This window comes from Photorhabdus kleinii (genome assembly GCF_025384885.1).
Lineage (GTDB): Bacteria > Pseudomonadota > Gammaproteobacteria > Enterobacterales > Enterobacteriaceae > Photorhabdus > Photorhabdus kayaii.
In genome coordinates, this window is record NZ_JAJAFY010000004.1 from 1 (window position 1) to 57,671 (window position 57,671).

A 57,671-nucleotide genomic window follows, 5' to 3' on the forward strand; every position below is an offset into this window, starting at 1 on the left:
GGCTCTTTTAAATAGCGGCGGTCTGTTCCGCGGTAAAAAAATGACAGCGCAAAATAGCCATCATTTAATACGTGGCGTTAGCGAGAACAATAGACCGCGTCCAGCTGAGTAGGATGGAGTGGAGACAAGTAACAGAGAATTTCACTCTCTAAATATTATGACCACAAGATCACGATATTTGTCATATGAACATGAAAAAATGTGATAAATATCACATAAAACAGCTAATTAATCGCTATCAATGTCTGGAGTGAATAAAAAAAGGTCACCGGGTTGAATATCAAGGCAAAACCCAAGCGTGCCCATGAAGCTAAATGAGGAAGGGAACCAGCAAAAAAGCGGTTCCCTTATTCAACCATTAGCTTCCTATTAAGAAACGACTGGTACAATCAATCCTGCTCACCGATTTCACTGACGATGAATCGCAGCATGAGATGTATCACTCAGTGAGGAGCGACGAAAATTGAACCATACCAACACCGCTATTATCAGGAGAAGCAGGGACGCAGCGCCCATCACAGAAAAAACAGCATCGTCGAACGCTGACTTAGCAAGACTTACCAAAGCCTGCCCCGCATCCGGCGCCATTCCTTTAGCCGCAGTCAACGCGCCATCAATACCATCTTTAGCCGCATCGTAGATGGGAGAATTTACTGGAATTTCAATAAAATAGCTATAGATGACTGACATAATACTACCCATGATAGCAATGCCCAACCCACCGCCCAATTCATAGGAAACCTCTTCAACGGACGCCGCCATACCTGCCCGATTTGGCGGTACAGCCTGCATGATAGTACTGGACGCCGCAGTCATTGTTGCCCCGATACATGTCCCCAGCACAAAAAAGCAAACTACCTGCACAGGTAGAGACATTGAGAAACTCGCCATGAGAGCCAGTATGGCAAAGGCATACACCAGCAAAGAGGTAATGAGGAATCGTTCACTGCCTAAACGAGGAAGAATCCAACCACTCACAGGACTTGCGACAATCGCACCCAATGAAAAAGGCAGAAAATAGAGCCCGGCTTGCAAAGGTGTTAATGACAATACCAATTGCAAACGCTGGCTTAACACCAAATTAATACCCATCAAACAGGCGGAAGCCACTAGCCCAGAGATAACCGCAGATGAAAAGGCTGGGCTTTTAAAAAGGTTAAAGTCAATCAATGGATGCACACTACGTTTCTGCCGTCGAATAAACAGCGCCAGAAAACCTATCGTCAAGGTGAAAGTGACCAATATCCCGATATAGGAGGGATCTTGTTTGGCAAACTCCTTGATGGCATAGGCGAAACTTATCAAGACAACCATGATCTGCAATGAGCCAATAAGATCCCACGGATGAGACGAATCTGTTCTCGCCGTTGGGACAAACAACCACGACAGAATTAATGTCACAATCACCAGAGGAACGTTGATCAGAAACACTGATCCCCACCAAAAATATTCAAGCAATAAGCCGCCAATCAGGGGACCTATTGCCGCGCCGCCAGAGGCAACCGCTGTCCAAATCCCAATGGCAAATGATTTCTCATCTTCATCTTCAAATGTCAAAGCGATAATCGACAATGTGGCAGGCATCATTATTGCCGCGCCAACCCCTAATAATGCCCGAAAAACAACCAACATTTCTGGCGAATAAGAGTAGGCCGCTATCAAGGATGAGAAGCCAAAGATGATGAGACCATAAACAAACAACCGTTTATGCCCAATGCGATCTCCCAAGGTACCCGCGCCTAGCAACAGCCCAGAGACGACAAGAGGATAGATATTCACTATCCATAACTTTTCCGTTGTATTCGCCCCCAAACTGTGGGTCAGACTCGGTAACGCGGTATATAACACTGTCATATCGATAGCAACCAGCGATAACGCGACTGAAACAGCAGTGAGCACCCACCATTTCTTTATCATATTCATTTCATTCATCCATTCTTACTGCTATACCCGTTATCTTTCAAGTTGCCTCTTTGTTAGCTGCACTCACTCACCCCGGTCACATCGTTATCTATGCTCCCGGGGATTCACTCCCTTGCCGTCGCAATGCATCTTGAAATCCATAGGGTATATGTCATCTCCAGAAAATCTGGCGTCATTTAGACGCAATAACTATCATATTCTTGCAATAAATTGTTAACGTTAATACTAAGAGTGATATCTCGCTTTAACTTTTTATTTAATTCCGTTTCAGTTACCCCCTGAATAGTGCCTTGATTAACGAGCCTAGCCACTCGACTACGTGACAATGAAAGCTTTTTGGTCAAGATTGAGATCAATCTGATAGGAATGGGATATTCAAGCTGAATTGTGATCTCTGCCGCTGGAATTTGGGTGATATCCTGAAGCTCTTTACCTTCTATGATAAAGTCAGGAGCAGCGCCGAGTTCGGCTCTATTTTTTGCCAATACTCGATAATCAAAAGCATATCGCCGTATTTCATCTTGATCATTGTGCAAAAACCGTTCATACAAATTGCTTTCCAATTTGTTTACATGAATCCTGGAAAAAATATCAATATTCCAAGTGTAATCACATTTTTCACATTTATAGATGTTCCACACATCTAAAACTTTTTTTTGCGCATTAACCCTAAAAGTGCCGGCTGGATAAAACTCCTTTTTTACTTCACAGCTAGGGCAACGTTTCAAAATGGCCTGATAGCCTACAGGCCTTACTAACCAGATAACATTTCTATTTGTCATGATAGATCCACGTTTAAATTGGTTAAATAAGTTACGGCTAAATTGGTCAATTTCAGATCTGATTTTGATGATATTCTATAACATCAGATCTTGAAACCCTTTATCAATTCGTTGCTTAGTGACATTAATGTTTATGTTTTGCAGATCTTGGTACAGCACACAGCATTCAGATAACAGATGAGACGGAATGACCTTTTTTATATCCCCACCTGAAACTGTTGCATGTTAGGTAGAACACCTGCCTCATATCATGCTTTTACCAGGGCAACAGAACATTACCCTCCAACAGTAGCTAAGCTTGTTCCCCAATTATGATAAGCTCGATGTAAGCGATTTCAGGGAGTTCCGTATTAATTACGATATGCAATTTACGGATACAAAAGTTACCATGACCACTTCATGGTATCGAAAGTTACAATATTATTAGCACTATTTGCCCATATGTTAGTTAACAACAAATGAAAATTGCAATTTTACACCGTAATGGCCTTGGTGATTTAATTTGCACTCAACCATTAATCAAATATTTACAATATAAATTTCCCATAGCAGAGATCCATCTATTTATCGAATCTAACAATAAGGAATTAGCTGATTATCTTTGCCCTGAAGTTACAATATACCCAATGGATTTCAAGATGCATCGCGACGGCAAGGGAGTGAATCCCCGGGAGCATAGATAACTATGTGACCGGGGTGAGTGAGTGCAGCCAACAAAGAGGCAACTTGAAAGATAACGGGTATACATATTATTCCCAGAGGAAATAAATATATTACGACTCTGGGAACCGCATTGAAATGGCGTAAATTACATTTTGATATCGCCATTTCAGCAAAACCCACCCCCATGAAACTGAATAATCTATTTTTATGGCGTTTAGGGACCCAAAAATGTTTAGAAATTATTTTCCAAATGTGAGATTTATTATCTCCACTCTTCGACATGACAGATCAAATGCTGAGAAATTATCTGCAATGATAAGAGACCAAACTCAAATAGTAGAATGCCAATCATTACACTCTTTTTTATCACTTCTCAACAGTACCGATCTGATCATTGTCAGTGATGGTGGAATATGCCATTTAGCCGCCGCGTTAAACAAAAAATTACAAGCTGTAGGTAAAGTTATTTACACTTACTCATGCGAATGCGCAGTAACTTGTTAACTGTTTCGATGTCACTCCACCAAACAGAAACGCTAAATGTATATGTATACACCACATAGATGACATCTGTTAACGCCGCAGTTCCAGCTCAATTAATTTCTTCCATGACTAAAACTGTGATTAATGATTTTGACGATGAAATATACAGCCACATCGATAGCAATAGAATATCCGAATTAATAATAAGACAAAAATGAATCAATTTGTCTAATTTATATCATGATGAAAAATAAGACATTAAATAAACATCATTATTATTTCTTGATTAAATTAACTCAATCAATCGATTAATTTAATTTTATAACACAATGAAATAGAAAGAAATTTTAATTAATTTCAAAAAAAATACTATTTTTTTGTTTAAATTGTTGAAAAAGATCATATTTTAGTTAATACTACTTTCCATCGAGTGAGAATAAAACTAAAGCAAAGACGAAATTCTGAATTGGAAATCAACTTAAGGTTCTAAGAAAAATAAGAAGAAATTTTCGTTATCTTAACTGTGGTTAAGATGGCAGTTTATCCGATCGTATTAATATCATTAATGCGATGGCATTACATATTACGGTTTGCCCAATCAGAATATTCACTTTCTTTGAGTAAGATACTAGTGCGTTGAGTAGCTATAGACTACTTTTATTAATATCGCTATTGAATCTCCATTTCAATAAAAATAGTGAAGATGAATCTATCCATATGATGTACTATGTACCTTGCCTATAAGCACTTTTCACTACGTTATTAGCAATACATTAAAAGAATTTTGTTATACCCTATGGATTTCAAGATGCATCGCGACGGCAAGGGAGCGAATCCTTGGGAGCATAGATAACTATGTGACCGGGGTGAGTGAGTACAGCCAACAAAGAGGCAACTTGAAAGATAACGGGTATATTAACACGGGGCTTATCGTGTCGTAGGGTTTTAAACATCTTAATAAAAATAAGAATTATTACTAACAACACGAATAAGCTTACAAGAATAGATGATATCTCAGAGAAAAAACCATTCTTTTCTATATCAAAAATCAATATCATAAATTTATTATCAACAATATAAATACACAGACTATAACATGGTGAGAAACAATGACTAATTTATGATAAACTAAAAATATATGTAAAAAATGGTTAAAAATGCGATTGCATTCTATACCATGATAAAAATGACTTCAATGATATTATCAACCATTAAACTATCCTAATGGTCAGATATATATTTTTATTGGATAGACAAGACTAAAAAACATATTTATTAAGGTAAGGCGTTTTTAAATGAAAAAGAATTTTATTTTGGCTTCTTTAGTGACGGTATCAGCAGTTTTCAGTAGTTTCAGTGCGTTATCTTATGATGGAACAATTAAATTCCGAGGTACTATCCTTGCGAACGGCTGTACTATTAGCAGCGGTAGTAAAGGAATTCAAGAAGTTAATTTTGGCAAAATACCAAAAGAAAGATTTAAGAACGCAACGGGAACCATAGTAGCTTCTCAGTTATTTAAAATTGATTTAACCAATTGCCCCGGTTCAGATATAGATATCCAATTTTTCGGTACTCCAAACTCCGATGATCGTAATTTGTACTCTTCAAACGTTTCCGGCGTCGGTATTCAGCTCACTAAAGATGATAATACAACTAAAATAAATGCCAACGAAAAAGTATCTGGTTATAAAATCACAGGAGGAAATACCAGCATCCCTCTTATAGCAAAATTACAATCAACCCATGCTACAATAGGTCATGGTACTATTAATTCAGACGTAAACTTCACACTTATATACCCATAAAATAAGCTAAATACTTTATTAAAGCTAACTTAACAAAATATTATTTATAACTAAAGGAGTAAAAATGCTTCGCTTTATTACTCCCTTTTTGCTTGTCTTTTTTATGGGACAAGTACAAGCAGGGATTACTTTAGGTGGAACTCGCCTGATCTATAATGGCTCACAAAAAGAAGCCTCGATTTCTATCACCAACTCGGATATAGAAAGACCTTACCTTGTACAATCATGGGTAGATAATATCGATAATAGCCAAAATAAAGTACCGTTCGTTATTACCCCGCCATTGTTTAAGATGTCGAAAGAGAGCGAGCACCAAATCCGTGTTTCATATATCGGCAATCATCTGCCAGCGGATCGTGAATCGATATTTTTACTCAATGTCAATGCGATTCCGGCAGTTGAAAAAAATGACAATAGCAAGATGATCATCACGATAAAAAACATTATCAAACTGATTTATCGTCCATCAGGGCTATCTGATAACGATGCTAATGATGCCATTAATCGTTTGGCAGCATCACGTAATGCCAATGGTGTTCAATTAACTAACCCCACAGCTTATTACGTTAATCTTAATGAGATGAAAATTGACGGAACATTAATACCCAGACCCGGATTTATTCCTCCTTTTAGTCATAAAGTATTTGCAACCAAAAATGGCATAAAAAGCGTAATTCTGACTGCTATCAATGATTACGGTGGCACAACAGAAGAGCGCCAGTTTAATTTCTGATAATATTGTCTGATGAGTGTATTGTGAAAAGAATAATCAGTTTTGCTTTAATGATTTGTTGTTTATCGTTGCCAGCATATGCGGAGCTGTATTTCGATATCAATGCATTACAATTATCAGACGAAGACAGAGAAAATATTAATCTGGAGAGTCTGGCAAAAACTGACTCCTACATTCCTGGTGTCTATAAAGTTAACGTTATCGTCAATAAAAAGGATATTGGCATTAAAAGCCTATCCTTTATTGACTGTGGTGAGAAACTTTGTCCTGAATTATCTATCCGTTTACTGAAAGAAATCGGGGTAAAAATAACAAGCTTCCCTGAATTAGCATCACTTGCTGAACAAGAAATCATTTCTCAACCAGAAAAATATATCCAACATGCATCAGCAGAACTGGATTTAAGTCAGCTTACTTTGAACCTAAATTTTCCTCAGGCCGCCATGCAATCACAAATCAGGGGAGATATCTCTCCTGATCAATGGGATGATGGTCTGCCTATGTTTTTCACCAATTACCATCTGACAGGAATGCAATCCTGGAATAAAAATCAAAGTGAACAGAATCAATATCTGAATTTACGTAGTGGTTTTAATTTAGGTCCGTGGCGAATTCGTCATAATAGTTACTACAACCATACGGGTACAACATCTGAATGGCAATCGCTTAAAGCCTATGCTGAACGGGATATTCGCTCATTGAGATCTCGGCTGGTATTGGGTGAAACATCCACCGATAGCATGGTATTCGATAGTTTCACTTTTAATGGCATTAAATTGATGTCTGATAGCCAAATGTTGCCCGATAGCCAGCAAGGGTTTGCGCCTGTTGTCCGCGGTATTGCGATGACTCACGCAAGAGTAGAAGTGCACCAGAAAGATAATATTATTTATCAGACTTTTGTTCCACCAGGCGCTTTTGAAATTACCGATATTTACCCCAGTAACCTGAATGGTGATCTGGAAATATCCATTCATGAAGAAAATGGCAATGTCAGAAAATTTACTCAGCCCTTTGCTGCCTCACCATTGATGATCCGTACCGGTCAAATAAAATATTTTGCTAATATCGGTAAATTCAGTGGTGGCAAACAGGCCAGTAAAAAAAGATTTATTCAGACAGAAGCGATTTACGGGTTATGGGATAGCACCACCATTTATGGTGGAGTCATTGTTTCTTCTGACTATCAAAGTCATGCATTAGGTTTAGGGCATAATCTGGGAAAAATTGGGGCGGTGTCAATCGATGTCACCAATGCAGCAACTCATTTTCCAAATGGAGAAAAGAAAAGAGGACAATCTTATCAGATACGCTACAGTAAAGGTTTTACTGAAACCAATACAACAGTGACATTAGCAGGTTATCGCTACAATACCAATGGTTATTATAGCTTTAGCGATGCCAATAATAACCACCCATTTGCTGATAATAACAGAAATAGCTCGCCTAAAAACCGGATGCAAATAACGATGGGTCAAAGCTTAGGACAATATGGCAGTCTTTCATTATCGGCTTGGCAGCAAGATTACTGGCAAGATAAAACCCGTAAGAATCAGTCATATTCTATGTCCTATAATTCTAATATTCATGATATCTCTTTGTCATTGAGCTATAATTACCATCGTAATCGCTCAAGTATTAATAATGATCAAGTGTTTTCATTCAATATCAGTATTCCTCTGGATAAATGGCTGCCATCAGATAATCACAGCGCATCGGTAGATTATGATACCGCTTATAACACCAACGGTAGCAGCCAGCATTCAATGACATTATCCGGCTCTTTACTGGAACAACAAAATCTGAACTATATGATTTCTCAGGATTACAGCTACGAAAAATCAGAGAAAGAAAAACAATCAGGTAATGCCGCCAGTCTATATTACAGAGGTTCATATGGTTCAATTAATGTAGGCTATACCACTGATCATAGAAAAAATCAGCGGGTTAATTATGGATTAGAAGGCGCAATTATTGCCCATCCCTATGGCGTTACCCTGGCGCAAAATATTTGCGAAAGCGGCGCCAGTGCCTTAATTCGTGCCCCTGGCGCAACCAATGCCAAAGTACTGAATAATAGCTCTATAAGTACAGATTGGCGGGGATATACCATTGTGCCTTATATATCGCAGTATCGGGAAAATATGTTATCTCTTGATACCAATACACTCGGTGATGACGTAGATACTGATAATCCAACCACTAAGGTCATTCCAACCAAGGGGGCATTGGTATTGGCGGATTATTCTATTCGTGTCGGTCATCGAGTATTTTTAACTTTACAACATAACGGTAAGAAACTCCCATTCGGCACAGTAATTACTGGCCCAAATGGTGTCAATGGTATGGTGAATGAAAAGGGAGAAGTTTTCCTCAGTGGTGTAAGTGACACAACAAAATTAACAGCCGATTTAGGCGATAAACAAAGCTGTCATATTCAATTCGATAGTAAATTATATCAAAAAATTAATGGTATTATTTTGACTTCATTGCGTTGTCAGTAATTAAAATAGTATTTACCCAGGGAAAGCATGAAAAATAAATTAATTACATTAGCAACATTATTACTAATACTACTCAACGTTACAAAATCAATTGCCTCATGTAAATTACACAGAGATTTTAAAGCGATTGATTTAAATGTTGATATAAATGAAATTATCAATGCAGACTATAATATCCGAAGACCTATTACCATCGCTGAATACGGTCCTATGGAGCTGGCTAACAAAATAGGAATTAAAGCCGATTCCCCCATTGCTAGCTGTGATAATAATGAAAATATATCTTTCGAAACAACATCAGGGAGAATAGGATTCTCTAAAGAGAGTGGTAGGATAAAAACCAGTGTAGATAATTTATATTTTTCCGTATCTTATGATGGAGATGGGAAGGGTAGCTCTCATGATGGCATCCATAGAAAAATAACGTTAAGAGATATCGGTAAAATAACAATCTATCTTATTCAAACGAGTGATATCAAATCAGGCTCCATACTAAAAAGAGGGTTGATATCTTCTTTATCAACAAGTGATGGTAAAAAGTTAATAAATATCAAATATAACAAGGACAATATAATTGGCAGTCAAAGCTGTATGACATCCACACCCTATAAAGAAATAAAACTTGGAAGGATGAATACTTCTTCATTTAAAGGGAAAGGCTCTACTGCTGGCCGTAATAGCTTTTATATTCTCATTCAATGCAAAGATAAAAATATCCCCACTATTAAGTTCACAGGAGAAGTAGTGAGCCCAAGTCTAAATAGCATTGTTAAACTACATCAATACAGCGAGGGAAAAACCGCCAAAGGTATTGGTGTTCAATTGTTACATGAAAATAATCCTGTTTATATGGATACACCTCTTACTATAACTGAATGGAGAGGTCAAAAAGATCTTTATTATTTACCGCTTACTGCCCACTATTACCAAATAGATGATAAAGTAACCGGTGGAAAAGCTAATGCAACAATACACTTCACAATTGAATACAAATAGCTTTACAACTCCCTCTATTGATATTAGCATATTAACATTATGCTAACATATAAAAAGCGAAACTCTCCGCAGTCGTGTTAACAAATAATTAAAAGCAGATTTATACGAGAAATAAATCTGCTCTATTAATTTCACCAGTAAATTATATCAGAAAGATAATAGCATTATTCTGGCTTCATTGAATTATCGGCAATTAAGAATAAATCTCAACTGGAATATATATGAAACGCTACTTAATGATAATCACAATATTTACATTAATATTACTCAGTATTATAAACACATACGCACGCTGCTTATTAAATGCAAAACAGATTAGCTTAGATATTGAGCTTAATAGTATTAACATTAATCCCAATATAAATGAGAAAAAAAGCATTCTTGTTGGCGAGTTTAGACCATTGCAACTCGCCCAACTCATGAATATTAATGAAAATACGCCGCTTCTTAATCCCCATGATTGTGATCCAACAGGAGAACCGCTTATTTTTACGGGAGATGTATATCCATCTAAAGCTGGAAATACACCTCATGGCACAGGTATGATAACCACAGGAATAGATAATCTCTATTTCTATCTTATTGCCTCTGGAGAAGAGGAAAACATGAAATTACCCACAACAAACGGCAGTAATTACATTTATAAATATAAAGATGGAATGACATTAAAAGATATAGGGAAAATCAGTGTTTATCTTTACCAAGAAGGAATATTGCCATCCGGTAAAGTACTCAGGCCAAGAAAGATTGCTATGTTACAGACACTTGCAGGTACAGAATTAATAAGAATAAAAACTAAAAATAACTATACGATAAAAATTCAAACTTGCTCGACAACAACCCCAAGGCCAATGGTCGATTTTGGTCGTGTGAAGAGTTATTTATTTAAAGGTATCGGCTCTACTGCGGGTAATGCGGGTTTTAATATCGAAATTAAATGTACAGAAAGTGTTAAACCCAAAATTACTTTTTCAGGAGAAAAAATAAATTATGCCCCAGATAGTATAATTCAATTAAATAACCCTAATAGTAAAAATACAGCTAAAGGAGTTGGTATACAAATCTTATATATGGGAACAACACCTGTTTCTCTGGAAAATCCGCTAGTTTTCGGCTATGCAGCAACAAACGTCACCTATAAATTACCTTTCACTGCCCGCTATTACCAAACCGATGAGAAAATAACAGGTGGAAAAGCTAATGCCACAGCATATTTTACCATTCAATATGAATGATATTAAGTATAAACTGTAAGATATCTCATTATCTGGATAATAAACATGGAACAAACAGTTATACACACCAATCAAGCACCGCTGCCAAAAGATGGCCGTGGATTTATCACTCAAATCGAGTATGGAACGGTTGTTAAACACCCCCAAGTACATTTCTGGCAAGCTCGCTTTGAACTTTCACATTATCACGATGAATTGTTCAATCAATTAAATCTCCCCTTCCCTGACACATTAGCTAAAGCCGTCAAGAAACGACGAGCTGAATATCTGGCAGCACGTTATTGCGCCAGACAACTTTTAGCACAATTAGGGCAACCTGAATTTAATTTGATCTCTGGTAATGATCGCGCTCCAATCTGGCCGGAAGGTATTTGCGGTTCTGTTTCTCATTCATCTCATTGTGCAATTGTGCTGGCTGCACCGCAAATTCATAACCGATTAATTGGTGTCGATGTAGAAGCTATCGTCGATCGTCAAAATATAGATGAAATCACAAAAATGATTGTGAATGACAAGGAAATTCAACTTCTGAAACATTGTCATTTACCACTTGAACAAGCATTTACCCTTGCCTTTTCGGTAAAAGAGAGTTTGTATAAAGCACTCTATCCACAAGTAAAACGGTTCTTTGGCTTTGAAGCGGCTGAAATTACTGCCCTATCCCTAGAAAATAATGAAATAACATTAGTGTTGCGGGAAACTCTCACCCATCATTACCCAACAGGTACACTATTTCGCGGGCAATTTATTATCTACCCACAGGAAATATTAACGCTAATTATTCAATAGCTAAAACTAATAATTGCTGATTCTGCTCAGCAATTTCACTATTATTTATTACCATCATTTTCAATAAAGATTCTATTTACTTGATATCCTTTTCCGTATTTATCAGTGAGTTATTGCCCACAGCAATTAATTCTTCCAACAAAGCTGAGAGCTGAACCAATTTTTCCGGCGAAAAGGCTTTTTCAATCGCCTGATATCCTTGTTCTACCTGCTCTTTCGCCTTTTCATAAAGTTTCTGGCCATCCGGCGTTAAAGAAACATAAAGTTTGCGTTGGTCATTCATCGGTTTAAGACGAAAGATCAATCCGTCACGCTCCATGCGAGTCAATATCCCAGTCAGACTTGGACGAAGAATACAGGTCTGGCAAGACAAATCATAAAAATCAATTGACCGATTACCAGACAGTACACGAATAATACGCCACTGCTGTTCAGTCAGATTATGACTCTTAAGGATTGGACGAAAAAAACCCATTGCGGTTTCTCGCGCCTGAAGTAATGCAATTGTCAGAGATTCATGCATGGGTAATGAAGGCTCTTATCTTAGTTAATCACTGATTTACTCTCTGTTGAAAGTACTATCTCATTCTATAACCACAATAAAAAAGACTAGCACGTCCCTCAGTCAACCACAAAGAAAAAATCATAAAAATATTAATAAGTAAACAAAAATAAACCGCAAAAATAAAGTTAATAAAAAGTTAATGTTAGAGTAATGCTTTTATCCAAAAAAAGATTAATATATTGATTAATAATGATAAAAAACAAATTTAGTGGAGATATTGTTACTGAGATCACAATTAAAATTAACAAACACATTAACATGTTGCAACAACGCGATCCTTGGTTTATTAATATATTAATAAACGCATCTTAAAACCGCCTGTTTAAGTTCATGAGGAATCGTTAATGAAAGGCACTGTCTTCGCCGTCGCCCTCAACCACCAGAGCCAGGTAGATTTCTGGCATGATTCATTTCAGCAAGCACCTTATAACACCTTACCTAAAACACCGGTGTGGTTCATTAAACCACGCAATACCGTTATCACTTGCGGTGAGACAATTCCCCATCCTGCGAATGAAGAGGTCCAAAGCGGAGCGACATTGGCATTAGTGATAGGTAAAACTGCTCGCAAAGTTGCCGTTGAAAATGCAGCCGAATATATCGCGGGTTATGCATTAGCTAATGAAGTCAGCCTGCCTGAAACCGCGTTCTATCGTCCGGCAATAAAAGCTAAGTGTCGTGATGGTTTTTGCCCTATAGGCCAAATGACCAATCCCGAATCCATTGATGCGTTAGATATCATTACCGAAATCAATGGTCAGGAAGTCGAGCGCTGGTCAACAGCCGATCTGGTGCGTTCAGCCACGGAATTAGTTGCAGCATTGAGTGATTTCGCCACCCTCAAAGAGGGGGATGTGATCCTGCTTGGAACGCCACACCAACGCGTGGCTATCAAACCGGGCGACAAAGTTGTTATTCGGGCAGCGGGTTTCCCATCACTGGAAAATCAGGTTGTGCAAGTGGGAGAAAAAGCATGAAACACGCAAGAGTTCACTATCAAGGCCGCGATTTGCTTGTTACCGTCGATGAACAGGAAAATGTCTGTCTGCCTGATGGCAGCAAAATCACCGGCGAATCCGTTCAATGGCTGCCACCCGCAAACGGTACCCTGTTTGCCCTCGGTTTGAATTATGCAGATCACGCCACTGAGCTGGAATTTAAGCCCCCCAAAGAACCGCTGGTTTTTATCAAGGCCGCCAATACGCTAACCGGTCATCGTCAGGTTTCCGTTCGCCCTGATAATGTGGAATATATGCATTATGAAGCCGAGCTGGTTGTTGTCATCGGCAAAACCGCCTACAAAGTCGCTAAAGAACAAGCGATGGATTACGTTGCCGGGTACACCGTCTGTAACGATTACGCAATCCGTGACTATCTGGAAAACTACTATCGCCCTAATCTCCGGGTAAAAAGCCGCGATACATTGACTCCCATCGGTCCGTGGTTCGTTGATAAAGAAGATGTACCCGATCCGCATAATCTGACATTAAGCACCTGGGTTAATGGTGAATTGCGTCAACGCGGCACAACGGCTGATCTGATTTTCAATATCCCATTCTTGATCGCTTATCTAAGCGACTTCATGACGCTGCAACCGGGAGACATGATCGCTACCGGCACGCCAAAAGGATTATCCGATGTGGTTCCGGGAGATGAAATTATTGTTGAAGTTGAAGGTGTAGGGCGTCTGGTCAACCGTATTGTCAGCCAGCAAGAGTATGAGGAGAGTCTGTAATGACCGTAATTAACCATTGGATCAACGGCAAAAACGTCAGCAGTAAAACCTATTTTGAAACCACAAACCCGGCTACCGGCGAAGTGCTGGCTGAAGTCGCTGCCGGTGGTCAGGAAGAGATTGATCAAGCCGTCGCCGCCGCAAAGGCAGCATTCCCCAAATGGGCCGATCTGCCGATGAAAGAACGTGCTCGCCTGATGCGTCGTTTGGGTGAGCTGATCGATGAGAATGTGCCTGAAATCGCCGCAATGGAAACCAAAGATACCGGTCTGCCCATTCATCAAACACAAAATGTCCTGATCCCTCGCGCTTCTCACAACTTCAACTTCTTTGCTGAAATTTGTCAGCAAATGAACGGCCATACCTATCCCGTTGATGACAAGATGCTCAATTATACGCTGGTGCAACCCGTTGGCGTTTGTGCGCTGATTTCTCCGTGGAACGTGCCATTTATGACTGCAACCTGGAAAGTTGCACCCTGTCTGGCGCTAGGTAACACCGCAGTGCTGAAAATGTCAGAACTTTCCCCATTAACCGCAAACCGTTTAGGGGAATTGGCACTAGAAGCCGGTATCCCTGCCGGTGTGCTAAATGTGGTTCAGGGATATGGCGCTACCGCTGGTGACGCGCTGGTGAAACATCACGATGTACGGGCAGTTTCGTTTACCGGCGGCACAGTAACCGGTCGTCAGATTATGAAAAATGCCGGCCTGAAAAAATATTCAATGGAGCTAGGGGGTAAATCTCCGGTTCTGATCTTCGAAGATGCGGATATTGAGCGGGCACTGGATGCCGCGCTGTTCACCATTTTCTCTATCAATGGTGAACGTTGTACCGCCGGTTCACGCATTTTCATTCAGGAAAGTATCTACCCTGAGTTTATTAAGCGTTTTGCGGAACGCGCTAATCGTTTGCGGGTGGGTGATCCACAAGATCCAACCACCCAGATCGGTGCACTTATCAGCAAGCCGCATTGGGAGAAAGTCTCCGGTTACATCCGTCTGGGAATAGAGGAAGGTGCAACGTTGCTGGCTGGTGGACCAGACAAGCCCATCGATTTGCCGACACACCTGAAAGAGGGCCACTTCCTGCGCCCAACGGTGCTGGCGGATGTTGATAATCGTATGCGGGTTGCTCAGGAGGAGATCTTCGGCCCTGTCGCCTGCCTGTTGCCATTCAAGGATGAAGCAGAAGGTCTGCGCCTGGCAAATGATGTGGAGTACGGTCTGGCTTCTTATATCTGGACGCAGGATGTCAGCAAGGTATTGCGTCTGGCCCGTAATATTGAAGCCGGCATGGTATTCGTCAATACCCAGAACGTCCGTGACCTGCGTCAACCATTCGGCGGCGTGAAAGCCTCCGGCACCGGCCGTGAAGGCGGTGAATACAGTTTTGAAGTGTTTGCTGAGATGAAAAACGTCTGTATCTCTATGGGGGATCATCCAATCCCACGTTGGGGGGTATAACCGTTCCGTCAGCGTTAACCACGGCGAATTCCGGTTCGCCGTCCTGATATCAAATGAGGATTTTATGGGTAAGTTAGCGTTAGCAGCCAAAATTACACATGTGCCATCCATGTATCTGTCTGAACTACCGGGGAAGCATCATGGTTGCCGTCAGGGAGCGATTGATGGTCACAAAGAGATCAGTCGCCGTTGTCGCGAAATAGGTGTCGATACCATTATTGTGTTTGATACGCACTGGTTGGTGAATAGTGCCTATCACATCAATTGCGCCGACCATTTCTCCGGCATTTACACCAGTAATGAATTACCCCACTTCATCCGGGATATGAGTTATGAATATGACGGTAACCCTGAATTGGGACAAATGATCGCAGAAGAGGCACGCAATGTCGGCGTACGCGCTCAGGCGCATGAAATCCCAAGCCTGAAACTGGAGTACGGCACGCTGGTACCAATGCGTTACATGAACAGTGACCGACATTTTAAAGTTATCTCGGTCTCCGCATTCTGCACGGTCCATGCTTTTGAAGATAGCCGTCGTCTTGGAGAGGCAATTCTGACAGCGATTGAGAAATATGACGGCACCGTGGCGGTACTCGCCAGTGGTTCCCTTTCTCACCGCTTTATTGATGATCAACGCGCTGAAGAGGGCATGAATAGCTATACCCGAGAATTTGATGAACAGATGGATCATCGGGTAGTTCAGCTCTGGAAAGAGGGCAAATTCAAAGAGTTCTGCAAGATGCTGCCGGAATATGCAGATTATTGTTATGGCGAAGGCAATATGCACGACACGGTGATGTTATTAGGTCTACTCGGTTGGGATAAATATGACGGTAAGGTGGAATTTCTGACTGAACTGTTTGCTAGTTCCGGCACCGGGCAAGTCAACGCCGTATTTCCACTACCTGATTACATCACCGATAAACCCGCGATCCCCTGATTAGGAGCAACTTATATGCCACATTTTTATGCTGAATGTACGGAAAACATCCGCGAACAAGCCAATTTGCCTGAGTTGTTTGCCAAAGTGAATCAGGCGCTGGCCGAGACCAGTATTTTCCCATTAGGCGGCATACGCAGCCGCGCCATCTGGCTGGATACCTGGCAAATGGCCGATGGTCAACATGATTACGCCTTCGTCCATATGACACTGAAAATCGGCGCAGGACGCAGCCTTGAAAGCCGTCAACAGGTTGGTGAAATACTATTCACTCTGATCAAACAACATTTTGCCTCGCTGATGGCACAACGTTACCTTGCCCTCTCTTTTACAATGGAAGAATTAGACCCGGTATTGAACTACAAACAAAACAACGTCCACGCCTTGTTTCGTAAGGAGTAGTGATGCCGAAGCCCTTTCATCCGCATCCTCCTCGCTGGTTAATCCCTTTATTAGGCGCGCTGGTGGCCTTCGGGCCTCTGTCGATTGATATGTACCTGCCCGCCTTGCCGGAAATGGCAAGGCAATTACAGGCAACACAAGGGCAGATGCAACATACCTTAGGCTCATTTTTCGCCGGTTTCTGTATCGGTATGCTGTTATACGGCCCACTGAGCGACCATTTAGGGCGCAGAAAACTGCTGCTCAGCGGTATAACATTATTTGTCGTTGCCAGTGCGTTGTGTACCTTGGTGACACAAGTTGAACACTTGATTTTACTGCGCTCATTACAGGCATTTGGCAGTGGCGCCGCAGTGGTCATGGGCCGAGCTATCGCCCGTGATATCTATGGTCCGCAGGAATTACCACGCGTGCTATCACTCATGACCTTAGTGACCATGATAGCGCCGCTTATCGCCCCATTACTTGGTGGTTTATTGTTAACCTATTTCAATTGGCAAGCCATATTTACGCTATTGAGCCTATTTGGTTGTATCAGTGGGATATTATTACTATTTTTCTTGCCAGAAACGCTACCCGCTCAGAGTAACAATGGAAAACTTATCACCGCTTTTAAAAATTACGGCAAGTTACTGACTGACGGTGAAGCGATGGCAACTATCGGCACATTAGCCTTTACTTGTGCCGCTATGTTCGCATTTATCAGTGGTTCCCCTTTCGTTTATATCAATTATTTTCAGGTTCCGGCAAATTACTACGGCTTACTGTTCGCCTGTAATGCGCTAGGCATGATGGCAATGGTGCTGCTCAATGTTCGTTTACTAAAAGTCTACGATCTTTCTCGTCTGTTATTCATTCAAACCAGTGCTCAACTGCTGTTTGGCATCTTACTGGTTATCTTTTATCAACAAAGTCTGACTGTAATCGTCATTTTGGTCGTACTGTTTATCTCGCTGGTTAATGCCATTGGTACTAACAGCCTCTCTTTATTACTTCAACATCGCGGTCAACTTGCCGGCAGCGCCAGCGCACTCGCTATTTCCGCGCAATTCGCTATGGCCGCACTCGCCAGTGTTGCCGTCTCTTTACTCCAAGATGAAACCCCTTTTGCGATGGCCCTTGTAATGACAGTTTGTGCTGGATTGTGTTGGTTATGCCAACAGCTAGCCACTTTCTACCAGCGAAAACCTCTCACACAAGTGTCTTCAGGAGAAAAAAATCATGACAAATAATGTAAATACAGAATTACTGCGTCAACAAGCTTATATCAACGGACAGTGGACTGATGCCGACAACCAAGCAACTTTTAAGGTGACTAACCCGGCAAACGGTGAAGTTATTGCCCACGTCAGTAATATGGGCGCCGCTGAAACAGAACGCGCAATTGCAGCCGCTCAGCAAGCCCTGCCTGCCTGGAGAGCCATGACAGCCAAACAACGCAGCCAGATCCTGCAACATTGGTTTCAGTTAATGCTGGCAAATCAACAGACACTGGCTGAATTGTTGAGCCGGGAGCAAGGGAAGCCACAGACAGAAGCTATGGGCGAGATCGCTTATGGCGCCAGTTTCATCGAATGGTTCGCGGAAGAAGGTAAACGTACCTACGGTGAAACCATTCCAAGCCCATTGCCCGGTCGCCGGATTGCCACGATCAAACAACCTATTGGCGTTGTGGCAGCCATTACACCGTGGAACTTCCCCAACGCCATGATCACCCGCAAGGTTGGCCCTGCTCTGGCAGCGGGCTGCACGGTGATCCTAAAACCCGCCTCGGAAACCCCACTTTCCGCTCTGGCTCTGGCCGCGCTAGCGGAACAAGCCGGCATTCCCGCAGGGGTATTCAATGTGGTGACTGGCATCGATGCGAAAACCATCGGCGGGGTTATGACCCAAAGCCCGATTGTTCGCAAACTCTCTTTTACTGGTTCAACCCGTGTCGGTAAGCTCTTGATGGCACAAAGTGCCGACACCGTGAAAAAGCTATCACTGGAATTGGGCGGCAATGCACCATTTATCGTTTTTGATGATGCTGATATTGATGCCGCGGTACAAGGAGCGTTGATAGCTAAATTCCGCAACAGCGGTCAAACCTGTGTTTGCGCTAATCGAATTTTGGTGCAGGAAACCATTTATGACACCTTCGCCGAACGTCTGGCACAAGCCGTTAATCGGTTGCAGGTTGGCCCGGCCAACGATGCCAAATCACAACAAGGCCCACTGATCAATCAAGCCGCCGTCGATAAAGTCGAGGAACATATCAACGATGCCGTTTCTCGTGGCGCACGCATATTAGCCGGAGGTAAACCACACGCTCTTGGCGGTCTGTTCTTCGAACCTACCGTATTAGCTGATGTCAATAAATCCATGCTTATCTCCCAAGAAGAAACGTTCGGCCCTATTGCTCCCCTGTTCAAATTCCGTGATGAAGCAGAAGCCATCCATCTGGCAAATGAGACTGAATTTGGGCTGGCGGCTTATTTTTATTCCCGCGATATCGGCCGGATCTACCGTGTGGCAGAAGCACTGGAGAGCGGCATGGTCGGGATCAATGAAGGTTTGATCTCTAATGAAGCCGCCCCATTTGGCGGCATTAAACAATCGGGCCTGGGACGTGAAGGTTCTCGTTACGGTATCGAAGATTATCTGGAAGTGAAATACCTCTGCTTTGGTGGCATAGAGGACACAGGAGTTTAACCGCATGTTACAGAAAGAAGTCGTATCACAGGTTGCACATCGTCTGCATCAGGCAGAAAAAAGCCGTGAACAAATACGCCAGATCTCATTGGATTACCCTGAAATCACCATCGACGATGCTTATGCTATTCAGCGTCACTGGGTGGAGTTGAAAATTGCCGAAGGTCGCGTACTCAAAGGCCATAAAATTGGCCTGACCTCAAAGGCCATGCAAGCCAGTTCACAAATCAGTGAGCCAGATTATGGCGCTCTGCTGGACGATATGTTTTTCCCTGATGGCAGTGATATTCCATGTGATCGCTTTATTGTGCCCCGTATTGAGGTCGAACTGGCATTTATCCTGGCAAAACCTTTGCGTGGCCCAAACTGCACCCTGTTTGATGTTTACAATGCGACCGATTACATCATTCCAGCGTTGGAATTGATCGACGCCCGTTGCCATAACATCGATCCGGAAACCAAGCGTCCACGTAAAGTGTTCGATACGATTTCTGACAATGCCGCCAACGGCGGCGTCATTATGGGCGGCCGCCCAATTAAACCCGATCAGTTTGATCTGCGCTGGATCAGCGCCCTGCTCTATCGCAATGGTGTGATTGAAGAATCCGGTGTCGCGGCTGCGGTACTTAATCATCCGGCTAATGGTGTCGCATGGTTAGCAAACAAACTGGCCCCACATGGTGTTCAGCTTGAAGCGGGGCAAATCATTCTCAGCGGCTCTTTTACCCGCCCGGTTCCAGCCAATAAAGGGGATACCTTCCATGTGGATTATGGCCCCATCGGCGCTATCAGTTGCCGTTTTGTTTAAGGAGGAAAAATATGGATCGGTTAACCAATAAATTTAAACAGGCGTTAAAAACAGGCCGCCCACAAATCGGTCTATGGTTGGGGCTTTGTAACCCCTATAGTGCTGAATTAGTGGCCGGAGCCGGTTTCGACTGGCTACTTATTGATGGCGAACATGCACCGAACGATGTTCAGACGATTTTAAGCCAATTGCAAGCCATCGCCCCTTATCCAAGTCATCCCATTGTGCGCCCGCCCTGGAATGATCTGGTCATCATAAAACAACTACTGGATATCGGCGCCCAAACGTTATTAATCCCCATGATACAAAACGCCGAGCAGGCTTACGAAGCGGTTCGCGCAACCCGTTATCCACCGGCGGGTATCCGTGGTGTGGGTAGCGCTCTGGCAAGAGCTTCCCACTGGAACAGAATTCCTGATTATCTGCATCGTGCCAACGATGAAATCTGCGTTCTGGTTCAGGTAGAAACCCGTGAAGCACTCCGTAACCTGCCGGAAATCCTCAAAGTAGACGGTGTGGATGGTGTTTTTATCGGTCCGGCGGATCTAAGTTCCGACATGGGCTTTACCAATAATCCGCAACATCCTGAAGTGAAAGCCGCAATTGAGCAGGCAATCGCCCAAATCAAAGCAGCGGGTAAAGCGCCGGGCATTCTGATGTCAGCACCCAATGTTGCCGAGCATTACCTGAAACTCGGCGCTCTATTCGTTGCTGTTGGTATTGATACAACTTTACTGGCTCGGACAGCGGAAGCACTGGCAGCACGATTTATCGCGAATAAAGATCTGCCGGCAGCACCTTCACCCGGTGTTTATTAATCTCAGCAATCACAATTTAACAACCGATTTACTCAATAAGCTTTTAATTTCCTAAACAACGTAATACACATAAAACAGTAATTAAGGAAAATGATAATGAGCGATTCATCAACTGCCGTGCAACAGCCGGAGCTTCCGGTTGGTCAACATAAACCGCTAACGGCACAACAGCAATCCGTCATTAATAAGCTATTCCGTCGTCTGATTATTTTCCTGTTCGTCTTATTTGTATTCTCGTTTCTGGATCGAATTAATATTGGGTTTGCCGGCCTGACAATGGGTAAAGATCTTGGACTGAGCGCAACGATGTTTGGTCTGGCAGCAACACTATTCTATGTCACTTATGTCATCTTCGGTATTCCTAGCAATATCATGCTCAGCATTGTCGGGGCGCGACGCTGGATAGCCACGATCATGGTGCTCTGGGGGATCGCCTCCACTGCCACCATGTTTGCCACCGGACCAACCAGTCTGTATATCTTGCGTATGCTGGTTGGTATCGCCGAAGCAGGTTTCGTGCCGGGTATCCTGTTGTATCTGACTTACTGGTTCCCGGCTTACTATCGCGCCCGTGCCAATGCGCTGTTTATGGTGGCCATGCCGGTGACGATGGCGTTTGGTTCTCTGGCTTCCGGTTATATTCTGGAAATGGATGGCCTTCTGAACCTTCACGGCTGGCAATGGTTATTCTTGCTGGAAGGTTTTCCTTCGGTACTACTGGGAATTGTCGTTTGGTTCTATCTTGATGATTCGCCAAAACGCGCTAAATGGCTGACAGATGAAGACAAAAAATGCTTACAAGAGATGATGGATAACGACCAGCCCACTCAGGTTCAACCGGTAAGCTCATCAACGCATCAGGCAATGCAAAAACCCAGTATATGGCGTGAAATTTTCGCGCCAATCATGCTGATGTATACCCTGGCCTACTTCTGTCTAACCAATACCCTGAGCGCGATTAATATCTGGACGCCACAGATTGTACAAAGCTTCAATCAGGGCAGCAGTAACATCATGATCGGCATTCTGACCGCTATTCCTCAGTTTTGTACCATCATCGGGATGGTTTACTGGAGTCGCCGTTCAGACCGGTTACAAGAACGTAAAATGCATACGGCGCTACCCTATCTATTCGCCGCTGCGGGCTGGATATTGACCTCATTGACTCACCACAGTGTCATTCAGCTCACTGGGATTATTATGGCTTCAGCCGGTTCATTTACCGCAATGGCGGTCTTCTGGACAACTCCGGATCAAGCTATCAGTTTACGCGCAAGAGCGATCGGCATTGCAGTTATTAGCGCTACAGGTAACATAGGTTCAGCACTCAGCCCGTTATTAATCGGCTGGCTGAAAGATCAGACAGGGAGCTTTAATACCGGTCTCTATTTCGTTGCTGGGTTACTGGTCATTGGCGCAGCCATTATCTGGCTGATCCCAATGAAACACGCGAGACAAAGAGCAGCACCGTAATTTTCAATAAAAAGGAAAAACCATCATGGCTGAACCTATCATTGCCAACATTGATATCAGCAAGGATTATGATGAAACCCAAGGCACTGATGATGTGCATTATCAGACCTTTGGCCGGATGGCGGCATTTTTCGGTCGTAATATGCAAGCTCATCGTCACGATGGTTTCTTCCAACTTCATTTTTTGATCACCGGACATATTGAATTACAGTTGGATGCTCAACACTATTCTGTACAGGCCCCGCTGTTTATCCTGACACCTCCCTCCGTTCCCCACGCTTTTTTCACTCAAGATGACAGTGACGGATATGTCCTTACCGTACGGCAAGATCTGATATTACCGTTATTGGAATCACTCTATCCGGCTAATAAAGATATTCTTGATATTCCGGCTATTTGCTTATCCGTCGCGGATAAACCTGAAGAGCTAGCCGCTTTTAATCACTATTGGGCGTTAATCGCCCGCGAATCATCTAATAACTTTATTGGTCGAGAGCAATCGTTGACATTCCTGGCACAAGCTATATTTACCCTGTTATTACGCAATATTCCTCTTGATGATCACCCGATTAATGGCGTGCGAGGAGAAATTAAATTATTTCAGCGCTTTAACCAATTAATAGATAATCATTATCATCATCATCTTTCCGTACCGGAATATGCCCATAAGTTAGATATTACAGAATCTCGGTTAAAAGATATGTGCCGTCGATTCACTAACCGTCCACCAAAACGACTCATCTTTGACCGTCAACTACGTGAAGCCAAACGGCTATTATTATTCAGTGATTGCCCAGTATTTGAAGTGGCTTATCAGCTTGGATTTAAAGATCCAGCTTATTTTGCCCGTTTCTTTAATCGATTAGTTGGCTGCTCACCTAGTCATTGGCGAGAAAAAAATATTCACTAAAAATAAATATCCATGCTAATTATACCAAGACCGGCATTTTCATTCGGCTTGTGAAGCCAACCTCCTGCTATTAATTCGTGCTAAACTGACTCATTTTTATTACGAAATCTCTTCCAAGAATTAAAATTCTGAATATACTGAGACTCTGTAACTCACTGGAACTTTTTGAAGGATAAATGATGGCAACCGGAGTGCCGATATAAATTTATTTAAGAAAAGGAAACACAACATATGCAAAGCCTTCACTATACGGCAGATAAATTCAGGTCCCCAGGTTTTGGTGCCACCGATTTCATACGTTATAAATGGTTATCCAACAATCTACATGACGTAAATGGTCAACATTATTTATGGGCACATGGGATACCTCATGTACGATACAACAAGAAATTAATAACAAAATCTGCTCACCAAGAAAAAACACCTGTTTTATTATTTGCAGGATTAAAACCAAGACAACGCATTTAATCGTGAGAATTTCAGAATGAGCAAATCAGCCATAGTTTTAAATATCACTTATGCTATCTTTTGTATATTATTTATATATATGATGTCATACTTAGAAGAAGCGTATTATATCGGTGGTCAGGATATAGATAATCTCTGTACTGTTTACAGAGAGCTGATAGATGATAATCGTGATGTATTTGCTCCAACATGTTTACTGATTATGTCACCCTTAATTTATGCAACCGTGAAGAAAAGATTCAAATCCCTTTCTCTTAATGTCATTACATTTGCTTTGCTAGGATACTGGGTGTGGCGGTTTTTTATCAGATTAGTCGTGTGCGTTTAGAATGATTTCAAATATTCAGGTAGTGACTACTGAGTGCTACCTGAATGTCAACTCACACTATATCAACTCACGCTATGCGATCATCACAAACATGCCATCTTGATAGTCCAGATCTTTAAGTCCCTCTTAATACTTTGATACCACATTTCTAAGTGTTTCGGTTTTATTAATTTATTCCTCTTACAAATGTAAATTATCTTAAATTTATAAATTTTTGATTGCTTTTTACACACGCCCTACAGCAGGATAAAAAAAGCACATTAAGGGGAGCAACCAGTATGGCAAATATCATTTATCTAACATTGAAAGGCAAAAAACAGGGGCTGATCTCCGCTGGCTGCGGTTCCTTAAACTCTATAGGAAATAATTACCAGCACGGCCATGAGAATGAGATTTTTATTTACTCTCTTCAACATTTAATGACGAGGGAACAACACGTATCCCATCATCCGGTTATGGTAATAAAACCTGTCGATAAATCTTCGCCTTTACTGACGCGAAGCTTCGATGAAAATGAAGAGCTGGAATGTCTGTTTGAGAATTATCGAACATCACTCACCGGAGGATTAGAAAAAAACTATTCCATCAGGCTAGGCCACGCCTTTATCTCCAGCATAAAATGCCATTTTCCGCATTCCAGAGATAATAATGCCGGCGTACCACAAGAAATTATCTGTTTCACTTATAAAAATATCACGTGGAACAATCTGGCCTGCTCAACTGGTTCTTATAGCTTCTGGGATGACAGGGTTTATTAACGATGAATAATGCCGCTTATTTAACTGATACCCCTGTTGATTCAGAATCTGAGAATGGGTTACGCATTGTTTTATCGCCTGTGCAACTTGCGGCGATCCTATCGGATAATACCATTACCGAGGAAGAGACCTGGAGTAACAGAATATTAGGTGGGGCAAGTTTAGCAGCGGGAGTCGTTGAACTGATTGGCGCTGGCGCTCTTTGTCTGGCGCCCGATCCTTCAACGCTAACTAAAGCTGCCTGCGTTATTATCGGCGCGCACAGTCTTGACGTAATGAATGCTTCTGCCAGTCAAATAATTACCGGCAGAGAAACCACGACGGAAACTTATCAAGAGGCGGTAAACTTAGCAAAAGAATTTGGAGCTGATGATTACACCGCTTCTGAAATAGGGCTTACTGTCGATATCGCTGTACCATTGTCATTTGCTTCAATAGCGGGCGCTGTCAGAGTTGCCTCTGTACGGGTAGGCCGAATTAAGTTAATTGAACATGAATCGCCTACAGGGTTAAAACCGGGTGGACATACTTTGCTTAAACATGTTGGGCTATCGGAGCAGGAGTTAAGGGCGAGGTTTTTAATATCTAAAACAATGAAAGAATCAAGTTGTTTTTATGATACAAAAATAGCAGAGAAAGTGATTTCAAATACCATCAAAAATAATCAGGCAAAAATAACTAACTGGACGAAATATGCTTTTGGAGGTAGCAGGTTAACTATAGATGATGTTTCAAAAGTACCGGTTGGCATCGGCATTACCAAAGGTGTTGAAGGAGTAGACCAATTATATAAAGTGAGAGTTGTTTTATATTACTCTGAATTCAATGGTAAGCCGTACTATATATTAACCGCCTTTCCTAAATATTAATCATATATAAAGAGGATCAATGCAATGAAGAGAAAAAAAGAAATACAACACTTAGATAATTTTATCGGGGCTTATTTTAACCAAGATTGTGAAATATTTGGCGAAACAACAATAGATGAGGTAATAACTGAATATTTAAATAGCGAACCTCCCATATTTATGAAAGGATTAATAGAAGACATTGATTACTTTATTAGTAACTCAAAAGATGTAGAAAAAGATTTTGATAATTTGGGTCATGAATTCTATCCAGAGTTATGGGAAACTACTGCATTAGATTTTCTAAATCATGTATCCAAAAGAGTACGGGATTATCTAAAAAAGGAGGTTTAGCTTATGACAGGACAATATCCATTTTTAGACATTTTAATGCATGCTTACTTTAATCAGGACTTCGATATAATATCAGGTCCCGAGCTTGATGATGTTATCAATGATTTTCTTAATGATGCATCTCAGGGAATGAGAAAAGGGTTAATAGAAGAAATCAACGATCTTATTGACTCTTCTGAAGATGTAGAGAACACATTTGATTATCATTATCATGATGTTGACGTTCTCCCAGAAGTATGGAATATGAGAGCACTTGAATTTTTAGAGCACGTATCCAAAAAAGCACAGGATTTTTTAAACGAGCATACTGAGCAAGATGAATAGTTAAAGTATTCTTAAATGAAAAAATAAACAAAGAGGTTTAATTCAATGGAAAGAGAAATAGAAAGAAAATATATAGATGATTTAATGATTACTTATTTTCATCAAGATTGTCAGTTATTTGGCGAAACAATAGATGAAATAATAACTGACTATCTAAACCATCAATATCCAATAACCATAATAAGTTTAATAAGAAAAATTAATATTTTCATCCGTAATTCTGATCATGTAGAAAAAGACTTTCATAATTTTAATTACCACGAATTTGTTCCTGAATTATGGGAAACCACTGCGTTAGACTTTTTAAATCATGTATCAAAATTAGCACAAGAATATTTGGATAAAGATGACTAATCATAGTCATTTTTAATGTGATAGTAAATAAAGAGGTAAAATATAATGGAAATGAGAGAAAAATTGCAGTACATAGATAAGATTACAAATGCTGTTGATAGGAATGATTTTGAATTATTTCACAAAATACTCAATGAGTTGCAAGGAAATTATCTTAATGTCGCACCGCTAATGTTATTAGAAAATATTAATAATCTTATCTATGCCGCCCAAAATATAAAAGGATGTTTTAGCATCCGTGATTATGATGCAGCTGATCCAAAGTTATGGGAAACTATTTCCACCGTATTAGAACATCTGAATCAGTCATCAAAAATAATGCAAAGTTATATAAATAAACAACATGAAAAGGACAAATAAATCAACTTTGTATCCATGAAATTTTCAAGTAAAAAACACTTTTGAAGGTAATTAATTATATATTACATTTCAAAAGCGTCATTTAATGATAACCCACGCCATTTATTAGCCAAACTTTAAAAACATTAATTACATATAAACAAGTTAAACTGTTTCGCATAGCAAGCACAACATAATTATGCTGCGAGTAAACAAATTCGTATTCCTTTAAATAATTCATTGGGATCTTTTCCATTCCGAATCTTTCAGTAGGAAATTATTTAATCGGTTTACGACAAAATTTATCTCTCGATTAGAAACTTTATTGAAGCCTGTTCCTTTGGAAAGTATTGTCTGATTAGCCCACTAATATCCTCATTTACCTCTCTTTCCCTGAGAGCATAAGGAGCCGCAAAGCGGATATTTGTTTCTAATTTTTTCCCGATAATTCAATGACTCGCAAATTCTAAACCATATAGCTGTAGTTCTCGATGATACGGAATATCTACAAATGTAGCAAAACCAAGGTCATGATATAGTAAAATTAAAAGCAGTTATTTAGCTTTTTCAGCTTTATTTTCATTTATCTAAGTAAAGTGTGATAAATTCTTCACTATCAAACCCTCAAATAAAATTAAATTTTTATAGGAAAAACACGATGACTAATAAAAGATTTAAGAAATTCATTATGTTTCTTGTGACATTATTAACACTAGGAACATGCTTACCTACATTGGCTATCAATAGTAAAGAACAATTCCCGTCTGAATATCGTATATCAAGAGGTGACATAACAAAATTTGGTGGGGCACGCAGATTTACACAAGAACAAACTACAGCGCTTAGAGATTCATTAGATAATAAGAAAGTCAAGAACGTCATCTTGTTTATTGGTGATGGAATGGGAGATTCTGCAATTACATTAGCTCGTAACTACGCAGAAGGTGCAGGAGGATTTTTCAAGGGAATTGATGCAATGCCATTAGTTGGACAATATACACATTACTCATTAAATAAAGACACCAAGAAACCCAATTATGTTTCGGATTCAGCATCTTCAGCCACTGCCTGGGCTACTGGAGTAAAAACTTACAACGGGGCATTATCCATTGATGTTTTTAACCAACCTCATCAAACCTTATTGGAGCTAGCAAAAAAGAACAAAAAAGCAACCGGTAATGTCACTACGGCTGAAGTTCAGGATGCAACATCGGCAGCACTGTATGCGCATGTCACGCAACGTGAATGCTATGGCCCAACAGAAACGTCGGAAATGTGTCCCACTGATGCCCTCGAAAAGGGGGGAAAAGGTTCTATCACGGAACAACTTCTGGCGGCACGTGCAGATGTCACGTTAGGGGGAGGAATCGATATCTTTTCCCAGCAATCAGTGGCAGGTGTCAATACAGGAAAAACGCTGAAGCAGCAGGCGTTGGAGCAAGGGTATCAATGGGTAACAGATATAACATCATTGAATGCGGTGAAAAAAGCGAATCAAAAAAAACCGCTATTAGGATTATTTAATGAAGAAGTTTTACACGGAATGTGGGAGGGACCGAAAGCGATTTATCATGGAAATCTTAACGAAGCCCCGGTGAAATGCAAATTGAACACCAAACGGAGTTCACAGCAGCCGACATTAGTACAGATGACCGAAAAAGCCATTGATCTACTGAAAGTCAATAAAAATGGCTTCTTCCTGCAAGTGGAAAGTGCGTTGACTGATGATTATGAGCACTCCGCCAATCCTTGCGCACAAATCGGTGAAGTGGTTGCTTTGGATGAAGCAGTACAAGCCGGTTTGAGATTCGCTAAACAACATGGAGATACACTAGTAATTGTTACTGCGGATCATGGACATTCCAGCCAGATTATTGAACCTGATGTTAAAGCCCCCGGTTTGACCCGCTCACTGATTACCAAAGACGGGGCCGTTATCACAGTCAGTTATGGTAATTCAGAAACAACTTCTCAGAAACATACTGGTACACAATTACGTGTAGCAGCTTATGGCCCACACGCCGCAAATATTGTTGGATTAACCGACCAGACCGATCTATTTTTTACCATACGGGATGCGATGGGTTTGAAATAATATAGATGGAACAGCTTGTTATATGATCAAACTCGCACAGCATAATGTTGCGCGAGTGATCTTATTTATTCAGCTAGAAGCCGAACGATATCCACGCAATGCACGCTTCCAAACTAATCGTGCCACGATAAAGAAAAAGATGGCTATTCCCAGCGATCCCATTGCTAAAGGCAAAGTCAACATCCCTAACAACGCCATAACCGGGGAACTGGTCATGACACCAATGGGGATCAGAAAACTAAAGATTAACCGCCAAGGCATACCAAATAGATGAATAGGCCAGCGAGCAAAACCCAATAACGAAGAGAGAACGTTGGTCAAATTTTGTACCCTGACTAATGCAAAAGAGGTCGCAATAGCGAGAACGAACAACGCGTAAGCCGTGGCAAGCCCACCAAGCGATAAGATGACTGTCATCATGATATCCATGAACGAAGGTTGAATATCAAGCTGTATAAAAGCGTAAATAGCCAAGCCAAGTCCGAAGAAAAAATCAATACTTTTCCATAACCTGATATCGACGAGTGAACAGAGAAAAAGTGAATCGACGGGCCGCATTAAAATATAATCAAATAAACCTGTTCGAATACCTGAAACAGCGGCGGCAAGACTGGGAGCAATCAGACCTTCAACAATAGCATATAGCATCATATACCAGCCCATTAATACCAGCATTTGCTCGAATGACCAGCCGGCGACGGCACCACGTTCATTAAACAAAATGAAAAGCGGTAACAGTTGTAGTATCGCCATGATGAGTGAAAGTAAACCATCTACCATGAAGTCCCAACGGTATTGTATCGAGCGTTTTATACTCAAGATAAACGCCATACGAATGACTACAAGAGAGTGCATCATTATCCAAACGCCAAGTAACAGCGGACACCTCGCCGCCAGACAAAAAATGCGGCAGCAAACAACAAAGCCACCAGTGCGAACTGACAGGCCACCCATTGAGCAGCGACAAGCAGGGAATGCTTTCCGATTAATATTTCTACTGGCAGTGAAATCACAAACCGGAATGGCAGCCAGTTTGCTATCTGACCTGCCCAATCTGGTAATAAGGCCAACGGAAACATATATCCTGATAGTACACTACTGGCGGCAACATATATTTTATGTACAACTAATGAGCGCTCGATCCAGAAGGTCAGACTCCCGATCAGCAAGTGGATGCTTTGATTAATAAGGAAGGCACCTGATAACGCCAGCGCCAGCAAACCTAGTTGCGGTAAATTTAGCGGCTGGCTCTGTAAGCTCATGATCAGTGCCAATATAAAAATAGGTAAGGCAACAATTAGGCTTAATCCCAGTTCGGCAATAGTAATTGCCAAGTAGTTGATAAAAGGATGAATGGGGCGCATTAACCAAAAAGAAAGTTCACCAAGGCGGATATTTTCGTTAATTTCCCAGACGTTGTTACAGCTGGTTAATATGGTGGTCACGAGAACGGCAACATAGTAAAGATTAAAATCCTCTGCGGTATAACCTTGAAAAGAGCCATCTTGAGTTACCGAACGCCAAAAAACCAGCATGATTAACGGCATACTGAGTGTGACGAGCCAAAGCAGAAATTCGGCTCGGAATGAGAATGTTTCAAATAATCGGACTTTTATAAGAGCGAAAAACATGTCGGTTCGCCTCTATTCAGGAATTTGTTTTTGTTCGGTTTTATTCTGGTTGGGATGACCAAAAATCTGGCGCAGTATTTCCTCCAATGGAAGATCTTCTATGGTGAGGTCAACTACCAATTGTTGTTCAACCAGAAAATGTACGAGTCTAGGGACATGATCGCGGTGAACTCGAATTTGGGAACGTTCTTCGGTTTGTGAAATGAGCGCGCCAAAGCGTGAAAAATCGGGAATATTGATCTGGCGATTCATCGAGAACGAGACGATTTTTTCAGGGTTTTGTTTCGCCGTGAAGGTTCGCAGATCGCCGTCATAGAAAATCGTTCCACGGTCAACAATGATAATGCGTTGACACAATACCCGCACATCTTCCATATAGTGTGATGTCAGCAGAATAGTAGCATTGTGGCGGCGATTATATTCAGCAACAAAATCACGCAGAGCAGCTTGCATGGCAACATCAAGCCCAATCGTCGGCTCATCAAGAAAGAGAACCTTGGGTTGATGGATCAGCGAGGCAGCCACTTCACACCGCATACGTTCCCCTAATGAGAGCTGGCGGGTGGGTTTGGTCATGATGGTGTTCAGTTGCAGTAAGTCGCCCAACTCCTTCAGAGTCTGTTTATGTACGGCCAAGGGAATCTCGAACAGGACCCGGATCATTTCAAACGTATCAATTGGGGGCAAATCCCAGATCAATTGCCCCTTATTACCCATTACAAGACCAACACTGTGTAAAAAAGTTTTTTCGCGCAGATAGGGCGTATATCTTTCGACGGTGATTCGGCCACTACTGGGATGCAATAACCCACTAAGTAATTTGACCAATGTGGTTTTGCCGGCACCATTGGGGCCGAGTATCCCTACCCTTTCACCATTTTCTATCTGGAAGCTGACATTTTTTAGTGCGACGACGGTTTCATACTTCCTTTTCCAGAGTGAATTGAGCGCGGAACGGAAACTTTCGTTACGTTGATGCACCTGATAAATTCTGGAAACTTCTTCTGCTCGGATCATGCTCAGTCAACTCCAACAACATGTTGTGCTACACGTAATGCATTTGCCTGAATGGTGAGTGTGGGATTGAGCCCACCGGGGAAAGGCATAAAGCTACCATCTACAATATAAAGGTTTTCGAGTTCGTGAACCCGGCAGTTAGGATCTAAAACAGAACGTACCGGATCTGTACCACTGCGGCATGTGCCATGCAGGTGAGTACTCCCTTCTTCAGAACGTGTACGCTTAGAATGAATTTGTGTGGCACCTGCGGCGTGAAGAATATCGACAGCGCGTTCAGCCATATAGGACAGGCGTGCCAAATCATGGGGAGCTGTCTGATAGTCGATCATGATTTTAGGTATCCCCCAGACATCACGACGGGAAGAGAGTTTCACCCGGTTTTCATAGGCAGGGGTATCTGCAATGATAGTTTCTAATTCTAAGGGTAGTAGTTCAGGGAACTCATCGGGGACAGGGATAGTACGAGCTTCGTAAATTAATCCTCCCATTCCACTAGGGCAACGAGCATCAAGATAGTGGTCCAAAATCGCCAACGTAGAGAAAGGGCCACGAAGCCCAACGGCATGATTACGCATGGCATCAGTTACTGGCACTACACCACGTATACGCTGGCTGAGTTTCATACATAGCCCACGACCGACGAGATCATGCCGATTACCAATACCATTGGGTGCAAAAGGGGTGACTGATCGCAATAAAAGCGCCGCACTCTGTATTGCGTTACAGGCAACGAAAAAATACCGTGCTTTCACATGGCGAATACTGCCATCTTCCAGATCCAGACAGCGCAGCGTACTGATTTGCCCTGAGCGTTCTTGTTCCAGCGCCACGCCACGGATACCTGAAAGGAGGGTAAAATTGCAGTGGTTGACCAAATGCTTGATATAGATATTCAGGACATCACTTTTAGCACCGCTGGGGCATTGAAAATCAATACAGCGTTTTTCCTGTGTGCAGAGTTTAGGATCAATCGCCATCGGCGTTGTGAACGGATAATAACCGAGCTGTTTTGCCGCCGCTGCCATGATATCCGCAGGCAGCGACCTTGGGAGGGCATTGCCTCCCTCTTTTGCGGGTGCTGTGTGTGGCCCACCACTGACACGCAATTGTTTCTCAACAATAGCATAGTATTTTTCTAAATCAGTCAGATGAATTGGCCAAGCAATATCAAGCCCAATACCTGATAACCAGGAGCGAGCATCAAAATCGCAATCCTGATAACGGAAAGATGCACCGCCATAAAAGAGGGTCCCCCCGCCTACATTTCGCGTACTCCAAGACCATCCCCGCTCTTCCCAGCCATTTTCCCCTTTAATTTCTGCCATGGGAGACGAACTATCCACCTCTTCTTGTGTTACTTTAGGCGCAAGTAGGTCTCCTTCTTCAACCATAATGACCGACCAACCACATGCTTGCAGGGCATTCGCAACTACCGCACCACTAGCACCGCTACCTATCACACAAGCGTCGGCAACTAACTCAGCAGGCGCCTGTTTTAATCCATGAAAATGACGTGCACCTAACTGTAATTTTTCTTGAATTAACATCTTATGATTTTCTCCAGGGTCCATTATCACCACTTCTTTTCATCACTAAAAAGGTCTAAGGAGGTTGTTTTCATCGGTGGCGCACTGCCATGTGGTGTAACAATTGGCTATAAGCGGCTCCCACGTCATTCCATGACCAATGAGATCGGGGAACTGGGGTCAGCCCCGCAATACCCTCTTCTTTCAACCAATCAAGTAAGGCGTTGTTATCTTCAACAAGATGAGCGGCAAAACGGCGTGTAGCACCCGAATGGGCATAAGCCACAACCGGTATACCCAGTTGTACGGCTTCAGCGGACAGAAAGTTAAATGTCTCATGATAATCACTTAATACTAGTGCAGCACTGGCTCCGCCAAAAATCAGCTCGTGATCGTGTTCCAGATCGTAATAATCGAAAACCTTATGTCGTTCACCCAAATTTAAGCCATTAAAATAGTGCCTGGCTTCTTTGCTCCGTTTCGACCAGTTATTAAACAGGATATGCAGATGCAATCCCTTCTCCAGACAAGCCTCGACAACCGGAGAGAGCTTCTCAAGCGTTACTTTACCCGCTAATAAGACCACCGGACCGTTGGGAGAATAGTAATCACGGGCGGGGATATGATCCGCCGCCCAGGGAATGTAATGTCGTTTGGGAAAACAATATGTCCATGGCGCCTCATAAAAAAAGACATCGGCAGCATAGGCGTCTGGCGCAGCAGCAATGGCGACGCAATCAGCGGCATTTGCTCCGGGCTGATGAGCATGGCAGGCAGACAAATTAGTATGGGAGTCGGTGAGCAACGAGACATCATGCCAGACCCGGATAGTACTCTGTCTCAGCGATTCTGGCGCTTGTTGGCCTGCGCGAAATAACTCGCTTTCCATTAAAGGAATGATAGCCGTGATATTTTGGGATGAGACTCGCTCTGCTAAATTATCAAAGGTTGGGTATTCCTGCGCAGAATACCAGATGACCTCAACGTCATAGCTGGGCAGGATATGCGCAAGATTCCAATAGGCCGTTTCTATTCCCCCCCACCCCCGACGATCAAAATTGTCTGGATACCGTTCTATCAATACCACATATTGTGACGTTTTTTTAAAGGACATAATCGAACGCCTCACTTTTTTGATGTGAACGATTATTGCAACGACGGCAAATGTCCGTTGCATTTCGATTTCCACATGAGAGTGCTTCACGGGCCCGACGAAACTGAGGTGAATTCCAGATTCCCATGATAGGCGTGTCAAAGACGTTGCCAAGAACCACTTCTTCTTTGTTATCCTCATAGCAAAGCACTACATTCCCTGTGATCGTGATAATCAACATGTCTGATGGCGCAAAACAGGGAAGATTCGAGACGATTTCTGGGCCGGCGATCACATTGCCTGCACGATTGGTCAACTGTAACTGATCAGGAATAAGCCAGATAAGATCAGGCTTGGGCGCTCCAGGTTTGCTGTCGTGCTGAGTGATAATAAACTGTTTAATGCCATTTTTATGTAACAGTTGATATTTTTCATCCGTCAGATAATCGCCATTGCTATACAGTATTTGTCTGACTTCCGGCAGCCGTTCAGTGACCCGGGCGACAAATTGCGGTAACTTAGGATGCAGCAGCGGTTCATTATAAAAATGATAAGAAAGTCTCCCGGTAAAATTTGCTTCTTCCAATCTGTCAATAATACGCTCAAATTGCTCAGGCTTCATTCTGTTAGGGGCATCGCGTGGCGCTATTACATTAGGACAATACACACAACGTCGATTGCATCGTGAATTGATTTCAATCTCTACCATAGAAAACATATACGTTATCCTTATAGTGTTATCTGGTTGGATACTGTTATTTGGTAACAGATTGCTCGACTAGCTCGTGATAGATACTCTTTAATCGAGGCAATACAGCGTCTGGTGCAAAGATTTCTATCGGATTTTTGTTGTTATCACTCTCTTCTACGATGGGAGACTGTTGAGGCTGGGTCAGAGCACGGTTAATGCAGTTAACCAATTGGTTCATGTCTCCAGCAGGAGCGAGCAGTTCAGGCGAAATTTTCCCCAGTATTTCGTTAATACCGCCAACGGCATAGGCAGCCACCGGCACTCCTACCGCAGTAGCTTCAATGGATACACCACCAAACTCTTCATGTTCTGACGGCATGACAATGACATGACAGGCCGCAATCGCGGTTGCCACCTGATCATTGGGGATAAATCCCGTGATAGTAAATTGGGACTCTAGCTGATATTGAGCAATAGTCTCTTCGAGCCTATGCCGTTGCGGGCCATCTCCCACGACTAAAAAATGCAGGTCAAGATGACGCAGACGATCAGCCACAGCAACAAAATGTGTCCAGCCTTTTTCTTTTGCTATACGCCCAATAAAGCCAATGTTTTTTGTTTTTAATCCATATTTCTGTCGAAAAGCCTGAATTGCTGATTCACCGGGATGCCGGAATTGTTTGGGATCGACAACATCAGGAACGATTTCCACACGACGAGCATATGGACGAATAACAGAGGCGGTACGTTCGGTCAGTGCGATGGTTGTTGCGGCAATATTTACCGCCTTACGCTCCAGATAGCGAGCCAGTTTATGTGTCATACGATCCCAAATTGACATCGGCTGATAAACTGACAGTCGTGAACAGTGGATAGTGAGTATCAATGGACAAGACAGCAACTTAGGAACCAGATAAGCGACTAACAGCGCAGGGATTTGCCCATCAAGATGGAGATGAATCAGATCAAAAGGTTCCTGTCGCATTTTTGGGCGGATAGCTAACAACGTTGCCAGTGCCCAGGACTGGGTTAATCCTTTTAATCCAGTCAACTCCGAACGTAATTCAGGTAACCGGAGATAAGTTCTTTCTACACAGAGATTAGTGTGTAAATTACGCTGGTGTGGCAGACCAGGAAAACCGATAGTCATCACATGCTGTTGTACTCCTCGCTCCGCCAGCCACATAGCCTGCCGCCAAATCTGGATCTGCATTCCACCGACAGAGTCATATTCAGCAGGCCAACTCTTTACATCAGGGTGATGAAAAAAAGGCGTTAATCGCAATACACGCATATCTTGTCCTCTTTTCCTATTTATTAAGTGTCATACGATCACGCTGGTTGTTGAACTCCTGGTGAGAAAGACAAGTACCACAAGGAAAGTGGTCGTATTCCTGCTCTTCTTGCAATCCTTCAATTTCCAGATACTTGGGAACGGGAGAGTAACAATCACACTTCACCATTGAGATATTTTCGCCATCAATGTAATAGTTGAAACCATTCTTAATCTGGTCACAGACGAAATCACCACGTCGCCCATGTTGGTAGATATAATCCCAACGGTCGAAGAAAGCCTTACATTCCAAAAAAGGGGATTTATGAAGCTGTTCATAATTCAGATGCACTGTCAGTGGTCGCCCTTTAGTTGCTAGCAGGGGTAAAAAATGCAGTCGACCAGTGAAACCACGAGCCTGTAAGGTATCGATAAAATCATTAATTTCTTCGATGGATTGGCCGTGGTAGACACATTGCAGTTCGGCAGAAAGGCTCACAGCATGGTCTAAAATGATATCTATCTGTTTTTGTTTTAAACCCCGTGCCTTATTCATTTGTTCAGTATGCCCATCAATAGAAATGACCCAGAGCAAACCAGGACGAAGACAGGCGGGAAGACGTGTGCCATTGGTGAGTACTTCGATGGAATAATCTTTTTTCTGAACACATTCAGCCAAAAAATCGAGTATTTTTGGATAAAGTGTAATTTCCCCATCGGCTTCAACCCGAAGGAAAACATCATGCGGATTAAAGCGCTCCAAAATGCGTGTTAATGAACTAATAACAGCTTCAGTGTTCACTCTAGCCCGCTTTATCTCACAATAGCTGCAACGTAGATTACAGGATGTTTTTATCCCGATATTACGATAACGACGCACCCGGCGAGTCACGGGGGGCCAAGATGAAGGTGGTTGAATAGTATGAATGATATTGATTAAGTCTGACATAATACCCCCTAAGAACCTGATTACTGCGTATAGTTCGACATTTATAAGCACCTCTAGAAACTGAGAACTCTCATATTAGTACCAGTAGGTTTTATTTCTTTGCTGCGCTACGTTGAACAATTGTCATGACAGGTTGTAATCAGATTCTGATTAAATTTTAGGTTGTTTGAAAAATATGCTGGCGCAACATTGATTCGACTAAATCAACAGGCACAAGCGTTAAGGGATGCCCTTCACCACTCCAAAGGGGGGTTCCCAATTCATTTAACAGAATCATCGGAATTTCATTGGGCTTAGCACGCAGATAACCACGTTTATTATCAGATTGCAGTATCTGCATAATGGCTTCCGGGGTTGCTCCTACAGGTGCCTTAATATCGACGCCGTTAAGGTGAATCAGGCGGTAGTGCATATCACGTGCTTGTGATGTCAATAAACCAAGGGTGTGAGAAATTTCAGCTGCGACTATCATGCCAAGCGCCACGGATTCACCATGAGTCAGTCTTCCATTACAGCTTAATTCGATAGCGTGCCCTACAGTGTGACCATATTCGAATACAAGGGCATGATGTCTCTCCCGCTTATCGTTAACCATGACTTTTTGTTTGGTGAGAGCCCCCGCCTGAACGATGCATGCAAGTGTTTGTTCGTCGTAATGCGCTTCTGTATTCAGTGTCCTGGTTAAAAATGGGATATTTTCGGTTTCTAATATCAGCACATTTTTAATGATTTCACATAATCCAGATCGCAAGTGTTGGGACGGCAACGTCAGCAAGAAAGCAGTATCAGCAAAAACCGCTTCTGGCGTATGAAAACAGCCCATCAGATTTTTGCCTTGTGGCATGTTCACCGCTTGTTTAAGAGAAATAACAGAATCACTCATTGCAATCAGGCTAGTGGGGATATGCACGAAACGAATACCACGAAATAGTAGCGCGGCCAGCAGCCCTGCTATATTGCCGATAACCCCCCCTCCCATCGCAACAATAACACTTTTGCGATCAACATCCGCATTAAGCAATTGATTTGCCAGATAATCCAATGTATTGAGCGATTTGTTTGCTTCTCCTTCTGGAATTGACCAGACCCAAACCGGCACTTTTGTTTTTAGAGTTAGCCGTTGTACGAAAGGAGCAGCATGAAGCCGGTTTACGATATCGTCAGTAATGATGTGCAGAGAAGACGCCGACATCTCAGCTAAATGCTCCGAAATTTCCTCTGTACAGTGGCTCCCTATCCAAAAAGGATAAGCAACATCTTCAAAACGCAATTCAATTTTATGCATAGAATGCGCATTATCTTGAAGTAAACAGGATGACACATTGCTTTTTTCATGTAACATATTGTTATTAAAAGGTATATCAATACCATTTTTTTCGGTATTTATCATTTTTTTACCTATAATTAAGGTGATAATGGCATTGGTTCATCAGATGATTGTGCATTAAGCTTCTTGTTTATTATTTCCGCGAGGTTATTAATTTCCATTGACAGATGTTCGTATTTCGACCAACCCAGAGTGCAGTCAAGGAGTGCTTCCAGACGTACCATAAATTCAATGGCATCCCGTGCAGGGATCTCTAACCGTCCTCGCTTGATTAGTTCTTCTGTGTCATCTCCCGTTGTCTCACAGGCGATTTTGATAATTAATTGACGAATATAACCTACTGATATTGACATGATTTCTCCCAAAATCTTTCTGCATGGTAAACTGCTTGCCCGGTATGGAAACATGTCTGCGCCAGACGTTGTGCATGGACAATAATTGCATCAATCGTTTCCTGATCGGTTTGGCTGGCATAATTAGATAGTGCTGCGTATTTATCTGCTAATGTTTGATCGATACTGATGGCTTCTAGTATGCTGAATTTTCGCTCTGTCAATTGTTTTTCCAAAATATCCAGTGTAAATTCAGCTGCATAGGGCAGGTCTTCGTAAAAAGCGAGCTGCCATTGATGATTATGTAGTGAACAAATGGCGTGATGGACAATCTGATGGTCGATATGATGACCAATGGCGGCTGGCGCAATCACAACATCAGGGCTGGACTCTGCCAAGACCTGCTGTAGCTTCTCCAATACGATTGAAGTTCGTATGTCATTAGTAAGTTGTCCCTGAGTAAATTGCAATTGGCGCTCACTCCCATCGTCATAGCCGGACAGGCTGGAATCTGAGAGCCCAAGAGGGTATAACTTCATCTTAAAATTTTGACAAAAAGTTTGCTCTTCTTTTACCCGTACTTTACTGATAACGGCGGAACCCTCATCACGCAGGGATTTAGGGAGCGCCCATCGACTTTGGGTAAATACGGTCACAACCTCTAATGTGGATACAGCCGCCAATTGTGAGACGAAACCACCTATCGAATAAGCAATATCATCGGGATGTGGAGCAATTAAAGTCAGACGTTTACCATACCAGTCTTTTATTCTGCTCATAAGGCATACCTTTGTAACCAATGGATAGCATCGGCAGCAGGCATAATATCACTGGCACCGTCGATCATATTGAATGCGGCTTCCATTTGTCGCTCGATAGAGACATGGATTTGGTGCTGCGTAGAAAAGTGTAGAGCAAGTTCTGAAAATACTTGTTTGAAGTGGATCTCCAATTTCGTTAAAACGGCTTCAGTTGCCAGCGAGACAGCCTGATTATCAAACTTATACAGTAACAGGCCGTGTTTACCGCAAGCAGTATAGAAAGCCTCATCCAATTCTGGCGTCGCACAGATAAATTGCAGTAATGGTCCATCTCCCATGACTTTTATTGGCAGCTCTGCCTGTGCAATCAGTGTGCGTAATGTGTTTGCCAGCATTGACCCACACGTGACCAGACGTTTGTAACCTTGTTCGTCATGCATATATTTCAATGTGGCTAAAGCAGCAACAATAGGCATTGTGTCAAAGTAGGCGGTATAGGTCATGTGCTTAGTTTTTTGCATCATTTCAGTTGGCCCGACGAGGCAGGATAAGCGTTGCCCATTGCATAGTCCTTTAGCAAAGGTATAAAAATCAGCCTGTTCGCCAATAACCTGTGGTAACGCAGAACCAGTCACTGAACGATAGCCATTTTTGACTTCATCACTGCAAAATAGAACGCCATATTCACGGGCAAGATGGGCTATTTTTTTTAATGTTTCTGGTTTGAGATGTACATAGTCGGGAGAAATCATCACCATTGCGACTTCGCCATGATAGTTTTCTAATACATCAGCCAGTAATTCGGGGATGAAGTAGAAATCGATAATGCCTCTTTCATTTGGCTGCAAAAAATGGGAAGGCGAAGCCCATAAATCCCCCCAGCCGTGGTAACCTGCGCTGGCGATGATTTTTTTACCTGTTATCTTCCGGGCACACTGGACAACAGCACGGCAGGCTTCAGTTCCTGAGCTGAAAAAAGCAACTTGCCCATTGGAAATACCACTATCAGCAACAATGATTTCTGCAAGAGCTTCAAAAGGTTCTGACCAACAGGTGGAAGACCCCAGTTTATTATTTAAACTGGCGATTATTGCTTCTGTAACTACCGGATGATGGTGTCCCAACGTGATGCTACCTTTGCCATTCATCAGGTCAATATAGTCTCTTCCATCACTCAGTCTGACGATAGCACCACTTGCGGATAGAGCACGTAAGTTTGGTACTGGTACGCCGACAGCAGAGGCGATTTTTTCAGGTTTACTCATAGACACTCCTCGATATTTCAGTCGGTTGCATATTTGCGATGCTTTCGATAATCAAGTTGTGGTACTGGATAAAAGTTTGGAATAACAAGGTGAGATCTTCACATGCGCGCATCTTACCTATAGGGCTAAATTGACGTACTTCCCGGCGGAAACCGTCGAGTAGTAAAAGCAGCGCAACAGGTAAAGAGGTGAATATCACTGGTGAATTATCATTCTCTGTCTGGTTACTGTTGCACATCAGCTGTAATGTGGCGGGCGGCAGTTGATATACCAACAGAAAAACAGCTATCTCCAATTCTGTCCAACTTATCCCTCCCCAGTTAGCCTCCTGATGAAAACGGTAGAGATGCCCGTCATTGCCAACTTGCCAGTGCCAATCACCAAAGGCATAGCTAAGGGAAGAGCGTATTGGTCGGGTACTTCCTGCAAAAGGAGGAATATTGAGCGAATCGAGCCAAATGGGTAAGTCAGGTAATTTGTGTTCACTCAATTTACTTTTACCCATTTTGTGTTGCAGACGTTCCCATGCATTACGAATGGCTGCGCCTATTGGAATCTGAGGTAGCTGACCAACAATATCTATTAATGGCGATTGGCTGACAGACTGAATAATAGCGTTGCACTGTGTAAGCCAAACCTGATGATTTTCATGAGGTGTTTCGGCCATAAGATCCCGTAATGGCCGCAATCCTGGAAGATGTTGAGCAATATGATAACCATCAAGAAACCACGCCTTAGGATGGGCAGTATTGACTTGCTTCACCCGATTGAATTCCGTGAGTCCATAGGTGCTTTCCCCGATAAATCTCAGGTGCAACAATGGCGTTTCATGTTTATCCGTGACCAACAAGGGGGTTTTCTTGGGGTTAATCAACCTTCTTGCATATTTTTCCATTGCTGGCGAGTTCCAAGGCAACCAAGCCTCACCCAAGCCATATCTTTTTTCCATTGTTGGGCAATGAATAAAGATCTGTGTATCAGCGTCATTTATTATTGTCGAATTCAGTAAATCCGACGCTGGTATCGCGGAAGTCAATGTAGAAAGAAAATGGCGGTGATCATTTTTTAACAGTGATTGCCAGAGTGGACGCCGTTCACGTGTCATCAGAGGTGATCGCACAAATACAGTTGACCATGAAGCTGATGTTGTGATTTTTCTCACATGCCCAATGCTGGCAAACCATATGTTTTCTGCTTTGGCAGCTAACCATTCCGCAAGTTTTTCAACGGTATTGCCAGTATCGGGTTGATCATCAACAATCACGACGTCTGGACGTTCAGATTGTGCGTCAAGAAGACGAAATAGAGTATCTAACTCTGAAGGATGATACTGACAATAGGCGTTAATATGCCTTAAAGGACGCAGTGTTAGCCATGCAGGGGGCACACCATTAATCTGAGTTAACCCTGCAACCCAACGTGGAGTAAGAAAACTCCCACCACTGCGGAGACCGACAACCACGATGGAACGCCCGGAGGCAAACTGGCGGGCGAAACGGATTGCATCATCCACACAGACTTCGGTATCCCCTAAATCATAGCCATAACACTCTGGCAAGGGGAGTGCCAAAATACGAGTCAGTAGATCCATCCAGGGAGAAAATTGACCTTGCAATACAAGGCCTATTTGTTGGGAAGACTCCGTTTCAGCCGTGATTTTGTGGCCACAAGCGATAGACAAAGCGGCCTGCTGCGCATGTGTAGCAGAACATTTGGCCTGACGGCGGACTGATAACGGCTGTTGGCTGGCTTCAGTAAGAAGACTCAGGTCACTCCATATTTGCCCCAGAGCGCAGGCTGATACATAACCATCACCGTTTTGAGCATATTCGGTGGCGAATAACTTCGCCACTAACTCTGAGGGTGTAATCTGCATTCTGGCGACCTTGCCAAAGTATTTGGTCATTCTGCTCTCATTTTGTCCGCATAGTGCTAATAATCGCAATTGGATCAACTTCAGACAATTTAAAACGGCCTTTCTCCTCTATGGCCATAGGGGCCAGAGCACATTGAATATACGTTTCAATTTCCTCTGTGACGCCATAAGGGATAAGACTAAGTTGTCTGACAAATTGTTGACATTGGCCCTCAGAGAGTACATTTGCATGATAGGCAAGCAAGTACTCTTTACAGCGTTTAAACTGACTTTGCCAAATCGCGATTTCATCTGCGATTGAGGCAGCAGAATCTGCATTTACTGCGATTTCAGGAACGTGGTGCAAAACTAAATTACGCAATTCGGCATTTTCTGGAGCAGTAACCAACTGCTGCAATGTGGCCGACAAATCACGACGATGTAACAAGCTGACCGCGATCCGTTCGGCCCCAACCGGGGAGAGTGGTTTTTGTACCATTCGCATCAGCGTCTGCTCTGGCCATATTGCTGAAAGGAGTAATCCCATCTGCCCTGCGGTGGTGTGAAGACATTCCCACTGTTCTTGGTCATCCTCTGTGTTTTCCAGCTTCTCAATAATTCGGTGGAAAGCATCCCAGGCATGGTTAAAACCAGCAAGGCAAGCGCTGGTGACCTCATCACGTATAGATTCATTCAGGCAGAGTGCAGCGAGCGTTGAGGCAAAGGGCAACGAATAAACCGTGATACGCTGAACAGAAAAATCAATCACAGCCCGGTAATTGACATAAGCGTGGAATAGATCACACCAAGGAGAATGCCCCAGCATGTCATATACATGGGAAACTTCATCATTAGGCACATAGGAGAAATCATAAGCAGTATCGAATAGCACTCGTAACCAAAGCACCAGTTGCTCGAGATCCTGTCTCTGCCAATGTAAGCCATCAGCACGTTTTAAGCGTAAGAAAAGTGTCCAAGTACCTAATTGACAGACCCGATTTGATGATATCTGCCATTGTGGTTTCCATTCTGAAATACGTGATGCCAATGCATCGAAGACATATAAGCGACCAATATCCTCTTCCGGGGCATTCGGAAGCTCACAGAACTCAACAACTAATTCCTTCTCATTAAAGAGGAAACTGGCCTTGTGTACGACAAAGGGCAGAGAAATCTCAAAGAGGTTATTAGTTAACCTTAAAAGGCAAGAACGGGCATCACCAAAACCATCAGCGATATTGATCAATTTATGTAAAGGCGCAGGCAGATCAGGCCCTGATTCAGCCCGGAAACGAACCAGCATCCATTGATGCAATAGATTGTGTAACTGGTGGGCATTTTCTATCGGTAGTTGTTCCGGTGTCATATTACCGGCGACAGGCATTAAAGCCTGCCAACGTAAGAAATCATCCCCCAAGATTTCTACAACATCTTCTTTTAATTCAAGAAAAAAAGTGTCCGGCATGGGGCTATGACGAACATGTTCTACCCACCCCTGGAAAGCGCATAATGCCGATTTTTCTGTGGCGGAAAGCGTTGATAGCTGTGCAAATTCCATCCAATCGCGGAGTAGATCTAGATAATTTTGATACGTGATCAGCTCGTGTCTATCAACAACATCGGCTAATACCGCCTTGAGTACCTGATCGTAAGTATCCACTAAATCTATGCGACAAAGTGCCCTCAAAGTGGGTAATTTCGCATGATGTAACTCTTTCATCAGACTATCCGTAGCTTGTAGCAAATCAGCGGCTTCACTCGCTCCTGCCAGTGCTGCGGCTGCTTTAAAGCGCTTAAGTGGAGACAAGAAAGCCACATAGTCAGCAAACGCTTTAGGCGCACAAACCAGATTCGCCAGTGCAGTCGGTGACAATTGGCGATGATGGATAACTTCAAACAGTTCGTGAACAGAAAGCGTAGAACCTGCTGCCTGGGTTAAAGCATGTAAAATGTTAATCCGGTCTGCATCTTCATAAATGGGAATAATGTCTGTATCTGCGAACACATGAAGTAGACATTCCAGTAGCAGACGCCCATCCCCACTTGGGGACGTTATCGCAGCATCAACCCATTGCGCCAATGGCATCGCGGGAATTCTCTCAATCCACGATTCGGCTTTGATAAATAACATCAGCAGGCGCAGGTCATTAAGTTGCCTGACCTTGTCTGCCAATGTTGGGATAGCCTTACATAAGTGCGGTAATGTCGATTGCGGATCGGTTTTGGCTCTGAAAGCACAGAGATAATCTGTTGTTGCATCGGTTGCCGACCAATGAGCAGGGTAGAGCGTCATCGCCTTCTCACCTACTTGTGCAAGGAGCCAACCTGTTAAACTTGGGCTTCGGACAATGTCACCATGCTGTAACCACGTCCCCGTTGGGAAAAGAGTACGTTGCCTGAGTGAGGCACCGATTTTTTCCTCTAATACCGGTAAGCCAGCCAGCGCACGTTGCAAAACATCCGAAAGATCTTGAGAAGATAGCGCCGTAGTGGGCAGAGATTCTCTATCGTCAAAAATATGCTGTACAGCCGCAGGCAAATTAACCGATTCAATGGTTTCCGTTTCCAATTCGATAAGTGGTTTTTGCGCACTAAAGTAGGCTTGCTCTCCCACACTATTAATAATGACCAAGGGAACTGCGGGGATATTGGTTAACTGGGTAAGAAAAACGGGCAATTTTTGTTGACGGAACATGATGCCAGCATGTTCACTGGCAACGCCTGATTCAACGAAGACAGCCACAAGAGTGGATCGCACTGGCAAAGGAAGACGCAGGTAACGAGACCAGGCATCGTCTAATGTGGACGCCGAAAGGAAAATGCCTAAATTGGGCTTTGCCGGATGCAGCAATGTTGTTACGGGAACCACCCGCATACTACGTGCCAGCTCTTCTTTCACTTCAGTGGTTAACTGTTCAACCTGACGCTCAAGTACATAACCCGGAGCGGGGCGTGCCTGTACTAACCAAATCTTATCCACGCGAACCTGACATAATTGAGCGCCATACCACAAAGGCGCAGCTAACGTCGGCCAATGATAGGCTACAGAGTTTGCCCTTGAGCCAGGGGATTGTGCAGACGCAAAACCAAAACCAAACGCCAGTTCTCCCCGGATACCTTCAGAGGCATGTAAAGTCAATCCGGTCACGGAAACCAGGCCATGATCCGTTTCCAAAACCCACTCAGTGTCTAACGCAATTTCAGAGAAATATTGATGTAATTGATTGATAATTTTATTCAAATCATGGCATGCATCGGCTGTCAGATACGGAGCCTGTAAGGCGTCCACTGTAGATGGCGTACCTTCAATCAATTTTTGAACAAAACAGGTGATTGGCTGCGGTTGATAACCCGGATCACTTAACCGTTGCTGTTCAATGGATTGAGGTTCAAATCCACTGAAAGCCACCATAGAAAGCGTATCACTAAAATCTGCCGGACAATGACAGACGATACTGGCATAGCCTCCAGCATTCACGAAAGTATCACCATCCTCTAAACCCGCACTGCGAATAATCCAGGGGGCTGGGCCACAAACTTTCTCAACCTGTTTTATCCAGTCGGGGTGCTCAGTGATGTACTGACTGTAGAGGGTGCAGAGCAGCGCGGTATCTGCTTGCGGATAATGCTTTACAATGGCAAGCGCTTTATCAGCCGCAAATCCCACTAAAGGTGGAACCAATGCTGAAAAATCGGTGTGCCGGGAAAGTTGTTGTAATCGTTCAAATTTTGCAGCCATACGTTTTATCTTCTTACCTTTAAAGCCATAATCTCAAATGATTTTTCGCGTTAACAAGGACAAGCCTCGATTTTCCACCTATCTCTTCATTCTCTATAACGTGCAATGCCGTATTACTGATACGCATATGCCAGCGTTGTAATAGGGAGATTTCCAGCCCTAACAACACAAACATTGCTAGCTCTATAGTGAATGCATGGGAAACGATCACAGTGACCTTTTCCCGGCCACGCTGTTGGTGTCGTTGACGCAAAAAATCGGTCACTCGTGCGCGTTGTTCAATAACAGTTTCTACTTCAGGTCTTACTTTAGTTGTGGGACTATTCAAACGTTCTTCCAGCATTGCATCCCATTCCGACAAACTTAATGGCGGTATCAGTGAAGGTGCTATACGCACTTCTTCCAAACGCTCATCAGGTATCAACGGTAAGTTGTACCGTGCAGTGAGAAATTTGGCCGTTTGCATTGTTCGAACCATTGGGCTGCTAAATATCTTGTCTCCGATTAACTCCTTGGGAAAATTATCCGCCAATAATTGTGCTTGTTGCTGGCCCATTTCCGTCAGTGGCGAATCAGGCAAAACTGAACTGATTAACACATGGTTATCCTGTAGATTACATGTTGCTTCTGCATGTCGGATGAACACAAAACGATGGCAATGTGTTGACGTCATAATAGTTTTGGCCTTTTGGTGATTCACAGATGCCCGGCATGGCTCATTACCTTCTCCAGAGCACGCTGAACATCAAGCATATCTGTTTCTTCTGCAAGTAAAAAATGATGCGGCAAGGCAATGTGGCTATGGGAGAATGCCTCCGCTATTGGCAGGCTAAAACGCTGCGGCTGAACAGATGACTGAAAGTCTTTGCTTAATGCGAAACGCCGCCGACTCGCGGGTTGGTATAACGTACATTGATTTAATGCGGCGTACATAGGCTTACAAGGTAAATTCAGCTCTGCTGACAGGGCTTCTGCCAGTTTTTCTACTGAAGCCTTCCCTAAGACAGATTCAGGTAAACCAATGACATAGTTATAATAGACACGCTCAGTGGTACCCAGAGTGGTTTGCTGAGGAAAACAGCCAATTTGCAGCATCAATTCATCCAAATATTCGGCATTACAGCGCCGGATAGCATTCTCGGTATCAAGTTTTTCTAATTGAGCTAACAAAATTGCGGCATGAAATTCAGACAAGCAATAGTTCGAACCCATTAGCTCAGCGGTTTCTAATAACTCCATATGATCTAACGGTGGTGGTACACTGCTTAATGTGCGTCCATCGGCGCGTAGATGGGCTAATCGTCTAGCAATTTGCTCATCTTGAGTTAGTACCGCTCCACCTTCTCCACTGGTCAACAGCTTACTGTGTTGCATGCTGAACGTTCCAGCAATACCAAATGTCCCCACATGTTGACCGGCAAAACGAGCACCATGCGCTTGAGAGCAATCTTCAATGAGTGACAAATTATTTTTTTCTGCGATATGCATTAAGGCATTCAGATCCGCAACCGCAGAACCGAGGTGTACAACTGTAATCGCACGACAGCGAGAAGTAATTGCTTTTTCAACCGCATTTGGATCTAAGCATCCTGTCTGAGGATTCACGTCGGTTAGCATTGGAATAGCATTAATATTAAGAACAGCTGATGCTGAAGCGACCCAAGATAAACCAGGTACAATGACTTCATCCCCAGCTCCGACCCCTACTGCCTCTAAAGCCATAGTCAAGCTAGCAGTACCGCTGGAGGCAGGAACACAATAATTAGCATTTGTGTAACGCGCATAAGCTTCGGCAAAACGCTGTTCAAAAGAAGGTACCCCACGATATGGTCCACTTATTGACCAACGCTGACTATTTAAAACAGAAAGTAGATTATCTACAGTTTCGGAAGAACTTGTAGGCCACCTAGGCCAAGATATTGTTCGAATGGAAGAGCCACCATGTATTGCCAGTTTAGACACGATAAGTAATCTCCTTTTCAAATAAGAAGTGATATTAATCCAGCGAAAAATCCATAGGTATCGTTAAGTTATAGGGGATATGTCTCCCTTTCATTTACATAGAATATCCTATGTGAATTACCACCGGTTTACTAAGTTAAATAACCAATAACACCGCTACACTTAGTCCTTAAACTCAGTTATAGCTATAGGTTTTCACTTTAATACAAGGTGTTACACTATTTTTAAGTTTCATTTAAATAAAATTGCAAGATTTGAAAAATATTAACATTGGGCATTCTGTTTCTTAATAGAAGATGTATTGTCTGGTTAGATTTTTTAATTTTTCAATCTATGATTTATTTTAAATTCTGTATAAAAATACAAACCATATGAAAAAAAATCAATAAATTAACAATCTAATTTCCAATATCGTGATTCACGTCATAATTAATTAATCACACGTAAACACCATAAATTCAAATATAATATTACCAATTAGAGCTACACACCACAAAATATATTTAACCTTAATAATCAAGATCATACATTAAATAATTAGATGCACATGTCAAATATAGTTTTCACGCTCGATGAAAGTCCCTATGACTTTATCGTGAATTTCTTCTTATTTAGAAAAAAATGGTTTTTCGATTCAATCGCTTGCCTCGAGTTCTGGAATTCAAGTTAGCTAGTTCTATACACTGAGTAAACTGTTTTCCAACTAAATAGCATTTCGTAATACCGATACAGTAGTCAATTTGATTGATGTCTGAGCAGCGAAAGTTTGATACCTGATAACCAACACTAATTCATGGTGTTGCTATATATAGCTTGTCCCCTTGTTGTACAAAGCGTTTTGTAAAGTGATCTACTATTTTGAATAGTTTATTTAGGAGATCACAATAATATGGAAACCCCCAATTAAATGAACGGACAATATCCATTTTTAGACCTCTTAGTAGGTGATTATTTTTTCCAATATTATGATTTATTATATAGAAAAACTTTGGATGAAGTCATAGACTGCTTTTTAATAATGATGTAGAAAAAGACTTTTATATACCCGTCATCTTTCAAGTTGCCTCTTTGTTGGCTGCGCTCGCTCACCCCGGTCACATAGTTTGCTATGCTCCCGGGGATTCACTCCCTTGCCGTCGCGATGCATCTTGAAATCCATAGGGTATAATTAGAATGACGATGAATTTGTTTCTGAATTATGGAAAACCTCTGCGTTAGGTTTTCTAAATCATGTGTCAAAATTAGCACAAGAATATTTGGATATATTATAGCATCTGAATCATTCATCAAAAACAATTCGAGGTTATATAAACAAATATCTTGAAAAGGATAAATAAATCGAACTTCCATCCATAAAATTTTCAAGTAAAATCGCTATTCCATAATAACCCACCAAATTTATAGAAATATTTTATAATATCCACAACATAATACTTAGATTATTTTGTTTTTAATTAAAAATAATAATGTCGACATTATAAACATTCTCATACCATATGCAAAAATTTGCTTTTTATTCAATTTTACTTTATTAATACCGATTCGTTTGATATTTAATTTCTCAATATAAAACTTTCAATGAGAACAAGAACACTATGCAAAAAATCACATTAATTACGGGCGGATCTCACGGTATTGGTCGCGCAACAGCGCTTTATCTGGCAGAAAAAGGGCATCATATTGGAATTGGTTACCACACCAATCAAGCTCAAGCGCAGGAAGTCACAGAAATTATCCATAAAATGGGAGGTAAAGCTATCGCCATTCAGGTCAATGCCGCTGATGAAAAACAAGTTGTAGAATTCTTCCAAAGAATTGATAAAGAACTCGGATGTATAACCGGTTTGGTGAATAATGCCGGTATTCTCAAACCACAAGCACCAATTGAACAACTCACCGCTGACCGCCTGAATGATATTTTTGCCGTCAATGTTGTAGGCAGTTTTCTCTGTGCACGGGAAGCAGTTAAAAGAATGTCTTTCCGACATGGTGGACAAGGCGGATCAATTGTCAATGTTTCATCCGCAGCATCCCGACTGGGATCACCACACGAATATATAGATTACGCCGCATCGAAAGGTGCAATCGATACTTTGACTATCGGCCTGTCTCTGGAAGCGGCCGATCAGGGAATTCGGGTAAATGCCGTTCGTCCTGGATTCATCTATACCAAGATGCACGCCGATGGCGGCAAGCCAAATCGCGTTGATCGGGTGAAAAACTCCTTACCAATGAAACGCGGTGGACAACCGAAAGAAGTTGCACAGGCTATAGCCTGGTTGCTGTCGGATGAAGCTTCATATGTAACCGGAAATTTTATTGATCTGGCCGGAGGGAAATAGCATTTAAAACAAGTATAGATTGAGCTGAATTTACCAATTCATGGGAAAGAAACCAGAAAATAAAAGATGACCCATATTTTCAATCACTCTGAATCAATATTTAGGATGTATTATTAATTAGTATGGGCTGGCATATTGATAACCGAACTTATTGCTATTTTCTGGAAATAATATGCCCATGAGCCTATTCGGTTGAATGCAGGCCAAACTGCAACAACCAAAATCCTTAATACAGCCAAGAGGTAAATCATGAAAAACATTGATCCAAAACTTTATCAACATACTCCCACGGTTAGCATCTACGATAACCGTGGCCTGACCATTCGTAACATCGACTTCCACCGTTCTGTCGCAGGAGGTGATACGGATATTCGCATTACCCGCCACCAATATGATGTCCGAGGACACTTGAGCCAAAGCATCGATCCACACCTGTATGACGCCAAACAGCTCGACAACTCAATAACCCCCAACTTTCTCTGGCAATACAATCTGACCGACGACACTTTGCGAACAGAAAGTGCCGATGCCGGCCGTACCATTGCCCTCAATGATATTGAAGGTCGTCAAGTATTGATTGTAACTGCAACTGGCGTCACTCAGACCCGACAATATGAAGCTAACACCCTGCCCGGCCGCCTATTATCCGTAAGCGAACAAGCTCCCGAAGAAAAGGCTCCCCGCGTTACTGAGTATTTTATTTGGGCAGGTAATACACAGACAGAGAAAGATCATAACCTTGTCGGCCAGTATGTGCGTCACTACGACACCGCAGGCGTGACGCAACTGGAAAGTTTGTCGTTGACAGAAAATATCTTATCTCAGTCCTGCAAGCTGTTGGCCGATGGTCAGGAAGCAGACTGGACGGGTAACGATGAAACCCTCTGGCAGACCAAACTCAATAGCGAAGTTTATACGACACAAAGCACCTTTGATGCTACTGGCGCTTTGCTGACCCAAACCGATGCAAAAGGCAACATACAACGTCTGGCTTACAATGTGGCAGGGCAATTGAAAGGTAGCTGGCTGACATTGAAAAACCAAAGTGAGCAAGTCATTATCAAATCCCTGACCTATTCCGCCGCAGGGCAGAAACTGCGTGAAGAACATGGCAACGGTGTTGTCACCGAATACCGCTATGAGCCAGAAACTTTGCGATTGATTAGCACGACTACCCGTCGTCAAGCCGATAACAAGGTGTTACAAGATCTACGCTATGAACATGATCCGGTCGGAAACATTATCAGTGTTCGTAATGATGCTGAAGCCACTCGTTTCTGGCGTAATCAGAAAATAGTTCCTGAAAATATCTATACCTACGATTCCCTGTACCAGCTCATCAGTGCAACAGGACGTGAGATGGCTAATATCAACCAGCAAAGCAACCAACTTCCTTCACCAATCATCCCTCTTCCTACTGATGACAGCTCATATACCAACTATACTCGCAACTATAATTACGATCGCGGCGGCAATCTGGTTCAAATCCGGCACAGTTCGCCCGCTACCCAAAATAACTACACCACAGATATAGCCGTCTCGAATCGCAGTAATCGAGCAGTGTTGAGTTCACTTGCCACAGATTCAACACAGGTAGATGCGTTGTTTGATGCCGGTGGTCACCAAAGAAAACTACTACCGGGGCAAGATCTGAGCTGGAATGCCCGGGGCGAACTACAACAGGTAACGCCAGTGAGCCGCGAAAATGCCAGTGATCGGGAGTGGTATCGTTATGGCAACGACGGCATGCGGCAGTTAAAAGTCAGTGAACAACAGACAGGCAACAATACGCAGCAACAACGAGTCACTTATCTTCCCGGATTAGAGCTACGTACAACGCAAAGTGGAACCGCGATATCGGAAGACCTGCATGTTATTACCGTAGGGGCAGCAGGTCACGCACAGGTACGGGTTCTTCACTGGGAAACCACACCACCAGCCGGTATCAGCAATAATCAGCTCCGTTATAGCTATGATAATTTGATTGGTTCCAGTCAACTTGAACTGGATAATGAAGGACAAATTATCAGTCAGGAAGAGTATTATCCATTTGGCGGCACAGCGTTATGGGCAGCAAGAAACCAAATAGAAGCCAGCTATAAAACCCTCCGTTATTCAGGTAAAGAACGAGATGCTACCGGGTTCTACTATTACGGCTATCGCTATTATCAACCGTGGGTGGGTAGATGGTTAAGCGCCGATCCGGCTGGAACAATCGATGGGCTGAATCTATACCGAATGGTGAGAAATAATCCGTCAACACTGGTTGATATTTCTGGGCTTAATTCTGAAATTCACAAGATTTTCGGGTTTAATATACAAATAGATAACCCAGAAGAAGAATGGGAATCAACACAGATAAGAGTCAAAAACAAATTCTTGAATTTCGGCTCTGTAGATACTTTAACGGCAGAAAGAAAATATGGGCTCAATGTACCAGAAGAATTATTCGATAGACAGATTGAAAAAGATGAATCGATATTAACTTTCAAAAAAGACCTACCCATAAGCTGTATTAGCAGCACAGAGTATACCCTTGATATCTTATATAACAAAAATGAAACTAAACCATTCCCCTACGAAAGTGAAGCAACAATTGGAGCAGATCTGGGAGTAATAATGTCCGTGGAATTTGGAAATATACCCTATGGATTTCAAGATGCATCGCGACGGCAAGGGAGCGAATCCCCGGGAGCATAGAGAACTATGTGACCGGGGTGAGTGAGTGCAGCCAACAAAGAGGCAACTTGAAAGATAACGGGTATAAATCAATTGAAAACGCATCAGACATAGATTTAAAAGAAGATGTTCTACCATTAAGAAGATCCACGGATAAAACAAACCTGCCAGATTTAAAACAAGGGTTAAGGGTTAATGATAACGGAAAAAGTAACAAGCAAAGGAAAAGCGTATCCTTTTCATTTTGGTGCCGCAATAGCTGTTATATATGGTGAGGATAAAAAAGTAGCCGCTTCAATTCTCACTGATCTATCTGAACCTGAAAGAGGGGAAGGAGAGCATTTACAAAGCACGAAAACAGTAGCGGCAATGTTTCTCAAAAAAGTAGACAAATTTCGAGGCCATGATTACCCAGCAGATAAATATAGCATCGGATTAGTTACAGCTAAAAAACGTCAGCCGGTAGTAACCAAAAAGCGGGCAATCCCAGAAGATGCCCCATCATCATCCAGAAATAAAAAACTGCATGTACATTAATCTCTGTGCCTTAATCAAGGGTCCTGTACATAAGCTCGTATAACTGTTATCTCCCTAAAGGTGATCGTGCAAACGATCACCAAACTCAATAATAAAATCACCATGAATCTGATTAACTCAACCAGCCAAAAATAGACCTTGAAATAACAATCATAAAAATATCGTCTGGATCACACTTTAAATAACAAAGCATCCTTTCCAACGAAAAGTACCAGTCAACCTTCCGAAAATCTATTCAAGAAATGCCGTTCTAAAGCTTCAATTAAGAAACACAAAACAAACATTAAATTAACATCCATGTGCCAATATTGATTATATTATATCAAGACAGGCGCTTTTTATGACGACTGTGAGGTAGACATGAAACCAGAAGATTTTCGCGCCGACAAAAAACGTCCTTTCACCAGTGAAGAGTACCTGAAAAGCCTTCAAGATGGCCGCGAAATTTACATTTATGGCGAACGCGTAAAAGATGTCACTACACATCCCGCATTCCGCAATTCTGCTGCTTCAATCGGTCAGTTGTACGATGCCCTGCACGCCCCAGAAACCCATGATACCTTGTGCTGGAATACCGATACCGGCAACGGCGGGTATACTCACAAATTCTTCCGCTTTGCTAGCAGTGCAGATGAGCTGCGCCAACAACGTGATGCTATCGCTGAATGGTCACGTCAAACCTATGGCTGGATGGGTCGTTCACCTGACTATAAAGCGGCCTTCGGTAACGTACTCGGCGCATTTCCTGAATATTATGGTCAGTTTGCTGATAACGCCCGTACCTGGTACAAACGTATTCAGGAAACAGGCGTTTACTTTAACCATGCCATTGTCAATCCACCAATCGATCGCCATAAACCCGCCGATCAGACACGTGATGTCTATATTAAGCTAGAAAAAGAAACTGATGCCGGTATTATCGTCAGCGGCGCAAAAGTGGTAGCAACTAATTCAGCCCTGACTCACTATAACTTTATCGGTTTTGGCTCCGCACAAGTAATGGGGGATAACCCTGATTTCGCCCTGATGTTTGTCGCGCCAATGGATGCGGAAGGCGTGAAATTGATCTCCCGCGGCTCCTATGAATTGGTAGCAGGCGCAACAGGTTCCCCATTCGATTATCCCTTATCCAGCCGTTTCGATGAAAACGATGCAATTCTGGTGATGGATAAGGTCCTTATCCCTTGGGAAAATGTCCTGATTTACCGCGACTTTGACCGTGCACGCAACTGGGCCATCCAAGCGGGTTTCACTAGTCTGTTCCCATTACAGGCTTGTGTACGGCTGGCGGTGAAATTGGATTTTATTACCGCTCTGCTACAAAAGAGCCTGGAATGCACTGGCGTGATAGAATTCCGTGGTGTTCAGGCTAACCTGGGTGAAGTGGTTGCCTGGCGTAACCTGTTTTGGTCACTGAGTGATGCAATGTGGGCAGAAGCCAAGCCGTGGAAAGGCGGCGCTTATCTGCCAGATACTCAGGCAATACAAACTTATCGCGTTATGGCACCAATGGCCTACACGAAAATTAAAAATATTATTGAAAGTAACGTCACCAGCGGCCTAATTTATTTGCCATCCAGTGTACGTGATATGAATAACCCAGAAATTGATAAATATCTCGCCCGGTATGTTCGGGGTTCCAACGGTATCGATCACGTTGAACGCATTAAGATTTTAAAACTGATGTGGGATGCCATTGGTAGTGAATTTGGTGGTCGTCACGAATTGTACGAAATCAACTATGCCGGAAGTCAGGATGAAATTCGGATGCAATGTCTGCGCCATGCTCATGGCTCTGGCAACATGAAAAAAATGATGGATATGGTTGATCGCTGCCTTGCTGATTATGATCAGCATGGCTGGCGTAGGCCACATTTATACAACAATAGCGATATTAACCAGTTAGATAAGCTGCTGAAATAATCGGTAGCAGGAGGCCAATATGTCTGTAGAAAATGAACATCGCCTGCGTTTCAGAGATGCGATGGCGAGCCTATCAGCAGCGGTGAATATCGTCACCACCGATGGTCATGCCGGATGCTGTGGCATCACTGCTACCGCAGTATGCTCAATCACCGATACGCCACCCACGCTGATGGTATGCATTAACCGCAGCAGTGCTATGAATACCGTTTTTCAGGAAAATGGCCGCCTGTGTGTCAATATTTTAAACCACGAACAAGAATTGATGGCACGACACTTTGCCGGTATGACCGGAGTCAGCATGGAAGAGCGTTTTCGCTGGAATATCTGGCAGACAGGGCCATTAGGCCAACCGGTGTTAACCGGCACCCTCGCCAGCCTTGAAGGTGAAATTGAACAGGTTCAAGAAGTGGGAACGCATAACGTGTATCTGGTTCAGATTAAACATATCACGGTGAGCGAACAAGGCCACGGCCTCATCTATTTCAAGCGTAATTTCCGTCCAGTTATGTTGGAAATTGAAGCCGCCACAGTTTAACTGCTTCTCCATCAGGCAGTGATTGTTCTTCCACTATTCAGGCTTTGAACGGCCTGAATAGCGTTTTTTATCAACACTTCCATTAAACTTCTGATTATTTTTGATATTCACCTGATGAATATACTATTAAATTCAATACTAATATCTTTATATTAGTGTGATCGCCCACCAGGAACATATTTTAACCATATAATAATCTACCGTCCTCCGATCACTTGAATAAAGTACATAAAAAAACCACTTTAGCGACAGATCATGTCACTGAATGTCACTGTACATTTCCGAGTGTATTTCAACCAATAATGCTAATCAGAGGCAATCAACTATGAATAAACCCGCATCCATCGGTTTATTACAACAACCCAAACCGTTCTTTATGATTTTCTTCGTCGAGCTTTGGGAACGATTCGGCTACTACGGTGTACAAGGCGTTCTTGCTGTCTATTTTGTACAAAAATTGGGATTTTCCCAGGAACAAGCGTTTATTACCTTCGGTGCATTTGCCGCGTTAGTTTATGGTTTGATCTCGATTGGCGGTTATGTAGGTGACCACTTACTGGGAACTAAACGAACCATTGTGTTGGGTGCCATAGTCCTGGCAATTGGCTACTTTATGACGGGCCTTTCTAT

52 protein-coding genes and 2 pseudogenes (1 of these 54 running past the window's edge) are annotated in these 57,671 nt (G+C 42.6%); 33 read left to right on the forward strand and 21 right to left on the reverse strand.

Annotated elements, in window-relative coordinates; all coding sequences use genetic code 11:
* Positions 1-408: 408 nt before the first annotated feature.
* A complete protein-coding gene (locus LG003_RS03915) occupies positions 409-1,923 on the reverse strand; it encodes an MFS transporter (RefSeq protein ID WP_112879409.1) in 1,515 nt (504 codons plus the stop codon).
* A gap of 176 nt (positions 1,924-2,099) precedes the next feature.
* On the reverse strand, positions 2,100-2,705 hold the full coding sequence (locus tag LG003_RS03920) for a DUF1062 domain-containing protein (protein ID WP_112879410.1): 606 nt from the start codon (positions 2,703-2,705) through the stop codon (positions 2,100-2,102).
* Positions 2,706-3,596: 891 nt separating this feature from the next.
* On the opposite strand from LG003_RS03920, the gene LG003_RS23340 reads away from it, so the two are divergent.
* The 7 genes from LG003_RS23340 (at position 3,597) to LG003_RS03950 (ending at position 11,916) form a co-directional block, all read left to right on the forward strand.
* Complete coding sequence (locus LG003_RS23340) at positions 3,597-3,872, forward strand: glycosyltransferase family 9 protein (protein ID WP_158537802.1); 276 nt, start codon at positions 3,597-3,599, stop codon at positions 3,870-3,872.
* Positions 3,873-5,146: 1,274 nt separating this feature from the next.
* A complete protein-coding gene (locus LG003_RS03925; protein WP_112879414.1) occupies positions 5,147-5,659 on the forward strand; it encodes a fimbrial protein in 513 nt (170 codons plus the stop codon).
* Positions 5,660-5,723: 64 nt separating this feature from the next.
* Positions 5,724-6,392: a fimbrial biogenesis chaperone gene (locus LG003_RS03930; RefSeq protein WP_262980202.1), complete on the forward strand. Its 669-nt coding sequence runs from the start codon at positions 5,724-5,726 to the stop codon at positions 6,390-6,392.
* Positions 6,393-6,415: 23 nt separating this feature from the next.
* Entirely contained in the window at positions 6,416-8,896 is a 2,481-nt protein-coding gene (locus LG003_RS03935) for a fimbria/pilus outer membrane usher protein (RefSeq protein WP_262980203.1), read from the forward strand.
* A gap of 27 nt (positions 8,897-8,923) precedes the next feature.
* Complete coding sequence (locus tag LG003_RS03940) at positions 8,924-9,892, forward strand: fimbrial protein (protein ID WP_262980204.1); 969 nt, start codon at positions 8,924-8,926, stop codon at positions 9,890-9,892.
* A 221-nt stretch (positions 9,893-10,113) separates the two neighbouring features.
* On the forward strand, positions 10,114-11,127 hold the full coding sequence (locus tag LG003_RS03945; protein WP_262980205.1) for a fimbrial protein: 1,014 nt from the start codon (positions 10,114-10,116) through the stop codon (positions 11,125-11,127).
* Between the two features lie 45 nt (positions 11,128-11,172).
* Entirely contained in the window at positions 11,173-11,916 is a 744-nt protein-coding gene (locus LG003_RS03950; protein WP_262980206.1) for a 4'-phosphopantetheinyl transferase family protein, read from the forward strand.
* A 76-nt stretch (positions 11,917-11,992) separates the two neighbouring features.
* Here LG003_RS03950 and hpaR read toward each other — a convergent pair whose 3' ends face one another.
* A complete protein-coding gene (gene hpaR, locus LG003_RS03955) occupies positions 11,993-12,439 on the reverse strand; it encodes a homoprotocatechuate degradation operon regulator HpaR (RefSeq protein ID WP_262980207.1) in 447 nt (148 codons plus the stop codon).
* Between the two features lie 386 nt (positions 12,440-12,825).
* On the opposite strand from hpaR, the gene LG003_RS03960 reads away from it, so the two are divergent.
* The 19 genes from LG003_RS03960 to LG003_RS04050 all read left to right on the forward strand — a co-directional run bounded on the left by LG003_RS03960 (position 12,826) and on the right by LG003_RS04050 (position 27,524).
* Entirely contained in the window at positions 12,826-13,458 is a 633-nt protein-coding gene (locus tag LG003_RS03960) for a fumarylacetoacetate hydrolase family protein (protein WP_262980208.1), read from the forward strand.
* A complete protein-coding gene (locus LG003_RS03965; protein WP_262980209.1) occupies positions 13,455-14,216 on the forward strand; it encodes a fumarylacetoacetate hydrolase family protein in 762 nt (253 codons plus the stop codon). Before LG003_RS03960 ends, LG003_RS03965 begins: the two co-directional genes overlap by 4 nt.
* The gene (gene hpaE, locus LG003_RS03970) at positions 14,216-15,682 is read left to right on the forward strand and encodes a 5-carboxymethyl-2-hydroxymuconate semialdehyde dehydrogenase (protein ID WP_262980210.1); all 1,467 of its coding nucleotides are present in this window, start codon (positions 14,216-14,218) and stop codon (positions 15,680-15,682) included. Before LG003_RS03965 ends, hpaE begins: the two co-directional genes overlap by 1 nt.
* A 64-nt stretch (positions 15,683-15,746) precedes the next feature.
* Entirely contained in the window at positions 15,747-16,625 is an 879-nt protein-coding gene (gene hpaD / locus LG003_RS03975; protein WP_112879424.1) for a 3,4-dihydroxyphenylacetate 2,3-dioxygenase, read from the forward strand.
* Between the two features lie 15 nt (positions 16,626-16,640).
* Positions 16,641-17,027 (forward strand): 5-carboxymethyl-2-hydroxymuconate Delta-isomerase, encoded by a 387-nt coding sequence (locus LG003_RS03980; RefSeq protein ID WP_112879425.1) that lies wholly within the window; start codon positions 16,641-16,643, stop codon positions 17,025-17,027.
* Between the two features lie 2 nt (positions 17,028-17,029).
* Positions 17,030-18,259 (forward strand): Bcr/CflA family multidrug efflux MFS transporter, encoded by a 1,230-nt coding sequence (locus LG003_RS03985; RefSeq protein ID WP_192881055.1) that lies wholly within the window; start codon positions 17,030-17,032, stop codon positions 18,257-18,259.
* On the forward strand, positions 18,249-19,721 hold the full coding sequence (locus LG003_RS03990; RefSeq protein ID WP_262980211.1) for an NAD-dependent succinate-semialdehyde dehydrogenase: 1,473 nt from the start codon (positions 18,249-18,251) through the stop codon (positions 19,719-19,721). The genes LG003_RS03985 and LG003_RS03990 overlap by 11 nt, the downstream gene beginning before the upstream one ends.
* A 4-nt stretch (positions 19,722-19,725) precedes the next feature.
* Positions 19,726-20,529: a 2-oxo-hept-4-ene-1,7-dioate hydratase gene (hpaH, locus tag LG003_RS03995; RefSeq protein ID WP_214054350.1), complete on the forward strand. Its 804-nt coding sequence runs from the start codon at positions 19,726-19,728 to the stop codon at positions 20,527-20,529.
* 11 nt (positions 20,530-20,540) lie between these two features.
* Positions 20,541-21,347, forward strand: a complete 807-nt coding sequence (gene hpaI, locus LG003_RS04000; protein ID WP_262980212.1) for a 4-hydroxy-2-oxoheptanedioate aldolase — start codon at positions 20,541-20,543, stop codon at positions 21,345-21,347.
* A gap of 96 nt (positions 21,348-21,443) precedes the next feature.
* Positions 21,444-22,820: a 4-hydroxyphenylacetate permease gene (gene hpaX, locus LG003_RS04005; RefSeq protein WP_112879428.1), complete on the forward strand. Its 1,377-nt coding sequence runs from the start codon at positions 21,444-21,446 to the stop codon at positions 22,818-22,820.
* A gap of 25 nt (positions 22,821-22,845) precedes the next feature.
* Positions 22,846-23,730, forward strand: a complete 885-nt coding sequence (gene hpaA / locus LG003_RS04010) for a 4-hydroxyphenylacetate catabolism regulatory protein HpaA (RefSeq protein WP_112879429.1) — start codon at positions 22,846-22,848, stop codon at positions 23,728-23,730.
* A 231-nt stretch (positions 23,731-23,961) separates the two neighbouring features.
* On the forward strand, positions 23,962-24,198 hold the full coding sequence (locus LG003_RS04015; protein ID WP_112879430.1) for a hypothetical protein: 237 nt from the start codon (positions 23,962-23,964) through the stop codon (positions 24,196-24,198).
* Between the two features lie 16 nt (positions 24,199-24,214).
* Positions 24,215-24,526, forward strand: a complete 312-nt coding sequence (locus tag LG003_RS04020) for a YjeO family protein (RefSeq protein WP_112879431.1) — start codon at positions 24,215-24,217, stop codon at positions 24,524-24,526.
* Positions 24,527-24,804: 278 nt separating this feature from the next.
* On the forward strand, positions 24,805-25,284 hold the full coding sequence (locus LG003_RS04025; RefSeq protein ID WP_262980213.1) for an Hcp family type VI secretion system effector: 480 nt from the start codon (positions 24,805-24,807) through the stop codon (positions 25,282-25,284).
* 2 nt (positions 25,285-25,286) lie between these two features.
* Positions 25,287-26,153, forward strand: coding sequence for an RNase A-like domain-containing protein (locus LG003_RS04030; protein WP_112879432.1), 867 nt, complete (start codon positions 25,287-25,289; stop codon positions 26,151-26,153).
* A 24-nt stretch (positions 26,154-26,177) separates the two neighbouring features.
* Entirely contained in the window at positions 26,178-26,486 is a 309-nt protein-coding gene (locus tag LG003_RS04035) for a contact-dependent growth inhibition system immunity protein (RefSeq protein WP_112879433.1), read from the forward strand.
* A gap of 3 nt (positions 26,487-26,489) precedes the next feature.
* Positions 26,490-26,810 carry a contact-dependent growth inhibition system immunity protein gene (locus tag LG003_RS04040; protein ID WP_262980214.1) on the forward strand — a complete coding sequence of 107 codons (321 nt, stop codon included), beginning with the start codon at positions 26,490-26,492 and terminating at the stop codon, positions 26,808-26,810.
* Between the two features lie 45 nt (positions 26,811-26,855).
* The gene (locus LG003_RS04045; protein ID WP_262980215.1) at positions 26,856-27,164 is read left to right on the forward strand and encodes a contact-dependent growth inhibition system immunity protein; all 309 of its coding nucleotides are present in this window, start codon (positions 26,856-26,858) and stop codon (positions 27,162-27,164) included.
* 45 nt (positions 27,165-27,209) lie between these two features.
* Positions 27,210-27,524, forward strand: coding sequence for a hypothetical protein (locus LG003_RS04050; protein WP_262980216.1), 315 nt, complete (start codon positions 27,210-27,212; stop codon positions 27,522-27,524).
* A 176-nt stretch (positions 27,525-27,700) separates the two neighbouring features.
* Here LG003_RS04050 and LG003_RS04055 read toward each other — a convergent pair.
* Positions 27,701-27,976, reverse strand: a pseudogene (locus LG003_RS04055) (IS30 family transposase); the annotation flags it as partial.
* 185 nt (positions 27,977-28,161) lie between these two features.
* Here LG003_RS04055 and phoA point away from each other — a divergent pair.
* Positions 28,162-29,598 (forward strand): alkaline phosphatase, encoded by a 1,437-nt coding sequence (gene phoA / locus LG003_RS04060; protein ID WP_240000702.1) that lies wholly within the window; start codon positions 28,162-28,164, stop codon positions 29,596-29,598.
* Positions 29,599-29,667: 69 nt separating this feature from the next.
* On the opposite strand, the gene LG003_RS04065 is transcribed toward phoA, so the two are convergent.
* The 17 genes and pseudogenes from LG003_RS04065 to LG003_RS23230 form a co-directional block, all read right to left on the reverse strand.
* On the reverse strand, positions 29,668-30,456 hold the full coding sequence (locus LG003_RS04065; RefSeq protein ID WP_262980217.1) for an ABC transporter permease: 789 nt from the start codon (positions 30,454-30,456) through the stop codon (positions 29,668-29,670).
* On the reverse strand, positions 30,456-31,229 hold the full coding sequence (locus LG003_RS04070; protein WP_112876781.1) for an ABC transporter permease: 774 nt from the start codon (positions 31,227-31,229) through the stop codon (positions 30,456-30,458). The genes LG003_RS04065 and LG003_RS04070 overlap by 1 nt, the downstream gene beginning before the upstream one ends.
* A 12-nt stretch (positions 31,230-31,241) precedes the next feature.
* Positions 31,242-32,246, reverse strand: coding sequence for an ABC transporter ATP-binding protein (locus LG003_RS04075; protein WP_262980218.1), 1,005 nt, complete (start codon positions 32,244-32,246; stop codon positions 31,242-31,244).
* A 2-nt stretch (positions 32,247-32,248) separates the two neighbouring features.
* Positions 32,249-33,796 carry a GMC oxidoreductase gene (locus LG003_RS04080; protein WP_158537755.1) on the reverse strand — a complete coding sequence of 516 codons (1,548 nt, stop codon included), beginning with the start codon at positions 33,794-33,796 and terminating at the stop codon, positions 32,249-32,251.
* Between the two features lie 70 nt (positions 33,797-33,866).
* The gene (locus tag LG003_RS04085; RefSeq protein WP_262980219.1) at positions 33,867-34,889 is read right to left on the reverse strand and encodes a hypothetical protein; all 1,023 of its coding nucleotides are present in this window, start codon (positions 34,887-34,889) and stop codon (positions 33,867-33,869) included.
* Positions 34,879-35,586, reverse strand: coding sequence for a radical SAM/SPASM domain-containing protein (locus LG003_RS04090; RefSeq protein WP_262980220.1), 708 nt, complete (start codon positions 35,584-35,586; stop codon positions 34,879-34,881). The genes LG003_RS04085 and LG003_RS04090 overlap by 11 nt, the downstream gene beginning before the upstream one ends.
* Before the next feature lie 37 nt (positions 35,587-35,623).
* Complete coding sequence (locus LG003_RS04095) at positions 35,624-36,853, reverse strand: glycosyltransferase (protein WP_112876786.1); 1,230 nt, start codon at positions 36,851-36,853, stop codon at positions 35,624-35,626.
* A gap of 16 nt (positions 36,854-36,869) precedes the next feature.
* Positions 36,870-37,781, reverse strand: coding sequence for a radical SAM protein (locus tag LG003_RS04100; RefSeq protein WP_112876787.1), 912 nt, complete (start codon positions 37,779-37,781; stop codon positions 36,870-36,872).
* Positions 37,782-37,938: 157 nt separating this feature from the next.
* Positions 37,939-39,171, reverse strand: coding sequence for a 2-deoxy-scyllo-inosose synthase (locus tag LG003_RS04105; RefSeq protein WP_112876788.1), 1,233 nt, complete (start codon positions 39,169-39,171; stop codon positions 37,939-37,941).
* 14 nt (positions 39,172-39,185) lie between these two features.
* The gene (locus tag LG003_RS04110; protein ID WP_112876789.1) at positions 39,186-39,461 is read right to left on the reverse strand and encodes a DUF6137 domain-containing protein; all 276 of its coding nucleotides are present in this window, start codon (positions 39,459-39,461) and stop codon (positions 39,186-39,188) included.
* A complete protein-coding gene (locus tag LG003_RS04115) occupies positions 39,446-40,219 on the reverse strand; it encodes a PIG-L deacetylase family protein (RefSeq protein WP_112876790.1) in 774 nt (257 codons plus the stop codon). The genes LG003_RS04110 and LG003_RS04115 overlap by 16 nt, the downstream gene beginning before the upstream one ends.
* Entirely contained in the window at positions 40,216-41,466 is a 1,251-nt protein-coding gene (locus LG003_RS04120) for an aminotransferase class III-fold pyridoxal phosphate-dependent enzyme (protein ID WP_112876791.1), read from the reverse strand. Before LG003_RS04120 ends, LG003_RS04115 begins: the two co-directional genes overlap by 4 nt.
* Complete coding sequence (locus tag LG003_RS04125) at positions 41,459-43,372, reverse strand: hypothetical protein (RefSeq protein ID WP_262980221.1); 1,914 nt, start codon at positions 43,370-43,372, stop codon at positions 41,459-41,461. The genes LG003_RS04120 and LG003_RS04125 overlap by 8 nt, the downstream gene beginning before the upstream one ends.
* Positions 43,373-43,379: 7 nt before the next feature.
* The gene (locus LG003_RS04130; RefSeq protein WP_262980222.1) at positions 43,380-47,060 is read right to left on the reverse strand and encodes a hypothetical protein; all 3,681 of its coding nucleotides are present in this window, start codon (positions 47,058-47,060) and stop codon (positions 43,380-43,382) included.
* A gap of 19 nt (positions 47,061-47,079) precedes the next feature.
* Entirely contained in the window at positions 47,080-47,733 is a 654-nt protein-coding gene (locus LG003_RS04135; protein WP_146747887.1) for a histidine phosphatase family protein, read from the reverse strand.
* Positions 47,734-47,756: 23 nt separating this feature from the next.
* Positions 47,757-49,022, reverse strand: coding sequence for a DegT/DnrJ/EryC1/StrS aminotransferase family protein (locus LG003_RS04140; RefSeq protein WP_205068645.1), 1,266 nt, complete (start codon positions 49,020-49,022; stop codon positions 47,757-47,759).
* A gap of 607 nt (positions 49,023-49,629) precedes the next feature.
* Positions 49,630-49,723 (reverse strand): annotated as a pseudogene (locus LG003_RS23230) (IS1 family transposase); the annotation flags it as partial.
* 894 nt (positions 49,724-50,617) lie between these two features.
* Here LG003_RS23230 and LG003_RS04145 point away from each other — a divergent pair.
* The 6 genes from LG003_RS04145 to dtpB all read left to right on the forward strand — a co-directional run.
* On the forward strand, positions 50,618-51,364 hold the full coding sequence (locus LG003_RS04145; RefSeq protein ID WP_262980223.1) for an SDR family oxidoreductase: 747 nt from the start codon (positions 50,618-50,620) through the stop codon (positions 51,362-51,364).
* A 249-nt stretch (positions 51,365-51,613) separates the two neighbouring features.
* Positions 51,614-54,064: an RHS repeat protein gene (locus tag LG003_RS04150; RefSeq protein ID WP_262980224.1), complete on the forward strand. Its 2,451-nt coding sequence runs from the start codon at positions 51,614-51,616 to the stop codon at positions 54,062-54,064.
* A gap of 174 nt (positions 54,065-54,238) precedes the next feature.
* Entirely contained in the window at positions 54,239-54,580 is a 342-nt protein-coding gene (locus tag LG003_RS04155; protein WP_262980225.1) for a hypothetical protein, read from the forward strand.
* Between the two features lie 360 nt (positions 54,581-54,940).
* Positions 54,941-56,503, forward strand: a complete 1,563-nt coding sequence (hpaB, locus tag LG003_RS04160) for a 4-hydroxyphenylacetate 3-monooxygenase, oxygenase component (RefSeq protein WP_112876797.1) — start codon at positions 54,941-54,943, stop codon at positions 56,501-56,503.
* Between the two features lie 19 nt (positions 56,504-56,522).
* Positions 56,523-57,041 (forward strand): 4-hydroxyphenylacetate 3-monooxygenase, reductase component, encoded by a 519-nt coding sequence (hpaC, locus tag LG003_RS04165; protein WP_112876798.1) that lies wholly within the window; start codon positions 56,523-56,525, stop codon positions 57,039-57,041.
* A gap of 325 nt (positions 57,042-57,366) precedes the next feature.
* Positions 57,367-57,671, forward strand: partial view of a dipeptide/tripeptide permease DtpB gene (dtpB, locus tag LG003_RS04170; RefSeq protein WP_112876799.1) — the 5' end (the start) only. Its footprint extends 1,165 nt past the window's final position; only the first 305 of its 1,470 coding nucleotides appear in the window; its start codon is at positions 57,367-57,369; its stop codon lies beyond the right edge, outside the window.

Coding starts and splice junctions, on each gene's coding strand:
- LG003_RS03915 (WP_112879409.1), bottom strand. CDS start 1,923: ATGAATATGATAAAGAAATGGTGGGTGCTCACTGCTGTTTCAGTCGCG.
- LG003_RS04065 (WP_262980217.1), bottom strand. CDS start 30,456: ATGATGCACTCTCTTGTAGTCATTCGTATGGCGTTTATCTTGAGTATA.
- LG003_RS04155 (WP_262980225.1), top strand. CDS start 54,239: ATGATAACGGAAAAAGTAACAAGCAAAGGAAAAGCGTATCCTTTTCAT.
- LG003_RS04100 (WP_112876787.1), bottom strand. CDS start 37,781: ATGTCAGACTTAATCAATATCATTCATACTATTCAACCACCTTCATCT.
- LG003_RS04115 (WP_112876790.1), bottom strand. CDS start 40,219: ATGAGCAGAATAAAAGACTGGTATGGTAAACGTCTGACTTTAATTGCT.
- LG003_RS23340 (WP_158537802.1), top strand. CDS start 3,597: ATGTTTAGAAATTATTTTCCAAATGTGAGATTTATTATCTCCACTCTT.
- LG003_RS04090 (WP_262980220.1), bottom strand. CDS start 35,586: ATGTTTTCTATGGTAGAGATTGAAATCAATTCACGATGCAATCGACGT.
- LG003_RS03930 (WP_262980202.1), top strand. CDS start 5,724: ATGCTTCGCTTTATTACTCCCTTTTTGCTTGTCTTTTTTATGGGACAA.
- LG003_RS03925 (WP_112879414.1), top strand. CDS start 5,147: ATGAAAAAGAATTTTATTTTGGCTTCTTTAGTGACGGTATCAGCAGTT.
- LG003_RS04020 (WP_112879431.1), top strand. CDS start 24,215: ATGAGCAAATCAGCCATAGTTTTAAATATCACTTATGCTATCTTTTGT.
- LG003_RS03920 (WP_112879410.1), bottom strand. CDS start 2,705: ATGACAAATAGAAATGTTATCTGGTTAGTAAGGCCTGTAGGCTATCAG.
- LG003_RS04070 (WP_112876781.1), bottom strand. CDS start 31,229: ATGTTTTTCGCTCTTATAAAAGTCCGATTATTTGAAACATTCTCATTC.
- LG003_RS04025 (WP_262980213.1), top strand. CDS start 24,805: ATGGCAAATATCATTTATCTAACATTGAAAGGCAAAAAACAGGGGCTG.
- LG003_RS03960 (WP_262980208.1), top strand. CDS start 12,826: ATGAAAGGCACTGTCTTCGCCGTCGCCCTCAACCACCAGAGCCAGGTA.
- LG003_RS04095 (WP_112876786.1), bottom strand. CDS start 36,853: ATGCGTGTATTGCGATTAACGCCTTTTTTTCATCACCCTGATGTAAAG.
- hpaA (WP_112879429.1), top strand. CDS start 22,846: ATGGCTGAACCTATCATTGCCAACATTGATATCAGCAAGGATTATGAT.
- LG003_RS04135 (WP_146747887.1), bottom strand. CDS start 47,733: ATGACGTCAACACATTGCCATCGTTTTGTGTTCATCCGACATGCAGAA.
- LG003_RS04105 (WP_112876788.1), bottom strand. CDS start 39,171: ATGATAAATACCGAAAAAAATGGTATTGATATACCTTTTAATAACAAT.
- LG003_RS04085 (WP_262980219.1), bottom strand. CDS start 34,889: ATGTCCTTTAAAAAAACGTCACAATATGTGGTATTGATAGAACGGTAT.
- LG003_RS04040 (WP_262980214.1), top strand. CDS start 26,490: ATGACAGGACAATATCCATTTTTAGACATTTTAATGCATGCTTACTTT.
- LG003_RS03990 (WP_262980211.1), top strand. CDS start 18,249: ATGACAAATAATGTAAATACAGAATTACTGCGTCAACAAGCTTATATC.
- LG003_RS04050 (WP_262980216.1), top strand. CDS start 27,210: ATGGAAATGAGAGAAAAATTGCAGTACATAGATAAGATTACAAATGCT.
- LG003_RS03980 (WP_112879425.1), top strand. CDS start 16,641: ATGCCACATTTTTATGCTGAATGTACGGAAAACATCCGCGAACAAGCC.
- LG003_RS04130 (WP_262980222.1), bottom strand. CDS start 47,060: ATGGCTGCAAAATTTGAACGATTACAACAACTTTCCCGGCACACCGAT.
- hpaE (WP_262980210.1), top strand. CDS start 14,216: ATGACCGTAATTAACCATTGGATCAACGGCAAAAACGTCAGCAGTAAA.
- LG003_RS04045 (WP_262980215.1), top strand. CDS start 26,856: ATGGAAAGAGAAATAGAAAGAAAATATATAGATGATTTAATGATTACT.
- LG003_RS03985 (WP_192881055.1), top strand. CDS start 17,030: ATGCCGAAGCCCTTTCATCCGCATCCTCCTCGCTGGTTAATCCCTTTA.
- hpaR (WP_262980207.1), bottom strand. CDS start 12,439: ATGCATGAATCTCTGACAATTGCATTACTTCAGGCGCGAGAAACCGCA.
- hpaD (WP_112879424.1), top strand. CDS start 15,747: ATGGGTAAGTTAGCGTTAGCAGCCAAAATTACACATGTGCCATCCATG.
- LG003_RS04145 (WP_262980223.1), top strand. CDS start 50,618: ATGCAAAAAATCACATTAATTACGGGCGGATCTCACGGTATTGGTCGC.
- LG003_RS04015 (WP_112879430.1), top strand. CDS start 23,962: ATGCAAAGCCTTCACTATACGGCAGATAAATTCAGGTCCCCAGGTTTT.
- hpaB (WP_112876797.1), top strand. CDS start 54,941: ATGAAACCAGAAGATTTTCGCGCCGACAAAAAACGTCCTTTCACCAGT.
- LG003_RS04120 (WP_112876791.1), bottom strand. CDS start 41,466: ATGAGTAAACCTGAAAAAATCGCCTCTGCTGTCGGCGTACCAGTACCA.
- LG003_RS03945 (WP_262980205.1), top strand. CDS start 10,114: ATGAAACGCTACTTAATGATAATCACAATATTTACATTAATATTACTC.
- LG003_RS04030 (WP_112879432.1), top strand. CDS start 25,287: ATGAATAATGCCGCTTATTTAACTGATACCCCTGTTGATTCAGAATCT.
- hpaC (WP_112876798.1), top strand. CDS start 56,523: ATGTCTGTAGAAAATGAACATCGCCTGCGTTTCAGAGATGCGATGGCG.
- LG003_RS03950 (WP_262980206.1), top strand. CDS start 11,173: ATGGAACAAACAGTTATACACACCAATCAAGCACCGCTGCCAAAAGAT.
- LG003_RS03940 (WP_262980204.1), top strand. CDS start 8,924: ATGAAAAATAAATTAATTACATTAGCAACATTATTACTAATACTACTC.
- hpaI (WP_262980212.1), top strand. CDS start 20,541: ATGGATCGGTTAACCAATAAATTTAAACAGGCGTTAAAAACAGGCCGC.
- LG003_RS04075 (WP_262980218.1), bottom strand. CDS start 32,246: ATGATCCGAGCAGAAGAAGTTTCCAGAATTTATCAGGTGCATCAACGT.
- LG003_RS03965 (WP_262980209.1), top strand. CDS start 13,455: ATGAAACACGCAAGAGTTCACTATCAAGGCCGCGATTTGCTTGTTACC.
- hpaH (WP_214054350.1), top strand. CDS start 19,726: ATGTTACAGAAAGAAGTCGTATCACAGGTTGCACATCGTCTGCATCAG.
- LG003_RS04125 (WP_262980221.1), bottom strand. CDS start 43,372: ATGACCAAATACTTTGGCAAGGTCGCCAGAATGCAGATTACACCCTCA.
- LG003_RS04035 (WP_112879433.1), top strand. CDS start 26,178: ATGAAGAGAAAAAAAGAAATACAACACTTAGATAATTTTATCGGGGCT.
- LG003_RS04110 (WP_112876789.1), bottom strand. CDS start 39,461: ATGTCAATATCAGTAGGTTATATTCGTCAATTAATTATCAAAATCGCC.
- hpaX (WP_112879428.1), top strand. CDS start 21,444: ATGAGCGATTCATCAACTGCCGTGCAACAGCCGGAGCTTCCGGTTGGT.
- LG003_RS04080 (WP_158537755.1), bottom strand. CDS start 33,796: ATGTTAATTCAAGAAAAATTACAGTTAGGTGCACGTCATTTTCATGGA.
- phoA (WP_240000702.1), top strand. CDS start 28,162: ATGACTAATAAAAGATTTAAGAAATTCATTATGTTTCTTGTGACATTA.
- LG003_RS04150 (WP_262980224.1), top strand. CDS start 51,614: ATGAAAAACATTGATCCAAAACTTTATCAACATACTCCCACGGTTAGC.